General features: G+C 34.8%; 54 protein-coding genes (2 of these 54 cut by a window edge). 9 read left to right on the top strand and 45 right to left on the bottom strand.

Annotation, left to right across the window (positions count from 1 at the left end):
- Window positions 1-612 carry the 5' portion of a 23S ribosomal RNA methyltransferase Erm gene (erm, locus tag IEV35_RS09420; protein ID WP_077318121.1) on the bottom strand. Its footprint begins 246 nt before the window's first position, so 612 of the gene's 858 nt are visible here — the first part of the coding sequence; the start codon lies at window positions 610-612; the stop codon falls past the left edge of the window.
- 439 nt (window positions 613-1,051) lie between these two features.
- Window positions 1,052-1,258, bottom strand: coding sequence for a hypothetical protein (locus IEV35_RS09425; protein ID WP_188384410.1), 207 nt, complete (start codon window positions 1,256-1,258; stop codon window positions 1,052-1,054).
- Between the two features lie 96 nt (window positions 1,259-1,354).
- Here IEV35_RS09425 and IEV35_RS09430 point away from each other — a divergent pair, with 96 nt between their 5' ends.
- The 3 genes from IEV35_RS09430 to IEV35_RS09440 all read left to right on the top strand — a co-directional run bounded on the left by IEV35_RS09430 (window position 1,355) and on the right by IEV35_RS09440 (window position 4,319).
- On the top strand, window positions 1,355-1,756 hold the full coding sequence (locus IEV35_RS09430) for a hypothetical protein (protein ID WP_077318122.1): 402 nt from the start codon (window positions 1,355-1,357) through the stop codon (window positions 1,754-1,756).
- A 779-nt stretch (window positions 1,757-2,535) separates the two neighbouring features.
- Complete coding sequence (locus IEV35_RS09435; RefSeq protein ID WP_229740705.1) at window positions 2,536-3,630, top strand: sensor histidine kinase; 1,095 nt, start codon at window positions 2,536-2,538, stop codon at window positions 3,628-3,630.
- Window positions 3,631-3,632: 2 nt separating this feature from the next.
- A complete protein-coding gene (locus tag IEV35_RS09440) occupies window positions 3,633-4,319 on the top strand; it encodes a response regulator transcription factor (RefSeq protein ID WP_077318124.1) in 687 nt (228 codons plus the stop codon).
- A gap of 128 nt (window positions 4,320-4,447) precedes the next feature.
- On the opposite strand, the gene IEV35_RS09445 is transcribed toward IEV35_RS09440, so the two are convergent.
- From IEV35_RS09445 to IEV35_RS09480, 8 genes are all read right to left on the bottom strand, one after another.
- Window positions 4,448-4,588: a hypothetical protein gene (locus IEV35_RS09445; protein ID WP_188384411.1), complete on the bottom strand. Its 141-nt coding sequence runs from the start codon at window positions 4,586-4,588 to the stop codon at window positions 4,448-4,450.
- A 122-nt stretch (window positions 4,589-4,710) separates the two neighbouring features.
- Window positions 4,711-4,848: a hypothetical protein gene (locus IEV35_RS09450; protein ID WP_179104277.1), complete on the bottom strand. Its 138-nt coding sequence runs from the start codon at window positions 4,846-4,848 to the stop codon at window positions 4,711-4,713.
- 125 nt (window positions 4,849-4,973) lie between these two features.
- Window positions 4,974-5,828: a GNAT family N-acetyltransferase gene (locus tag IEV35_RS09455; RefSeq protein WP_188384412.1), complete on the bottom strand. Its 855-nt coding sequence runs from the start codon at window positions 5,826-5,828 to the stop codon at window positions 4,974-4,976.
- 27 nt (window positions 5,829-5,855) lie between these two features.
- A complete protein-coding gene (locus IEV35_RS09460; RefSeq protein WP_077318893.1) occupies window positions 5,856-6,542 on the bottom strand; it encodes an MBL fold metallo-hydrolase in 687 nt (228 codons plus the stop codon).
- A 4-nt stretch (window positions 6,543-6,546) separates the two neighbouring features.
- Complete coding sequence (locus tag IEV35_RS09465) at window positions 6,547-7,089, bottom strand: GNAT family N-acetyltransferase (RefSeq protein WP_188384413.1); 543 nt, start codon at window positions 7,087-7,089, stop codon at window positions 6,547-6,549.
- Between the two features lie 4 nt (window positions 7,090-7,093).
- Window positions 7,094-7,723 carry a TetR/AcrR family transcriptional regulator gene (locus IEV35_RS09470; protein WP_188384414.1) on the bottom strand — a complete coding sequence of 210 codons (630 nt, stop codon included), beginning with the start codon at window positions 7,721-7,723 and terminating at the stop codon, window positions 7,094-7,096.
- A 961-nt stretch (window positions 7,724-8,684) separates the two neighbouring features.
- A complete protein-coding gene (locus tag IEV35_RS09475) occupies window positions 8,685-9,713 on the bottom strand; it encodes a sensor histidine kinase (protein ID WP_188384415.1) in 1,029 nt (342 codons plus the stop codon).
- A complete protein-coding gene (locus IEV35_RS09480) occupies window positions 9,710-10,381 on the bottom strand; it encodes a response regulator transcription factor (protein WP_188384416.1) in 672 nt (223 codons plus the stop codon). Before IEV35_RS09480 ends, IEV35_RS09475 begins: the two co-directional genes overlap by 4 nt.
- Window positions 10,382-10,590: 209 nt before the next feature.
- Between IEV35_RS09480 and IEV35_RS09485 the strand changes: the two genes are divergently transcribed.
- From IEV35_RS09485 to IEV35_RS09495, 3 genes are all read left to right on the top strand, one after another.
- The gene (locus IEV35_RS09485; protein ID WP_188384417.1) at window positions 10,591-11,358 is read left to right on the top strand and encodes an ABC transporter ATP-binding protein; all 768 of its coding nucleotides are present in this window, start codon (window positions 10,591-10,593) and stop codon (window positions 11,356-11,358) included.
- Complete coding sequence (locus tag IEV35_RS09490) at window positions 11,345-13,267, top strand: FtsX-like permease family protein (RefSeq protein ID WP_188384418.1); 1,923 nt, start codon at window positions 11,345-11,347, stop codon at window positions 13,265-13,267. The genes IEV35_RS09485 and IEV35_RS09490 overlap by 14 nt, the downstream gene beginning before the upstream one ends.
- A gap of 719 nt (window positions 13,268-13,986) precedes the next feature.
- Window positions 13,987-14,190 carry a hypothetical protein gene (locus IEV35_RS09495; protein ID WP_188384419.1) on the top strand — a complete coding sequence of 68 codons (204 nt, stop codon included), beginning with the start codon at window positions 13,987-13,989 and terminating at the stop codon, window positions 14,188-14,190.
- Window positions 14,191-14,198: 8 nt separating this feature from the next.
- On the opposite strand, the gene IEV35_RS09500 is transcribed toward IEV35_RS09495, so the two are convergent.
- The 3 genes from IEV35_RS09500 to IEV35_RS09510 all read right to left on the bottom strand — a co-directional run bounded on the left by IEV35_RS09500 (window position 14,199) and on the right by IEV35_RS09510 (window position 15,969).
- Window positions 14,199-14,741 (bottom strand): hypothetical protein, encoded by a 543-nt coding sequence (locus IEV35_RS09500; RefSeq protein WP_229740706.1) that lies wholly within the window; start codon window positions 14,739-14,741, stop codon window positions 14,199-14,201.
- A 280-nt stretch (window positions 14,742-15,021) separates the two neighbouring features.
- Window positions 15,022-15,231: a hypothetical protein gene (locus tag IEV35_RS09505; RefSeq protein WP_188384420.1), complete on the bottom strand. Its 210-nt coding sequence runs from the start codon at window positions 15,229-15,231 to the stop codon at window positions 15,022-15,024.
- A gap of 24 nt (window positions 15,232-15,255) precedes the next feature.
- Entirely contained in the window at window positions 15,256-15,969 is a 714-nt protein-coding gene (locus IEV35_RS09510) for a GAP family protein (protein WP_188384421.1), read from the bottom strand.
- Window positions 15,970-16,066: 97 nt separating this feature from the next.
- Between IEV35_RS09510 and IEV35_RS09515 the strand changes: the two genes are divergently transcribed.
- Window positions 16,067-16,660 carry a TetR/AcrR family transcriptional regulator gene (locus IEV35_RS09515; RefSeq protein WP_188384422.1) on the top strand — a complete coding sequence of 198 codons (594 nt, stop codon included), beginning with the start codon at window positions 16,067-16,069 and terminating at the stop codon, window positions 16,658-16,660.
- 310 nt (window positions 16,661-16,970) lie between these two features.
- Here IEV35_RS09515 and IEV35_RS09520 read toward each other — a convergent pair whose 3' ends face one another.
- The 21 genes from IEV35_RS09520 to IEV35_RS09620 all read right to left on the bottom strand — a co-directional run bounded on the left by IEV35_RS09520 (window position 16,971) and on the right by IEV35_RS09620 (window position 44,512).
- Window positions 16,971-17,705 carry a class I SAM-dependent methyltransferase gene (locus tag IEV35_RS09520; RefSeq protein ID WP_121448723.1) on the bottom strand — a complete coding sequence of 245 codons (735 nt, stop codon included), beginning with the start codon at window positions 17,703-17,705 and terminating at the stop codon, window positions 16,971-16,973.
- 190 nt (window positions 17,706-17,895) lie between these two features.
- Window positions 17,896-18,864, bottom strand: coding sequence for an alpha/beta fold hydrolase (locus tag IEV35_RS09525; RefSeq protein WP_229740707.1), 969 nt, complete (start codon window positions 18,862-18,864; stop codon window positions 17,896-17,898).
- Window positions 18,865-18,935: 71 nt separating this feature from the next.
- Window positions 18,936-19,172, bottom strand: a complete 237-nt coding sequence (locus IEV35_RS09530; RefSeq protein WP_077318144.1) for an AbrB/MazE/SpoVT family DNA-binding domain-containing protein — start codon at window positions 19,170-19,172, stop codon at window positions 18,936-18,938.
- A gap of 847 nt (window positions 19,173-20,019) precedes the next feature.
- Window positions 20,020-21,399 (bottom strand): 23S rRNA (uracil(1939)-C(5))-methyltransferase RlmD, encoded by a 1,380-nt coding sequence (gene rlmD, locus IEV35_RS09535; protein ID WP_188384424.1) that lies wholly within the window; start codon window positions 21,397-21,399, stop codon window positions 20,020-20,022.
- Window positions 21,400-21,463: 64 nt separating this feature from the next.
- Window positions 21,464-22,378, bottom strand: a complete 915-nt coding sequence (locus IEV35_RS09540; protein WP_188384425.1) for a diacylglycerol kinase — start codon at window positions 22,376-22,378, stop codon at window positions 21,464-21,466.
- Between the two features lie 582 nt (window positions 22,379-22,960).
- On the bottom strand, window positions 22,961-24,391 hold the full coding sequence (gene gatB / locus IEV35_RS09545; RefSeq protein ID WP_188384426.1) for an Asp-tRNA(Asn)/Glu-tRNA(Gln) amidotransferase subunit GatB: 1,431 nt from the start codon (window positions 24,389-24,391) through the stop codon (window positions 22,961-22,963).
- Window positions 24,391-25,857 (bottom strand): Asp-tRNA(Asn)/Glu-tRNA(Gln) amidotransferase subunit GatA, encoded by a 1,467-nt coding sequence (gene gatA, locus IEV35_RS09550; protein WP_188384427.1) that lies wholly within the window; start codon window positions 25,855-25,857, stop codon window positions 24,391-24,393. Before gatA ends, gatB begins: the two co-directional genes overlap by 1 nt.
- 13 nt (window positions 25,858-25,870) lie before the next feature.
- Complete coding sequence (gatC, locus tag IEV35_RS09555) at window positions 25,871-26,161, bottom strand: Asp-tRNA(Asn)/Glu-tRNA(Gln) amidotransferase subunit GatC (RefSeq protein WP_188384428.1); 291 nt, start codon at window positions 26,159-26,161, stop codon at window positions 25,871-25,873.
- A 166-nt stretch (window positions 26,162-26,327) separates the two neighbouring features.
- Window positions 26,328-27,866 carry a sodium/proline symporter PutP gene (gene putP, locus IEV35_RS09560; RefSeq protein ID WP_188384429.1) on the bottom strand — a complete coding sequence of 513 codons (1,539 nt, stop codon included), beginning with the start codon at window positions 27,864-27,866 and terminating at the stop codon, window positions 26,328-26,330.
- A gap of 441 nt (window positions 27,867-28,307) precedes the next feature.
- Window positions 28,308-28,457, bottom strand: a complete 150-nt coding sequence (locus IEV35_RS09565) for a hypothetical protein (protein WP_188384430.1) — start codon at window positions 28,455-28,457, stop codon at window positions 28,308-28,310.
- Between the two features lie 15 nt (window positions 28,458-28,472).
- Complete coding sequence (locus tag IEV35_RS09570) at window positions 28,473-29,738, bottom strand: helix-turn-helix domain-containing protein (RefSeq protein WP_188384431.1); 1,266 nt, start codon at window positions 29,736-29,738, stop codon at window positions 28,473-28,475.
- 294 nt (window positions 29,739-30,032) lie between these two features.
- Window positions 30,033-31,580: an L-glutamate gamma-semialdehyde dehydrogenase gene (gene pruA / locus IEV35_RS09575; RefSeq protein ID WP_188384432.1), complete on the bottom strand. Its 1,548-nt coding sequence runs from the start codon at window positions 31,578-31,580 to the stop codon at window positions 30,033-30,035.
- Between the two features lie 151 nt (window positions 31,581-31,731).
- Window positions 31,732-32,838, bottom strand: coding sequence for a CamS family sex pheromone protein (locus IEV35_RS09580; RefSeq protein ID WP_188384433.1), 1,107 nt, complete (start codon window positions 32,836-32,838; stop codon window positions 31,732-31,734).
- 12 nt (window positions 32,839-32,850) lie between these two features.
- On the bottom strand, window positions 32,851-34,857 hold the full coding sequence (gene ligA, locus IEV35_RS09585) for an NAD-dependent DNA ligase LigA (RefSeq protein ID WP_188384434.1): 2,007 nt from the start codon (window positions 34,855-34,857) through the stop codon (window positions 32,851-32,853).
- Window positions 34,858-34,872: 15 nt separating this feature from the next.
- Entirely contained in the window at window positions 34,873-37,143 is a 2,271-nt protein-coding gene (gene pcrA, locus IEV35_RS09590) for a DNA helicase PcrA (RefSeq protein ID WP_188384435.1), read from the bottom strand.
- A 57-nt stretch (window positions 37,144-37,200) separates the two neighbouring features.
- Window positions 37,201-37,878, bottom strand: a complete 678-nt coding sequence (gene pcrB / locus IEV35_RS09595) for a heptaprenylglyceryl phosphate synthase (protein WP_188384436.1) — start codon at window positions 37,876-37,878, stop codon at window positions 37,201-37,203.
- 416 nt (window positions 37,879-38,294) lie between these two features.
- On the bottom strand, window positions 38,295-39,491 hold the full coding sequence (locus IEV35_RS09600) for a class I SAM-dependent rRNA methyltransferase (RefSeq protein ID WP_188384437.1): 1,197 nt from the start codon (window positions 39,489-39,491) through the stop codon (window positions 38,295-38,297).
- 522 nt (window positions 39,492-40,013) lie between these two features.
- Window positions 40,014-40,310 carry a YerC/YecD family TrpR-related protein gene (locus tag IEV35_RS09605; RefSeq protein WP_188384438.1) on the bottom strand — a complete coding sequence of 99 codons (297 nt, stop codon included), beginning with the start codon at window positions 40,308-40,310 and terminating at the stop codon, window positions 40,014-40,016.
- Between the two features lie 17 nt (window positions 40,311-40,327).
- A complete protein-coding gene (locus IEV35_RS09610; RefSeq protein ID WP_188384439.1) occupies window positions 40,328-41,395 on the bottom strand; it encodes a DUF3048 domain-containing protein in 1,068 nt (355 codons plus the stop codon).
- 51 nt (window positions 41,396-41,446) lie between these two features.
- Complete coding sequence (locus IEV35_RS09615) at window positions 41,447-43,180, bottom strand: adenine deaminase C-terminal domain-containing protein (protein ID WP_188384440.1); 1,734 nt, start codon at window positions 43,178-43,180, stop codon at window positions 41,447-41,449.
- 717 nt (window positions 43,181-43,897) lie between these two features.
- A complete protein-coding gene (locus IEV35_RS09620; RefSeq protein ID WP_188384441.1) occupies window positions 43,898-44,512 on the bottom strand; it encodes a DUF2179 domain-containing protein in 615 nt (204 codons plus the stop codon).
- Window positions 44,513-44,613: 101 nt separating this feature from the next.
- On the opposite strand from IEV35_RS09620, the gene IEV35_RS09625 reads away from it, so the two are divergent.
- On the top strand, window positions 44,614-45,048 hold the full coding sequence (locus IEV35_RS09625; protein WP_188384442.1) for an Hsp20/alpha crystallin family protein: 435 nt from the start codon (window positions 44,614-44,616) through the stop codon (window positions 45,046-45,048).
- Window positions 45,049-45,068: 20 nt separating this feature from the next.
- On the opposite strand, the gene norA is transcribed toward IEV35_RS09625, so the two are convergent.
- Window positions 45,069-46,271, bottom strand: a complete 1,203-nt coding sequence (gene norA, locus IEV35_RS09630; RefSeq protein WP_188384443.1) for a multidrug efflux MFS transporter NorA — start codon at window positions 46,269-46,271, stop codon at window positions 45,069-45,071.
- A gap of 107 nt (window positions 46,272-46,378) precedes the next feature.
- Here norA and IEV35_RS09635 point away from each other — a divergent pair, with 107 nt between their 5' ends.
- Window positions 46,379-47,203, top strand: coding sequence for a MerR family transcriptional regulator (locus tag IEV35_RS09635; protein WP_188384444.1), 825 nt, complete (start codon window positions 46,379-46,381; stop codon window positions 47,201-47,203).
- 65 nt (window positions 47,204-47,268) lie between these two features.
- On the opposite strand, the gene IEV35_RS09640 is transcribed toward IEV35_RS09635, so the two are convergent.
- From IEV35_RS09640 to IEV35_RS09685, 10 genes are all read right to left on the bottom strand, one after another.
- Complete coding sequence (locus IEV35_RS09640) at window positions 47,269-48,768, bottom strand: class I adenylate-forming enzyme family protein (RefSeq protein ID WP_188384445.1); 1,500 nt, start codon at window positions 48,766-48,768, stop codon at window positions 47,269-47,271.
- Window positions 48,769-48,879: 111 nt separating this feature from the next.
- The gene (gene fabG, locus IEV35_RS09645) at window positions 48,880-49,623 is read right to left on the bottom strand and encodes a 3-oxoacyl-ACP reductase FabG (RefSeq protein WP_188384446.1); all 744 of its coding nucleotides are present in this window, start codon (window positions 49,621-49,623) and stop codon (window positions 48,880-48,882) included.
- 3 nt (window positions 49,624-49,626) lie between these two features.
- Window positions 49,627-50,541, bottom strand: coding sequence for an intracellular short-chain-length polyhydroxyalkanoate depolymerase (gene phaZ / locus IEV35_RS09650; protein WP_188384447.1), 915 nt, complete (start codon window positions 50,539-50,541; stop codon window positions 49,627-49,629).
- A 17-nt stretch (window positions 50,542-50,558) separates the two neighbouring features.
- Window positions 50,559-51,569, bottom strand: coding sequence for a 3-oxoacyl-ACP synthase (locus tag IEV35_RS09655; RefSeq protein ID WP_188384448.1), 1,011 nt, complete (start codon window positions 51,567-51,569; stop codon window positions 50,559-50,561).
- A gap of 22 nt (window positions 51,570-51,591) precedes the next feature.
- Window positions 51,592-52,587 carry a branched-chain amino acid ABC transporter permease gene (locus IEV35_RS09660; RefSeq protein ID WP_229740708.1) on the bottom strand — a complete coding sequence of 332 codons (996 nt, stop codon included), beginning with the start codon at window positions 52,585-52,587 and terminating at the stop codon, window positions 51,592-51,594.
- Window positions 52,588-53,448, bottom strand: coding sequence for a branched-chain amino acid ABC transporter permease (locus IEV35_RS09665; protein WP_188384450.1), 861 nt, complete (start codon window positions 53,446-53,448; stop codon window positions 52,588-52,590).
- Window positions 53,449-53,460: 12 nt separating this feature from the next.
- Window positions 53,461-54,168: an ABC transporter ATP-binding protein gene (locus IEV35_RS09670; RefSeq protein WP_188384451.1), complete on the bottom strand. Its 708-nt coding sequence runs from the start codon at window positions 54,166-54,168 to the stop codon at window positions 53,461-53,463.
- Complete coding sequence (locus IEV35_RS09675) at window positions 54,152-54,919, bottom strand: ABC transporter ATP-binding protein (RefSeq protein WP_188384452.1); 768 nt, start codon at window positions 54,917-54,919, stop codon at window positions 54,152-54,154. The genes IEV35_RS09670 and IEV35_RS09675 overlap by 17 nt, the downstream gene beginning before the upstream one ends.
- Before the next feature lie 142 nt (window positions 54,920-55,061).
- Window positions 55,062-56,261, bottom strand: a complete 1,200-nt coding sequence (locus IEV35_RS09680; RefSeq protein WP_188384453.1) for a substrate-binding domain-containing protein — start codon at window positions 56,259-56,261, stop codon at window positions 55,062-55,064.
- A 165-nt stretch (window positions 56,262-56,426) separates the two neighbouring features.
- Window positions 56,427-57,671, bottom strand: the 3' portion of a protein-coding gene (locus tag IEV35_RS09685; RefSeq protein ID WP_229740709.1) for an AfsR/SARP family transcriptional regulator. 2,010 nt of this gene lie beyond the right edge of the window; only the last 1,245 of its 3,255 coding nucleotides appear in the window; its start codon lies off the right edge, out of view — the gene reads right to left on this strand; its stop codon occupies window positions 56,427-56,429.

A 57,671-nucleotide genomic window follows, 5' to 3' on the forward strand; every position in this document is an offset into this window, starting at 1 on the left:
ATAATCACTATAAGGGACAATCGGATTAGCCTTTCTATTAATCTTAACCATTGCAGAATCTACTTTAGGTGGTGGAGAAAAGTTTTTTCTTGAAATTCCTTTTACATACCGGATATCAAACCACATCCTCCAAGCAATCACATATGGATCTTTTACGTAATTAGATGTGAATCTCTTAGCTGCTCCTTTTTCCATCAAAAGCACACCTCTTTGGAAATTACTTAATGGGTTGTTAAGGAGTTTCTTCATAATTGGTGTTGTGATTGCATAAGGGATATTCGAAACAACAATAAAAGGCTCTCGGGGTAACGAAATCTTTAATATGTCTTGTTTGATTATAACTGTATTTTTTAATTCAAGTTGATCTAATTTCTTAATAAACTTTTGATCGTATTCTACAGCGAGAACTTTTCTTGATCGATTACTTAAATCATTAGTGATGGCACCTTTTCCAGCACCCAATTCTAATACAAGATCTCCTTTTGACATACGAGCAATGTTTATAATATCTTTTATAACTTCTTTGTTATTCAGCAAATGTTGCCCGCTAAAGTTCGGGAAATCTCTTTTAATTCTTTTTGTATGTTGGTATTTTTTCCTTCTTTTTGTCATTAATCATACAATCCTTCCTTAAAATAATTGATTTTCAGCTCTGAACTATAACGCAAAAAAACCACAGAAAAAGACATCTGTGGTTTCCAGTAAACGGAATCAATTATTTTACATTAAGACAAAAAGACATTGCGACGTAACAGAAATTTAAACGTCACTAAACAGGCCTTTTAGCATTGAAAAGCCAAAAAACCGAATACTCAATCGTAAAAACAATATAAGGAAAGAGTGAATAATCACCCTTCCCTCTCATTTAACAAAATATTTTAATGGGGATTGTTAAATAAAATGGACAGACTTATCCCGTTTACTCTGTAAGCGAAATTAACAGAGCCTTCGAACGTATTAAATTACATGTTCAAAGCACGGTAAGTCTTAATTACTCCCATAATATTTAACAACCCTCCTTAGTTTAATTACATTAGATACGACGTATATACTAGCATGGACTATAGATAATTTCAAGAAAAAATACTAGATACTCAAGAATAAAATAAAATTTATTACAGTTATGTTTTTGATTTTTTCTCTTCACAATATCGGTATTATCAATGTCTGCTCTATTAGTTAAATGCTTCATAATTGCTTCCATCGCACGTAAACAATCACTTGTTGCATCTTTTCTCTCCCTTAGAAAACAAATCATATTTAAGAAATATTTAATAACTCTTTTAGGTTTTTATAAGATATTGAGGGTATTCTACTGGTAGAAAATATTAAATGGAGAAAGAAGGAGTTAATTATGTCAAACATTAACACATTTAAAACATTAAATTGGAAACTTATTTCAACACTTTCCATAATTGCACTTGTGAGACCATTTATGAGCATTTTGGGGATATCAGATGCACTTGGTAAGCCAGTTGCAAGTATAACGGCAACAATACTCATTACAATCATTTGGATAACAACAGTATACTTAACACAAGATTCCCACCCCATCGTTACATTGGTTTTTACGGGGATTGGTTACGCTATATTGGCAATTATTATTAGTGGAATCTTATCACCTATTCTAACGGGTCATTTGCAAGGGCCATTAACGAATCCTCGTGGCATCGTTAGTGTATTGTTAACGAATGTTATTTGGGGTTTAATTTCGGGGTTAATTGCTAGTTCATTATTAAAGATTAAAGGAAAGTAAAATATAAACATTTTTTCAAAACACTATCTCTTTCCACTTTATGAGGGATTGGCGTATTTTTATATGCGTTTGTTACATTTAAGAATTACTTAAGAAATAGAAATGGTTTAGGTAGTATTAATTTTTAAGTTCTAAGACTGTGACATAGGCAATTAAATCTGTCTTCGAGCCTTGTTATTGTTAACCCCTGCTAATGGCAAAGTCTTGTTAGTATATGAGGATATAACAATATTTAATTCGCCCAAACAAACATAAGTAAAGGCAGAAAAAATTGGGTTTATATTTCAATCGTCCAATTTAATTCCTTACCTAACAATAAAAGTAAAAGATCAATTAATGCTCATTGCAGACATTAGAATTGGGAATAAAAAGTCGAATTTACAAAGAGTTAATGAATTATGTATGGATTTAGGGATAAGTCATCCATTAAAACATTATCCAAAGAACCTTCCTGGTGGTGAAAACAGAGAGTAGCTATCGTCTGGGTCTTTTTGAATAATCCTTCCATATTGCTAGCAAATAAACCTACCGCCAGTTTGGTTCCGATCGAGGTAGAAAGGTTGTTGAAATGATATCCCATAAAGTAAAATCAAAAAATAAAGCAGTAATTATGGTGACACACGATGAAGAGTGCTTCATGTTGCTGATCGTGTTTTATATATGGAAGATAGTAAACTAATTGATAAGGATTAAATAGTCAAGGCTGTCAAGCAATCTTGAAAGCCTTGGTTTTCCAATTTTGCAAATCTTTATTATAATAAAGCAACGAACATAAGCAGGTGATAACCTTGTCAATAAAAAAGCGATTAATTTTCTCAAATATAGCAGTGATTGTTATTCCGGTTATTGGTTTTCTCCTAGTAGAAATCATTTGGGGATACATACTGTTTGTCATTTTTAATGGAAACCCTACAGGCAAAGATTTAACCCTGTTTATTAGCGTTCGATTTATTGCAATGATCTTAGTATTAATTGTAACAAATGGATTATTAACATACTATGTCTTAAAAAGTATCCTCATCCCTATTAAGGAGCTATCTGTTGCTGCAAATAAAATTAGTGAGGGTAATTTGGATTATAGTGTGGAATCCAACAAGAAGGATGAACTTGGTGAGCTTAGTAATACATTTGAAAGAATGCGTTTAAAACTAAAAGAAGCAAAGGATGCCCAGCTACAATATGAAAAAAATCGGCATGAGCTAATTGCAAGTATTTCTCATGATTTGAAAACACCCTTAACCTCCATAAAAGGCTATATAAAAGGAATTCAGGATGGCGTGGCGAATACTCCAGAAAAGTTAGAGCGTTATTTAAACATCACCTATAAAACGGCAAATGATATGGATGGACTCATTGATGAATTATTTTTATATTCTAAGTTGGATTTAAAAAGTTCGCCATTCCAATTTGAAAAGGTGGATTTATATTCATTTTTTGCTGACTTTATTGAAGAATTAGCATTTAATTTGGAACAAGAACAAGGAACCGCAACTCTTGTAGCGAAGAAAAACGATTCATATGTTGTGATGGCTGATAGAGAAAAATTGAGGCGTGCCGTATCAAATATCCTTCAGAACAGCCTAAAGTATATGGATAAGGAACATAAAAGTATCCAAGTCCTTTTATCCTCACAGCCTGATACGGTAACTATCAAAATGAGCGATAATGGAATTGGTATAAGTAAAGAAGCGATTCCCTTTATTTTTGAAATTTTTTACCGTACCGATGCCTCAAGAAATTCTTCCACTGGGGGTAGTGGGCTTGGACTATCCATTGTAAAGAAAATTATTGAAGAACACGGGGGAACTGTTTGGGCTGATAGTAAATTAGGCAAAGGTACAAGTATTTATTTAACACTGAAAAAGGTGATATAAAAATGCCAAAAGTATTAATCATTGAGGACGAACGAAATATTGCAGAGTTGGAACGGGATTATTTAGAGGTTAATGGATTTGAGAGTGATATTGCTACAACCGGTGAAGAAGGTTTGAGACTCGCCATGACTAATTCTTATAGTCTCATTCTTTTAGATTTAATGCTTCCCGGGATGGATGGGTTCGAATTATGCAAAAAACTAAGGAAAACATTAGATATACCTATCCTAATGGTAACAGCTAGAAAAGAAGATATAGATAAAATACGGGGGTTTGATCGTGGTGCCGATGATTATATTGTAAAGCCCTTTAACCCCAATGAGTTGGTCGCTAGGGTAAAAGCACATATTTCAAGATATGACCGTCTTGTTAATCAGGATTATGAACAAAATGACCTTCAATTCGGTAGCCTCTGTATACAAAATGACTCAAGGCGTGTATTTGTGAATGATGAAGAGAAAACACTTACTGCCAAAGAGTTTGATCTTTTAAATTTTTTAGCCACAAATCCAAACACCGTCTTTACCAAAGAACATTTAATGGAGCGAATCTGGGGCTTTGATTCAATTGGGGATGTGAATACTGTTACCGTTCATATAAGGAAGATTAGGGAAAAGATTGAAACTGTTCCTTCGAATCCACAATTTATCGAAACAATTTGGGGAGTGGGTTATAGATTTAAAAAATAAGGGATGGATTAAACTTGAATGTCCATCCCTTAAACTCTTTATTTCCTCACCACATAGTACTTTAATGGAATGGTATCCTCATAAAAAATGAACCCTCCATTCTATTCTCTAATTTCGTAAAAGCCCCGTTATCTATACTCCTCCAATGCTTCAATGTCCCAATCCCACCATTTTAAAGCTAACCAATCTTCAACTAATGATCTGGATATCGTTTTTTTATCACCTGTATAAGTGTAGCCGAAAAAGCTGATAAATCTACTTGAAATCATTTTAATGAAAGCACTACAGTCAAAACTAATATTGTAGGCATAGATAAAAAGATACTTGGAGAATAACAATAACTGGGTAGAAATTTTTTTGTTAAAATCACACAACATGGTTCAGATTATATTCATTTCTCTTTTTTTATTCCAACAATTAATAAAAGTAAAGCTGCGAAAAGAAACATTGGAGTAAAAATAGATACGATTAAAACTCCTACTATCATAATTAACCAAAATGAATCTATCTTGTAATTTCCAAATTTCATTTAATGTACCTCCTTTAATCTGTAATTCTTCCTAATCCAGAGTCAGTATTGCTTAAAACACATATCTACATACTTGAACAAAGAGCTTAAGGAATAAGAAAATAGATCCAGACTGAATCTATTTTCTAAACGAGTTTGTACATTTCGTACTGCTCAATTGTATCTTTCTTAAATCCAATCTTTCTTAGAAATTCAGCGATATCAATATTATCTGGCATACTGATCTTTAATTTTTGCAAATTTAATTGTTTTATTGAATGGGATAAAAGGCTGCTAGCAATTGCCTTTCGCCTTACTTCTTCATTTACAAATAAAAAATATATTTTCCCTGAATATGTAATGACCAACGTTCCGACTATTGACTCTCCAACATAAGCAGCAAAACGATGAGCAGTATGATCTTTCATAAAGTATTCCACTTCGTTTTGCCAATTGATATGTGTAGGTAGAATATTCTTCCTTACTTCGGCGGCAACAAATAAATCAACTTCTTCTATTTCTAATTTGCGATTTAGTCTATCTAATTTTAATCTATTAGCATCCAGTGCTTGACTGAAATAGATTAGTTTATGATTCTTTTTGTATCCCTGCTTTTCATAAAAACGAATGGCACGCTTATTTTCCGAGAGTACTTCTAAACTTAAACGCTCGCATTTCTGACTAATTCCGTTATCAACAAATAAGCGGAATAACTCTTGACTCACGCCTTCTCCACGATATTCTGGTTTCACACACAATGTACCACATCTTAAATTTTTGTACCCACCATAAGTTCTTACACCGCCAAGCACCAATCCAACAGGTTCATCGATATCAAATGCAATAAACGAATCTTGGAATGTATTTCCTTCCTGACCAAAAAATCGTTCAAAGAATTGCCCCATTGTAATGTTCATTGGAATGGCATAATCTGAATAACCATACAAAAATGCTTCATGAATGGATGACCTATCTACTTCCGAACATCTTTTATATTTCATGTTGCTTCCTCCAATTATTTTCTCCTTTTAAAGCACTAATTTGCCACCATGATAACAAAAGATATTTTTAGGATTGAGAGATTTAATTTTTCTCAAAGACTGCTCAGCTTTTTCGATATCCAAACAAAAGTGCGGATTTGCAATCACCATTTTGTTCTCCTCATTAACCGCTGCATCACCCGTAATAACACTATTTATTGAAGGAATATATAAGGAAATATGACCGGAAGTATGTCCAGGTGTTTCCATGATCGTACATTGTCCGTCAAGAATTTTGTCACCATCACGAACCTTTGTATCGACTGAAATATGCTTCAAACTTTTTAATTGTTGAACAAACCATATGCCGAACTCCTTTTCTTCCTTTGCTAACATGGGTAACATTTCTTCAGCTTGAACTAACCTTTCCGCCTTTTTTTCACCGCTAATGAATGTTGACTCTATTTCACTAGCAATAATTTTTATCCAAGGATATTTTGATTTAAAGTCATATAAAGAACCAATATGATCGTCGTCATAGTGAGTAATGATAATACTCTTTAAATCATTCATTTTATAGCCATTTTTTATAATCTCATTTTCAATTAGGGGTAGAAAATTGACATAACCAGTATCTACTAATGTTAAATCGTTATTTAAAACAATTAAGCTAGGATAAATTTTCTGTTTCTGTCCATTAAAATCAAATTCAATTGGAAGTTCTATTATCTCCATTTCCTTACACTCGCTTCTCAAAGTATTCATTTTGCAATATTCCCATATAAATAATGTCATGCCACTTGCCATCTCTAAATAAACTTTGTCTACTGTTTCCTTCCTGACAGAAACCGAGTTTTGTATACATACGAATTGCTCTATCATTAAACGAAAATACTCTAAGAGAAACCCGATGAAGATTCATTTCGTAAAAGGCATAATCCAGCAATAACTTGAGTGCTTCCGAACCATAACCTTTCCCCCAATAATCCTTTTCTCCGATATCAATAATACACTCGGCATTTCTATTCTTATAATCAATATTTGTTAATGACACAACTCCAATTGATCGTTCATTTTCTATTTCAACGATGATGTAACTCTTCGCACTATGTGAGCCTAAAATTACTTGTTCAACAAATTCCTTTGTCGTTTCCATCGGATAAACATCTAAAGAAGGATTAGTCGAATGCATCACTTCCTGATCATTTCTCCATTTATGATATAGTTTCGTATCTTCCGTCGTCATTTTTCTTAACTTCAATCTCGATGATTCAAATAACATTAAATCACTCCTTATTTATAATTGTTGGATTTATTAATTTTTCTAAAGAATAAAGTAAGACTGTCAGTTGATCTTTTACTATGGTTTGTTCATCTCCCAACTGGTAAGTGTCTAACATTAATCCATTCAAAAATGACAAGATAAACATTGCAATGGACCGGGAAGATTGCTGTGGTTTAAACTCTTTAGTACGAGTACCTTCTTCGATTAACTTTTCTATGGCTTCAGTTGTTCGAACATAACGTTTAGAAAGATAAGAAGAATCATCTTTAGATTTTACATAATCGGAAGACAAGAAGAATTCCGTATTTGCATGGACCAATGTTTGATCAATTTTCTCAATATAGAATTGCCATTCTTCAACCCAGTTCTTTAATTTTTCCCATAAAGTTATTTCACTAGAAGGTATAAAATAATCTATATTTTTTTGATCTTCATACTTTAAAACTTCAATAAAAGTATGGTCAATATTATTAAAATAGCTATATAATGTTCCTCTTGATACTTCAGCTTCATCCATAATGTCTTGCATGGAAGTACGAACAAATCCTTGCTCAATAAACACCTTCCTAGCTGCTTCAATCAATTCTATCTTTTTCTTCCTTTTATACTCTTCACTCACAATCGGGGCCATAAAATCCCACCTCCATAACAAATTTAACATCATACTATACACTAGTGTCGTTTTTATTATACATCATAACGACACTAGTGTATACTTTACGTTTCCCTAACTAAAACATTAATAAATCGAACTCGTTAAGTTCTACCATTTAGTCGTATTGAAGAAATCTTGAACTCTATTAATAAAAAGGCATGAAAAAACTCGGGCTCCTGTTGAGGAAAACCCGAATTTTTAATGAGTTTTATATTGAAAAAGCAAAGGTTTATTATCACAGAATTGGTGGTGAAGTTAGCAAGAGTTTATTATGGTTGTCAAGAGTTTATTTTAGTTAGACACTTTCTGTACCATAAGAATAATCATCTGCTAAAACCCCACCCCTCCAACCCGCATTCCACCGTTCGAGTCATAATAAAGTTTTGCTACGGAACCCCCATTTTGAAGGATTTTCGGTTCAGAAATGATCGTTTTTCGAGCCTTTTTCGGCCGTTTTTTCATGGTTTTTTTCAGTAATGGAATAAATTTTTTCGAAAAGTAGTGGAGATAAATATTGAAAAAAAGAGATGATGAAAAAAGATAAAAATAGTGGATGGGTATTGAATTGTTATTGAAATTATATTGAGTGGGATATTGAATAAACCCTGCAAGGTCAATGGTTTAGGAACATAACTGTATTGAAAGGATATTGAAAAAGACATGAAAAAAAACTCGGGATCCTATTGAGGAAAACCCGAGTAATTATTGAGTTTTATATTGAAAAAGCAAATGTTTATTATTACAGAATGGGTGGTGCGATTAGCAAAAGTTTATTATGGTTGTCAAGAGTATTTTTTAGTTAGACATAGTAGAGAAATGAATTTAAGAAACAAGAAATGTAAAGAAAATACAGACAATTCCTTACACTTCCTACAAAAATGAGAACACAGCAATCAGAACCATTTATAAAATTGTGCTAGAAGTAAAAATCATAAATTCACATGTTATAGTAATTTGTTATTTTTGGAAAATGAATAATAACCTTGGTCAATTCACCTTCTATCGAATTAACTGATAGATCATGCCCTAACTTATTCGCTAGTTTTTTAGCAAGATACAGTCCCATCCCCGTTGATTTACTATAGTTCCTTCCAATGGAGCCTGTAAAACCTCTTTCAAATACTCGATTTATATCTTCAACTTTTATTCCAATTCCATTATCTTGAATAAATAACCGTTTTTCTTTATTGTCTTCTTCAAAATGGATGGAAACATTTCCACCATTATCTGTGTACTTTAACGAGTTCGTTATTAGTTGGTCAATTATAAATCCGAGCCATTTTTTATCACTATGCACAAATTTTTCACGATTATGATCCATATTTAAGCTGATCTGCTTGTTAATAAAAATTTTCGAGTATTTTTTGACACTATTTTTTATTATCTGGTTTAAATCAATTTCTGTAACGAAGTAATCATTAGCAAATGAATCTACACGGGAGTAATAAAGTGCTTGTTCCACATAGTCATCTATTTTATCTAGTTCGTCTTCAAATTTATTAACAATATAATCCACTGTTTTCCCCTCGAAGTTATCGATAAGCAAGCGACTAGAGGTTATGGGTAATTTTATTTCATGAACCCATGACATAATATACTCTTCATGATCTCTTTTCTGGTCATATAACGATTGCAATTGTTTGTCTTGAATATTCATTATTTTTTTAAAAAGATCAAGATACAGCTTTTGCTCATGGTTCTGTGCATCAGGTAATAACGTAAGGGCATCTTCCTGGGAACTATTAATAATTCCCTCTATTTTTTTATAAAAATTCATGTGGTAAAAATAACCGATTATAATATATAGAATTGCCAAAAACAAACAACTAATATTAATGTAAACAATATTGCTCCATACATCTTTCGGTTCGACACTCACCAGTAAGATTAAAGAAATAAATAACATTAAACTCAAGTAAAAACACAGAAAGTAACGTTTATCTTTTATGTATTTTAAGAAATTCATTTTATTAAGTATCCTTCTCCTTTTTTTGTGGTAATAAAGTTCTCTTTACCCAATTGAGATAACTTTTTTCGTAAACGGGTAATATTGACGGATAGAGTATTGTCATCAATGAAATGTTCATTTTTCCAAAGAGTACGCATGATTTTATTTCGGCTAACAATCCTTCCTGTATGCTTCATTAGGAGACGAAGAATGATAAATTCTGTTTTTGTTAACTCTGCCTTTTCGTCCCTACAAGAGATAACCCAATCATTTAAATTTAATATAAGCTCATTATGTTCTATTACGTTTGATTGTGTATCACTGTAGGAATACGAACGACGTAAAAGGGCGTTTATTTTAGCAATAAGCACTTCCGTATCAAATGGCTTTTGAATAAAATCATCACCTCCCATGTTCATCGCCATTATCATATCCATAGTTGAATCCCTGGAAGAAATAAATATAATAGGAACTTTTGACACTTCCCTAATCTTATTACACCAGTAAAATCCATCAAATAAGGGTAAGTTAATATCCAGCAATAAAATATTTGGTTGTGCATTAAGGTAATCTTCTAATATATTTTCAAATGTATTTAACATAACAACATCATAATTCCATTTTTCAAGAGACTCTCCCAGCATTTCTCTTATCGCTTGATCATCTTCAATAATCATAACTTTCATTTTTAACACTCCATTAATTAGTTAGTATAAGTATGGCATTTATATAAGAAATCATTTCATAATACTAATATTAGTATTATACTTCGTATTTTTGTACCATTCTTTCAAAATTGTAAGGTTGCGAGGTAAAACTGTAAGGTTAAATAATAGTTACTTACGGTAGAATAAAAAACATGAAAGTAAATGATTTCTATGGAGGATTTAAATAAATGAGGACAATTGTAGATGCGAAGAAAATTAAAAAAGTATACGGAACAAAAGGAAATGTGTTTACTGCATTAGATAATATAGATTTAGAGGTACAGGAGGGTGAATTTGTAGGTATTATGGGTCCTTCTGGTGCTGGCAAATCAACACTTCTTAATGTTTTAGCAACTATTGATCAACCGACTTCTGGTGACATTAATATTGATGGGACAAGTATTGTAAATATGAATGAGGAACAATTAGCAGCCTTTCGTAGTGATAAACTTGGTTTTATTTTCCAAGATTATAATTTGCTAGATACATTAACGGTTAAAGAAAATATCATATTGCCCTTAGCATTAGCCAAAGTAGATCCGAATGAATTAGAGCATAGAGTACTTGAAGTAGCAAATAAGTTTGGGATAAGTCCGATATTAGACAAATATCCATATCAAATTTCTGGTGGCCAAAAGCAGCGTACAGCTGTTTCACGTGCAATCATATCAAAACCGAGCTTACTTTTAGCAGATGAACCTACTGGTGCATTGGATTCTAAATCAGCAACAGATTTGTTGGAGAGTTTAAAAGGATTAAGTGAGGTAGATAAAGCAACTATCCTTCTAGTCACCCATGACGCATTCGCTGCGAGCTACTGTGATAGAGTGATTTTCATTAAAGATGGCAAAATGTTTACAGAACTTGTCAAAGGAAAGGGTTCTCGTAAAGAATTTTTCCAAAAAGTTTTAGATGTACTCTCTGCACTTGGGGGTGGACAAAGTGACTCTATTTAATTTAGCGAAAAAAAACGTTATTGGGAACTTTAAAAGTTACTTACTCTATTTTATATCAATGGTATTCAGTGTTGTTATTTACTATACATTTGTATCCTTGCAATACAGCCCGGAAGTACAAATGGCCATTGAATCAGAAAATAGTTTACTTAATATCTTTATTGCTGGTTCCGTTGTACTAATATTATTTGTGGCAATATTTATTCTTTATTCAAATTCATTCTTTACAAAAAAACGAAAGAGAGAAGTAGGATTATATTCCCTTTTAGGTTTAAGGAAAAAAACAATCGGTAAAATGCTTTTTTATGAAAATATAATCATGGGTGGTATAGCGATTATAATCGGAGTTATACTCGGAACCATACTATCGAAACTGTTCACCATGATTGTGCTTAGATTGTTGGATACACCAGTTGAAGTTAGCTTTGAAGTATCCATTGAAGCAATTCTCAATACAATTATTGTCTTTATGATTATCTCCTTATTTACATCCTTTAATGCTTATCGTTTGATCTATCGTTTTAAATTAATCGAGTTATTTCGGGCAGAAAAGGAAGGAGAACATGCACCTAGAACATCTTTTATAGCTGCAATAACTTCAATCATTTTAATTGGTTTTAGTTATTGGATTGGATTTCAATCACCAACTTCAGATGTACAATTACTTGTAAACCTTGGATTATATTTAATTAGTATCGTGGTAGGTACGTATTTACTATTTAGATTCTTAACCATTTATATACTAAGACAACTACAAAAGAAAAAAACAATTTATTATAATGGGACAAATTTAGTTGGAATCTCTCAGCTACTTTATCGTATTAATGGCAATGCTCGTACGCTTACTATTATAGCATTACTTAGTGCCGTTACAATAAGTGCTATATCTGTCGGTTACAGCTTTTATTATACGAATGAAAAACAAGCAGAAAAAGAAGCACCTTTCAGCTATATGCATATATCTACGAGTAATTCAGTTGACAAGCATATAGAAAAAATTATCCAATCAGATACAGAACACTCGATTAATGGGCAAATAGATATCCCTGTTATTAGCGTAAATGGGGAAGTTTCTAACCCAATTCTACAGGATTATTTAGAAGACGGACCGATAAAAATAGTATCTGAAAAAAAGTATAATGAGGCATTAAAAATATTAGATAGAGGAAGTAATATTCAGCTTACCGGCAATCAAACAATTGGCATTCAACCTCTTTTAACCGAATATACTTCCATTGATTATGAAGAACATACAGTTACATTACAATTGCCAAATAAAGAACTTGACTTAGCATTTAGCTCAATGGTAGAGGACAGAATTATTCCATGGAGCTATCCAGATTTCACCATTGTAGTTAGTGACCAACTGTTCTCTGAAATTGCAACTCAAGTAACTCCTGTAACCATTAAAACATATGAAGTAGCAGATGAAAAAACGACAAAGGATACTACCGTTCAATTACAAAAGTTAGTTAGTGAAGATATGCAATTAACCACCTTTTACAATATATATAGAAAAGGGCTGGAATCGGGTGGATTAAACCTGTTTATTTTAGGATTTTTAGGACTTGTTTTTCTTGCAGCAACTGGCAGCATTATATATTTTAAACAATTAACAGAAGCACACGAAGATAGAAACCGGTATGAGATTTTACGCAAAATTGGAGTTAGTAAGAAAGAAGTAAACGCTACTATAAGAAAGCAAATTATTTTTGTGTTTGGATTACCACTCACAATTGGTATTATTCATGGGATTGTAATATTACAAATAGCTTCAAACATTTTTTCTGTTTTAATAGGAATGAACTTAACTATTCCAATTGTTATAACCATTCTAGCGTATTTTATCATTTACCTTGGTTATTACTTTTTAACGCTCACTTCAGTAAAAAATACTGTGAATAACTAAAGTAAAAAGTCTCTCGAATAATTGAGAGACTTTTGTTTTAATAATCTAATATAATCTCTGAGTGATTTGTGTTAATATTACGTAAATTTATTTGCATTTGTTTCTTTCTCTTTTCTATATTAGAGTCTAAGTTCATAAAAATGATGGAAAAAAGATTGTATTTTCACCTCTTTTCTTTATTTTGGACTTTATTATGGAATTGAAAAAATCCCGGGTTCTTATTGGAAAAAAAACAGAAGTTATTGGTTTAGACCCCAAAATTGGAAATGTTTATTTTAACGAAGTCGGGGTTGGAATCGGAAATGTTTATTTTAGTTAGACACTTTCTATACAACCAAATTAAACTCCTGCTAAATCCAACCCCTCCAACCCGCATTCCACCGTTCGAGTCATAATAAAGTTTTGCTACAGACCCCTCATTTTTATCCAATTTTGGATTAAAATCGGTCGTTTTTCGGGCCTTTTTCGGCTGTTTTTTCATGGTTTTTTCGGTGTTGGAATAAAGATTTGATAATGGAATGAAGAAAAATAATGGAAAAAAGAGATCAAGAGAAAAGAGAAAATATTGAATGAGTATTGATTTATTATTGAATTGGATATTGGATAAACCCAGTAATGACAAGGATTTAGGAACATAACTGCATTGAAAAGATATTGGAAAACACATGAAAAAATCGGGCTCCTGGTGAGGAAAACCCGAGATATTATTGAGTTTTTTATTGAAAAAGCAAATGTTTATTATGACAGAATTGGTGGTGCAAGCAGCAAGAGTTTATTATGGTTGCCAAGAGTTTATTCGAGATCTACATAATAGAAATAATGATTTCAATGATAAAAGAGAAACACGTATTCCGTCTGGTATGTCTCTGATTTGTGAAATAGATATGTTTATACATCCAAACCAATCTCTGATTTCTATATAGAGTTTTAGTTAATTTGGTCTTTCCATCTCACTCATGAATAACCACGAACCGAGTACCAAAACAATAATAACTACGTAAAACAGAACCGTTTTCAATTTAGGCCTACTACCATTTATTAAAACTTCAACGCCCAATGGAAGAAGTGCGATGCAGAGCCCAGTTAATGAAATAATCGTTGTCATATTTGTTCCTTTTAGCACCCCTAACGCTAAGGTAAACATCACTCCTAGAGCAAGCGAACGAAACCATCCAAAAACTTTAGACGCATATGCTCCTATAGCTAATACAATCCATCCAAAAAAGATAGAGAAATTTAATATATTAACAACATGGAACATGCCATAAAAATCTCCTACAAGGTTTGTAGCAACGTCAACGTCTGTACTTCTTACAATTTGAAAAGCGAAATGATCTACTCCCGAGTGGAACGCTCTTGCAAATAGACCAACAATGACTAATAAGCCACCCCAAAAACCTAAACGTGGTTTTTTATTACTAATTAATTGTACAAGTATTAAAACAGCTGGAAATAGTAGAATTGTTCCAATCAAAAAAAGACTATAGGATATAAGCATTAAGGTCGGATGTGTATTATAAGCAGCTAGCTGATCTGGGAAAAAGAAATTAAATCTTATTCTCAGCAAAGCAGAAATAACTAATAGGATGGGAGCTACGATTTAAGAAATTCCCCCAAGCCATCTTCCTGGAAAATTTGCTAAACCCTCATGTAATGCTTTTTTCTGTTGATTCATTTTTTCACCTCTTGCCTGGTACATACATTTTCGTAACCATCATCATCACTATTACATTTTTAGTCTTACGCTAATAACGCTAAGATAAACTAGATTTTTTTATGGAAAATAAACCAATAATCCCACCAATAACAATCAACAAAATGTCTATAACAATTTCCCAACCTTGAAACGCCTCAATGTAATTCACTAAAAACCAACTTTTCCCACCATTGGTTAAATGATTGATTAAACCTCCCACTCCTTGAATTAGGAGTAGTAAACTAATTCCACTAATAATCTCTTTCATGTTTATACACCTCGTTTAATATTTTTAACTTAAAATCCCACGAATACCAATATTGAAAAAAACTGCACCTATTACACCTATTGCTACTAATAGTGAAGTAATCGGTACTTCATTTAATTTTGTTCTTATATTTTTCAGAAAGTGCTGCAGTTTATCGTTAAACACAATACTAATTCCTAACAATAATAAGGAAGGTAACACCATTACAAGATTGTACCCAATTATTACAAATATAGAAGAGAAAGAATTAATCGACAGATGATTTAATAAAAAAACCGAATAGAAATAAGGCAATGCCGTTACAAATTCAATAAGAAACACAATAATACCCAAAATAATTATTCCCTTAATTGTTGTCTGTCTTGGAATCCATGACGTAAGACGTTCTATTGTGCTGTCTTTTGGTTTTATGAAGCTAATTAAAACAAGAAGTGTTCCCGTAATAGTATAGAACCAATTTATAAAATCAAATTCAGATAATTTTCCAATCAACTCCAATAGTGTATCTCCACCAAAGTACAGTAATAAACCAATCATGAAATAACCTAACTGAATAACAAGTAAAAATACAAATAGACGAGAAGATAGCTGATTAGGTTGTGTAAGTAATAAATAGCCCGTAATAGCTAGCACACCAGGACTTAATATATCAACTAAGGCACATATGGAAATAATTAGTAGGGCTAAGGATATATCTATTGATGAGGAAGGCATCATTGTTTCAATTAATTCAATCAAATAATTAGTCCCCCTTTATATAGTGTGATATTATCATAATAACACACTGTGCTAAAAAGATAATAACACACTGTATTAAAAAAGGAAGTGGTTTTCTATGCCCAAAATAGTTAATCATGAGCAAAAAAGAAAATTAATTGCTGAAGCTGCATGGAAGATAATTAAAAACGAAGGAATTGAAAAAGCATCTATACGAAAGGTTGCAGCAGAAGCCGGCATGTCTTCTGGTGCTTTAAGACATTACTTCTCAACTCAGGATGAAATGCTCTTGTTTATTATGGACTACTTCTTTGATGCAGGAAAAAAACGCTCTGATCATAAAGAATGGTCAAAAGATCCATTAAAGGCCGTTGAGGAAGTTTTACTAGAGCTAGTACCAATCGATGAAGAAAAGAAAATTGAAACGAGTGTTTGGTGGATTTTTGCACTCCGTTCTCTTACGAGTGATGCATTAAAAGAAAAGAAAGACGAATTGACTGATGGTACATATGTCCTAGCAAATTCAATGTTAGAGATATTAACTCAAAAAGGAATATTATTGGATTCAGTTAATGTAGATTTAGAGAGAAGTCGGTTATCTGCATTGATTGAAGGGATGTCATTTCATGCTTTGTTAAGACCAGATGTGTATACTCCAGAAATGGTGAAGGAAGTAATCAGTTACCATTTAAAAACACTCTGTAATAAATAAAAAACACTCGGAAGTAGATAATTCATTCTCGTTAGATTATCTACTTCCACCCTTATGATTATTAATAAAATGAGTATTGATTTGTTATTGAGATTATATTGAGTGGGATATTGGATAAACCCAGTAATATGAATGAGTTAGGACATAACTGTATTGAGAAGATATTGGAAAGGGATGAAAAACTAGGATTCTATTTAGGAAAACTCGAGCTAAAAAAATGACTAAAGCAGCCGGCATTTTTGTATCTTTTTCAACAAAGAAATCTTGCTTCTTTATCCCCCTATACTAAATTTTATATTGAGCGAACAAATTACTTTCTCTTTTTAGCCGAGACAATCAACATCATAGGGCGTCGCATTTCATCCTTCATACTTGGAATATTCATCATATTTTTTGGCGGTTGTGGCTCCACAATCTGATTTATTATAAAACCATTTGAAAGCAGTGTATTTAGATATGTGGTCAGTGTTCTATGATATTTTGTAACCTTTTCTCCCAAAAATACAGTTGTCCGTTTTCCCTCATAATAATAATTATCCACTGGGAAATGCAGAATTTCTCCTTTTTCGTTATAATACCAGTCTTGTGTTCCATAGGAAGTAAAAACAGGGTGTTCAACCGTAAAAATAAGTGTTCCATTTGGTTTTAACATTTTATACAAGTTATTAATCAAATCCTCATAGTCTTCTATATAATGAAACGCAAGTGAACTTAATATTACATCAAAGCTCTCCTCTGGAAAATCCACATCCTCTATGGCACAGCATTCATATTCAACTTCTGGAAAATGAGTTTTTTCTTTTGCTACTTCAAGCATTTTATGAGAAATATCAACACCTACAACAGAAGAAGCACCGTGTTCCATCGCATAAATACAGTGCCATCCATAGCCACATCCTAAATCAAGCACACGCTTATCTTTAAAATCCGGCAGCAGCTTTTTCAATGTTTCCCATTCTCCTGCACCAGCCAATCCCTGTAGTGAGCGACTCATCTGACTATATTTTTGAAAAAATATATCATCATCATATTTGTTTTCTTTCATCTGAATTCCCCTCGTTTAAAAAGTTAAAGGTTGTATGCTTTCCATGCTGCATTGCCTCATCTATTACTGCCATTTCCTTTTTACATTATTAACCCAAGGATATAGCAATGAAAAAAATGTGAAAATTACAGTAAAGAAATAACAAGATTTATAAGATAAAAAGTTCTGGTGGGATTAGTACACCTAAATTTTACAATTCTTTTAAAAAACTAACCAAAATCCCCGTAAATTCCTTTGGCTTGTCGTAGTGAATATCATGTCCAGGTGTATCAACATCTACTCTCTTACCATTATCCAATAATTCAATAACCCGATCTGCATCTTCATCTGATAAAGCTGCTACTAATAAGTCTCCATCATAAGATGTTTTAGCTTTAATGAATACAGTAGGACTTTTGATTTTTGATAACACTTCTGATTGATTGTAATCTTCAAACCATGAATGATCATAAAATGTTTCTCCGAATTTACGGTCATAAGTATACGTTTCAGATTCAAATATTCTATTAATTTGTGGAGGTAAATACACTAAATGTACTGGCTCATTTGGGTGTTTCTCACGATACCTGATAGCATCTTTCGAAAATTTATTCCAGAGAAAATTTCCAAATAACTTCTTCCAGTAACTGTGCTCTAAAGAATAAGCAAAATAATCTTTCACTCCATGTTGATTCTTATAATCTTCATACATTTGAAATCCATATACCCACACATAGGTGTTTTCTCGTCGATTTAGTTCTGTTGCGAAGAAAGGTGAGTCCTCAATCACTGTGCCTAGCACTAATTCAGGGTAATGGGCCGCCAACCATGCTGCAATCATACCACCAGACGAATGACCTGATAAAACTACTTTATCACAAATCTCTACTTCGATAAATTCTGCAAAATCCTTGGCCATTGCCTTAGCTGAATATTTTTCAGGATTCCAATCGGATTCTCCATGACCATGACAATCAACCGCATAAACATGGTAGTGCTCTGAAATTTCAGGCAATACTTTTGCATAATCTTCCCACATCATAGCTTGTCCGTGAATTAATAGCAGTGGTGTTTTTCCGTTACTTGGTCCTTCACCATAATTTAATACAGTACCATCTTTTAATTTTATTTGCTTTTCAGTAAATCCTTTATTGTACATTTTTGTTAATGGTTTCTTCATGTATGTCATATTCGTGTAAAAGTAAGATCCAATTAATGTTATTAGCAGCAGTATTATTACTACAACATATATCATTCCGATTCCTCATCCGATACTTTTATAGGTTTTGAATTTAAAATCGCTTCAGCTAATTCAAAGAACGCTTCTTGTTTAACTAGTGCTATACCTTGTTTCTCATCACCTAGCATTAGTAAAGAGTCACCTGGTTTAATATTAAATATATCTCTTGCTTCTTTTGGAATGACAATTTGTCCTTTAGTACCGACTTTCACCGTCCCAAAAATATGTTTTCCCTCTGGATGTGCCATTATAATTCCGCCTTTCCCATTGTAAATATATTTTATCTCTTATTTGTACAACCGAATATATTAAGTATTACTTTTCATACAAATTATACTGCTTTGCTTATCATAGTTCAAGGTACTACATCGGACCAAGAAATAACAATTGACCTACAAACATTTATGGAAAGGGAATATTGAGATCATATTTAGTAGGGTGTTGAGAATATAAAGGTCGAAAAGATATCGAAAAGGCAGGAAAAAACTCGGGATCCTGTTGAGGAAAACCCGAGATATTATTGGATTTATTATTGAAAAAGCAATTGTTTATTATGACAGAATTGGTGGTGAAGTTAGCAAGAGTTTATTTTGACAGTCAAGTGTTTATTATTGATCTACAATTCCTGTACAACCATAATAAACTCCTCCTTTTTTCCGCCCCTCCAACCCGCATTCCACCGTTCGAGTCATAATAAAGTTTTGCTACAGACCCCTCATTTTTATCCAATTTTGGATTAAAATCGGTCGGTTTTCGGGCCTTTTTCGGCTGTTTTTTCATGGTTTTTTCGGAGTTGGAATAAAGTTCTGCCATAATAGAGGGAAGAAAATAATCGAGAAAAGATATGAAGAAAAAAGAGAAAAGTATTGGGTTAGTATGGATTTGTTATTGAGTTCGATATTGGATAAACCCAATGACGGCAAGGGTTAGGACAAAAATAAAAGGGAAGAAAAAGAACTCTTTTCTCCCCCATTCATTCATCTATTATCCGAGTAATTGTTGAGTTTTATATTGAAAAAGCAAATGTTTATTCTTACAGAATTGGTGGTGAAGTTAGCAAGAGTTTATTATGATTGCCAAGAGTTTATTCGAGATCTACAACTTTTTCTCAAGCCAAGCCACACTCTCAATATGCATACTCTGCGGGAACATATCCACCGGTTGCACTTCTTTCGTTCCATACCCACCATCTTCTAATATGCGTAAATCACGAGCTAAGGTTGATGGATTACAAGAGACGTATACAATCCGCTTCGGCCCCATTTCAATCATTGCTTGGAGCAATCCTTCATCACAGCCTTTACGTGGTGGATCAACGACGATTACATCCGGTCGTAAACCTTCTTCTTTCCACTTTGGCATGACTTCTTCTGCCGTTCCAACTGCAAATTCCACATTAGTCATTCCATTTAACTTGGCATTGACTCGTGCATCATCAATTGCTTCAGGAACAACTTCTACTCCATACACTTTCTTTGCCTTTTGTGCTAAAAATAATGAGATTGTCCCAATTCCACAATAAGCATCAATCACTGTATCCTCTTCATCGATTGCTGCATATTCCAGTGCCTTTTCATAAAGGTGCTTCGTTTGTGTCGGGTTAACCTGATAGAATGACTTAGCTGATATAGCAAAACGAACAGAACCAATCGAATCATAAATATATTCTTGGCCCCATAACACGTTCGTCTTCTCTCCTAAAATGACATTTGTTTTTGTAGGATTTATGTTATGGATAATTGATTTTACGTTAGGATAAGTCTCTGTCAGCTCTCGAATAAATTCCTTTGCATGAGGTAGTTCCTTCGTGCGTGTAATAAGTACAATCATCGTTTCCTTCGTTTCTTTTCCAGTACGAACCATAATATGGCGAAGTACTCCGGTATGACTTTTCTCATCATAAGCCTCAATACCAACCCGATTAGCAATACGACGAACCGCTTCAACCATCCGATCATTTAAGTCTTCTTGCACAATACATGTATCCATATCTTCAATTATATTGTGAGAGCGCATTTGATAGAATCCAGTAATTAATTCCCCATCCTTTTCCCCAACAGGGATTGCTACTTTATTACGATATCGCCATGGATCCTCCATACCAATTGTAGGATGCACCGGAACATGATCTAGATGTGCAATTTTCCTCATGACATTTTTCACTTGTTGTTGCTTCATCGATAGTTGTAGATTGTAACTCATATGTTGAATTTGGCACCCACCACATTTATAAAACACATCACATGGAGGTTCCACGCGCTCTGGACTAGCATTTTTCACTTCTAATAATTTTCCGAAGCCAAAGTTTTTATTTACTTTTACCACTTTTACGATTGCTTCTTCTCCCGGCAATCCATATGGAACAAATAGTGGATAACCTTCAATTTTTCCTACTCCATTTCCTTCGTGGGTTAGATTTTCAAAGCGAATCGTAATTGTTTCATTCTTTTTAACTGGAGCTTTTTGTTTAGCCATATATGTATCTTCCTTTACGTGCAAATTATTATTTAATCTTATCATGAACAAAGGAGACTACCAATTATTCAGTAGTCTCCCGCTCTAAGTAGGTTTTCGGAACAAAAATATCAATATGTTGTTGGAGATTACGGAATTCACCTGGTAATAGTCCGCCATACTCTCCATCAATATTTAATTGCATTTTATCTTCGGGGGTAACTTTGATATGTTTAGCTTTTGCATAAATTACGTGATTATCCTCTAAATGTGCACCTCTTGCTGCTAAACCTGCAATTCGCACAAACTCAGCTAGATTTGTTTTCCGTAGAATAAGTAAGTCAAAGTATCCATCATCCAGACAAGCGTCAGGAGCTAATTTTTCAAATCCACCAACAGAATTGGTATTGGAAATTAAGAATAACATAATATCTTCTTCGATCATATTTCCATCATATTCAATCTTTACTTTAGCTGGTTTTAATGATGGCAGCATTTCTATCCCTTTAACGTAATAGGCTAGCTGTCCTAGCATTGTTTTTAATTTTATTGGTACATCATATGTTAGTTCCGTCAGTTTTCCTCCACCAGCTATATTAATAAAGTATTGTTCATTTACTTTACCAATATCGAGAAGCATAGAATGATTTTCAATAATGACATCTACAGCTTTTTGGATACTATCACGTGGAATCGTTAATGCTCTAGCAAAGTCATTAGTTGTACCCACTGGAATAACCCCTAGCCTCGGTCGATAGTCTTGTTCTGCAAGGCCATTGACTACCTCGTTAATCGTTCCATCACCACCGGCAGCAATGACAATATCATATTCTCTTTCAACCGCTATACGTGCAGCTTCTCTTGCATCACCTTCTCCGGTTGTTGCATGGGCTGATGCTTCATATCCTGCTTGTTCTAATTTTTCTAGTACTGCTGGCAATTCCTTCTTAAATGCTTCTCTACCTGATGTCGGATTGTAAATAATTCGGGCCCTTTTCATATAACATGTCCCCTCTCCATTGCTACTTTATGCTAGAAATGGTTTTTATATTATCTATTTAGGTAACTGGATAATTTTTCTTGTATTACTATTCTAGCCATATTTTCTGATTTTGAAAAGTTTTAGGGTAAATATGGCTTTGGTAGTTGAGAGTTCGCTTCATGTATGTTTTGCTTCCTTCTTCATTTTGATTATGACTCCTATGTAAAATGATGAATGGGATGAGCTTATATTTCATTTTCGAGTTGGGTAGTGCATGAAACGATGTTTGGGAGCTTCCCATTCTTCATTTTCTTAATGAAAAGGACTTGAAATGATGTATGACAGCTTCTCATACTTCATTTTCTTAATGGAAGGGACTTGAAATGATGTATGACAGCTCTCCATACTTCATTTTCTTGATGAAAGGGACTCGAAATGATGTATGACAGCTCCCCATCTTTCATTTTGACCATGATTCAAGCTTAAAATGAAGAATGAGAACTCCCCTCCTTTATACATTTAAACTATTACCGCAATAAAAAGTACCCCCATCCAAAGACAAAAAAATCATACGGGAGAAGTATTCTCCCATATGATTTCTTATCGTTTATTCATTTCTTCTACTAAAATCTTGTTCACCATTGGTGGGTTTGCTTGACCTTTTGTTGCTTTCATTACTTGTCCTACTAGGAAGCCAAGTGCACGGTCTTTCCCATTCTTATAGTCAATGATCGACTGTTCATTATCATTTAAAATACCAGTAATGATTTCACGTAATTGACCTTCATCTGAAATTTGAACAAGTCCTTTTGCTTTAACGATTTCTTCAGGATCGCCACCTTTTTCTACTAGTTCAGCAAAAACTTTCTTCGCAATCTTAGATGAAATTGTTCCTTCCTCAATTAACTTAATCATTTTCCCTAGAGATTCAGGTGTTATAGCTAAATCATGAAGTTCTTTCAAGTGCTTGTTCATATAGCCAGAGATATCACCCATTAACCAGTTACCTACAAGTTTAATGTCTGCTCCATGGCTAACGGTTTCCTCAAAGAAATCTGCCATTTCTTTAGATGAAGTTAAGTTTGTTGCATCATAATCTGATAAGCCTAGCTCATCCATATATCGTTGTTTACGTGCATCTGGAAGCTCTGGGATTTCTTGACGGATGCGTTCCTTCCAAGCGTCATCAATGTACAATGGTACAAGATCTGGCTCAGGGAAGTAACGATAATCATCAGAACCTTCTTTCACACGCATTAGAATTGTTTCTTTTGTTTTCTCATCAAAACGACGAGTTTCTTGTAATATCTCTCCACCTGAAAGTAACACTTTTTCTTGACGTTTTTCCTCAAACTCTAATCCTTTTTGTACAAACGCAAAGGAGTTTAAGTTCTTCAATTCAGCCTTTGTACCGAATTTTTCTTGTCCATATGGGCGAAGTGAGATGTTTGCGTCACAGCGAAGTGAACCTTCTTGCATTTTCACATCGGAAACACCAGTATATTGGATAATTGTCTTTAACTTCTCAAGGTATGCATACGCTTCTTCCGGTGTACGCATATCTGGCTCGGATACAATCTCAATAAGTGGAGTTCCTTGACGGTTAAAGTCCACATAAGAATAGCCATCTTCACCGTGTGTTAATTTACCAGCATCTTCCTCTAGGTGTACACGGGTAATTCCGATTTTCTTCTTCTTACCGCCAACCTCGATTTCAATCCAACCATGTTCCCCAATTGGTTGATCAAATTGAGAAATTTGATATGCTTTCGGATTATCTGGATAGAAGTAATTTTTACGATCAAATTTTGTATGTGTCGCAATTTCACAATTAAGTGCCATAGCTGCTTTCATCGCAAAGTTAACCGCTTCTTCATTTAATACAGGAAGAACACCCGGATATCCTAGGTCGATTGGGTTTACATTTGTATTTGGATCTGCTCCGAACGCATTTGGGCTCGGGCTAAATATTTTTGATTTTGTTTTTAATTCTACGTGTACTTCTAAACCAATAATTGTTTCAAAGTTCATTACATTCCACCTCCAATTTGAGGTCTCTTTTTATGATGATCAGTTGCTTGTTCAAAAGCATGTGCTGTACGATAAACCGTACTCTCATCAAAGTGTTTACCAATGATTTGTAAACCAATTGGAAGTCCTTCTGATGAGAATCCACATGGAATAGAGATTCCTGGTACTCCAGCTAAGTTAACTGGAATTGTTAGAATATCATCGACATACATCGTTAATGGATCATCAATCTTCTCTCCGACTTTAAATGCTGGAGTTGGTGAAGTTGGACCAATGACCACATCATAATCTTCAAAGATTTTATCAAAGTCATTTTTAATTAGTGTACGAACTTTTTGTGCTTTTTTATAATACGCATCATAATAACCAGAGCTAAGCGCAAATGTTCCAAGCATAATTCGACGCTTCACTTCTTCTCCGAAACCTTCACTACGAGACTTCTTAAACATATCAATCATGCTTTCTGCATTTTCTGAGCGTACACCATAACGTACTCCATCAAAACGAGCTAAGTTAGCAGATGCTTCTGATGAAGATAGTAAATAATATGCAGCAACCGCATATTTAGAGTGAGGTAAAGAAACCTCTTCCCAAGTAGCACCTAATGATTCATATACTTTTAAAGCCTCTAGCACTGCTTCTTTAACTTCCGGTTTTACACCTTCTGCTAAGTATTCTTTTGGTACTGCAATCTTTAGACCTTTCACATCACCAGTTAATGCCTCTGTGTAAGATGGAATATCTACATTGGCACTTGTTGTATCCTTATTGTCATGCCCAGCAATTACTTCTAATACACGCGCATTATCTTCTACTGTACGAGTAATTGGTCCAATTTGGTCTAGGGAAGATGCAAAGGCAACTAATCCAAACCGAGATACTAGTCCATATGTAGGTTTTAATCCAACAACACCACAAAATGCAGCTGGTTGACGAATAGAACCACCTGTATCTGAACCAAGAGAGAATAATACTTCTCCAGCCGCTACTGCTGCAGCTGAGCCGCCACTAGAGCCACCTGGCACATAATCTGTATTCCACGGATTACGTGTTGGTGTGAAACTTGAGTTTTCATTCGAAGACCCCATTGCAAACTCGTCCATATTCAACTTACCGATCGTTACGGATTTTTCGTTATTTAACTTATCCATAACCGTTGCGTCATAAAGTGGATCATCGAAATTTCTTAAAAATTGACTAGCACAAGTTGTACGAAGTCCTTTTGTAACGATATTATCTTTTATACCAGCTGGAATTCCGAATAATTTTGCTGAGGTATCTGGTTGTGCATCTAATTCTTTCGCTTTATTACGAGCATTTTCTTCATCTAACGTTAAGAAAGCATGTACTTTATCATCAACCTCTTTAATACGGTTGTAAGATTCATCAACTAAATCTGTTACCGTTATCTCTTTATTATGTAATTTTGCTTCTATTTCTTTAATACTTAAATCAAATAGTGACATTCATTTTCCCTCCTTAGTCAAGTATTGATGGCACACGGAATTGTCCATCTTTATGGTCAGGAGCATTCTTAAGTGCTTCTTCTCGTGTAATCCATTGTTTTGGTTCGTCCTTACGCATGACATTTTTCAAGTCTAATACGTGTGTCGTTGGTTCAATTCCATCTGTATCTATCTCATTCAACGTTTCTGCAAACTCTATAATTGAACTTAATTGATTCGTGAACATTTCCGCTTCTTCCTCTGATATTTCAAGTCGCGCTAAGTTAGCAACGTGTTTCACTTGTTCTTTTGTAATTTCAGCCATTATTCGCACCTCCACTATTATGTAATACTATATTTAAATTTCATAAAAAAACTTCTACAATACTATTGATAATAGCAGAATTTACTAGGTATAGGCAACTTTTGTAGAAAATTAGCATTAAAAAAACGACACTTCTCCATATTGAAGAAGTGTCGTTTACGTCTAGTTATTTTACTCTTGCTACTGTTTCATCAAATTCAGCTTCCATTTCTGGTGAAGGCTTACCTAATAAACTTACCCCTATTGTAAAGATTAGGTTCAAGATAAATCCTGGAACAATTTCATATAAGTCAAAGATTCCACCTTCTAAGAATCCGCCCCAAATAACTACTGTTACTGCCCCGGCAATAATACCTGCTAAAGCACCATTTCTAGTAATACCTTTCCAGAATAATGATAGAATTATTGTCGGTCCAAATGCAGCTCCAAATCCTGCCCAAGCATAACCTACTAGTTCAAGTACAGAGCTTTCTGGATTCATCGCAATTAGTGTTGCGATAAGCGCAATTCCTACCGTTGCAAATCTACCAATCCACACTAATTCTTTCTCAGAAGCTTGCTTGCGGAATATTGCTTTGTAGAAGTCTTCCGCTACTGCTGATGATGATACGAGTAATTGCGAGTCAACCGTACTCATAATTGCAGATAGGATTGCTGCTAATAAAATACCTGCAATGATTGGGTTAAATAAGAGTTGAGAAAATGCAATAAAGATTGTTTCCGCATTTCCTAATACTTGGACACCATTATCATCAACTACTTCAATTCCCATATTGCTTAGTATGGATACATCTTGTGTACTAATAAATGCAATTCCTACAAAACCAGTGAAGATCGCACCATATAATCCTAAAATCATCCAAGTCGTACCGATAAACTTCGCTTTTGGCACATCTTTATGAGAGCGTAAAGCCATAAAACGAACTAGAATATGAGGTTGACCAAAATACCCAAGTCCCCATGCTATACCAGAGATAATTGCTATCCCACCTGCAAATGTACCAAATCCAGCCATAATATCTAATGCATCTGGATTTATTGCTCCAACAGCTTGGACGGTTGCATCCCAACCACCCATTTCACTTATTGCAACTATTGGTACAACAATTAATGCAAAGAGCATTAATAGACCTTGGATAAAGTCTGTCCACACTACAGCTAAAAATCCACCTAAGAATGTATAGGAAACTACTACAAGTGCACCAATCCATAATGCAGCTTGGTAGGATAAACCAAATGATGCCTCAAATAATGTAGCACCAGCAACCATTCCTGAAGATGTATAAAAAGTAAAGAATAATAGAATAACAAGTGCAGAACTAACCCGAAGAATATGAGAATTGTCTTTGAAGCGATTTTCTAAGAAGTCCGGAATTGTAATCGAGTTGTTCGATACTTCCGTATAAACGCGTAGCCTTTTAGCAACGAAATGCCAGTTTAAATAAGCACCTACTGCAAGACCGATAGCCATCCAGCCACCATAAGCTCCACCAAAACCAGATACATAGATTGCACCAGGTAGACCTAATAGTAGCCAACCACTCATGTCTGATGCCCCAGCACTTAAAGCAGCAAAAGCTGGTCCTAATTTCCTTCCACCTAAAACATAGTCTGATAGATTATTAGTCCGGTAATACATGATCACCCCGATAATCATCATTAAAATTAAATAAACTATAAATGTAGCTAAAATAGTACCATCCAATTTTTACTCCCCCTTATTAGTAAATAATGATACAAGTGATAAAACAATTAGTAACGGCATTGGCACAAACATCCAAAACCAAGTAGCCCCTGTGAGTGCAAATTCTTCCATTATATAACCCCTTTCTTTTCTAATAGTACAATCCACTTAGGAAAAGTGTATGCAATATATTATGAGATAAATACTAAATTATTAAAAAATCACTTCTCCCACCTTCATAATAACACAATATTTTCCCATTAATAGTAATAGTACAAAAGTTTAGTAAAATTAACTCGTGGTTGTTATAATGTAAAATTTAGTCGAATTTAACAAAATAATCTGATTCTATGCATAAAAAAAATCCTGAAGCAGTTTCACACCACTTCAGGCAAAATCTATCATATATAGTAATAGGGTAAAAAACATAGAATTACTGACAAGCTTAAGTAAATTGATTGATTAGTACAGACTTACACTAAATGTAGACATTTTTTGGAAGATTGGTGGATGTACTTCACCAATTGCTACATCCTTTTGTTCTTCTTGCGCATATAGGGCACCAGCTAGAAGTAGGGTTCCTAAAGCTACAGATGCAATAAATTTTTTCATAGATTCATCCCTCCTTTATAGGTTAACTACTTCTTCATAAGTAAGATTAGCTAATTTATAATATTTAACGGAATCCTTATACCTTCCTAAGCCTTCCAGATATTTGCCAAGCATATTTGAGAAAACAATTAAGTTGGCGTAATCTTTCCGTTTCTGTAGGTAAGGTATAAATTCATCCATTACTAATGAAATAAATAAATCATCTTGTTTTTTAATAGCATATGTATAAGTTAGAATAGTATATTCATACAATTTATTAGAAACATCTTTTCCAGAAGAATTTAACAGTTGTTTTGCTTTTACAAGTACATCTTTAGCTTCATCTAGTTTATGGATCTTATAATACTCTTTAATGAGATTCGTGATTGCGCTTAATCTTTCATCAATGTTGACTTCTTGATCATCTACAACTTTAATAAAATATTTAATTGCTTCTTTCGAATCTCCGATAGATGCATAAAGATACCCTAAATTTTGATTGGTTAGTTGAATAATATGGTTATTTTTATTCAATTCTCCTAGATGTCTAGCCAGATTATAATGTTTTATAGATTTATCATACATCTTTATTCTTCTAAAAGAAATCCCCAACACTATGTGGCATTGTGCACATCTAATAAAGTTATATGCTTTTTGGAAAATATCAATAGCCTTGTTAGAGTACTCAATTGCTTCAAGTGTATTTAATAAAATGCTATGTGTTATAGCCATTATGTATTGTAAATCGGCAATTTCCTCTTCAGGCAGATGAATTTGTTTCAATTTTTCTTCTGCAAGCTTATACATTTTTAATGCCTGATTAGATTCACTGTTTGTAGATGCATAGTTTCCTTTAAACTTATACCAGTAATATTGATGTAAGTTATCAAAAGTGCCCGATACTTCATTTAAGCTATTAATCTGTTCTAATGCATTTTCAATTTGTCCTAAGATAAGGAAGTACCTAATCTTATGAATCTCAAACATCATTAAACTATCTGATCGAGTCATAGCAAGTAGTTCACTAAGTTCATTATACATTTCTATAATTTCTTCTTTATCGCTAACATCAAACAACATACTGTACCATTGTTCACATTTTTCTTTTATAGTAATATCATTCTCACTATTAAGGTCAATGCCAAGCCGAGTACAAAGTAAGCTTATTACTTCAGGACTTGCTTCTGTTCGGAGGTTTTCGATTTTTGACAAATAGCTCATAGAAACAATTCCATTAGCAAGTTCTTCTTGTGTCATCCCTTTTTTGACACGTTGTAATTTTATAAAGGAGCCTATTTCCATACTACTTTCCTCCTAGTTTTTGCTTCTAATTCTATTTGTTAACTATATAATATCATACTTTTTGATTTTTCATATTGGGAAAGTTGATACAAAAAAACACGAATAAAGTCCTAAAAACTTTCCTACTTTCCTAAAATGAGGAAAGTAGGAAAGTTTACGTTGAAAAAATAAGAGTCTTGTGTCGCTTGTTGTCGAACAATAGCAAATAGTGTATATTTTTCTAAGAATATTTCCTAACTTTCTTACAATTGTAAAACCCCCTTCAAATTATTGAAAGGGGGTTTCTTAAAAATTTTATAGCATCTCAGAAGTAGTCTTTCCTTGCATATGTTGGATTAGGTAGTCAGGCCCACCTGCTTTAGAGTCAGTACCAGACATATTGAATCCACCAAATGGTTGGTAACCAACGATAGCTGCAGTACATCCTCTGTTGAAGTATAAGTTACCAACATGGAAGTCTCTACGTGCTTGTTCTAGGTGCTCACGGTTATTTGTTATTACAGCACCTGTTAATCCATATTCTGTGTTATTAGCAATCTCAATTGCTTCTGTGAAATCTTTAGCCTTAGCTAAAGCTACAACAGGTCCAAAGATTTCTTCTTGCATAATGCGGGCTTTTGGATCAAGATCAGCGAATACTGTTGGGTTAACGAACCAACCTTTAGAATCGTCACCAGTTCCTCCAACTAGTAATTCTCCTTCTTCTTTTCCAATTTCTATATATTTCATAATCTTATCATAAGAAGCCTGATCGATTACTGGTCCCATGTAATTATTATCTGCAGGGTCTCCGATAGTTAATTCTTTCGTTAATTCAACGACACGATCTTTTACTTGGTCGTATACTTCTTCATGAATAACTGCTCGTGAACATGCCGAACATTTTTGTCCTGAGAAACCAAATGCTGAATGTACAATTGATTCTGCTGCAAGTTCAAGGTCAGCTTCTTTATCCACTACGATTGTGTCTTTACCACCCATTTCAAGGATAGTACGTTTTAGCCAAATTTGGCCTTCTTGAATTTTTGCTGCTTTTTCAAAAATATTTAGTCCAACATCACGGGAACCAGTAAAGCTAATAAAACGAGTACGTGGATGATTTACTAAATAATCGCCAACTTCTGCTCCCGGTCCAGGAATGTAATTAATAACACCTTTAGGCATACCTGCTTCTTCGAGTACTTCCATGAACTTGTACGCAATTACTGGTGTAACACTTGCAGGTTTTAATAATACTGTGTTACCAGTTACCATTGCTGCAACAGCTGTTCCTGCCATGATTGCAAAAGAGAAGTTCCAAGGTGAAATAACTAGCCCAACACCTAGTGGAATATAATCAAAACGGTTATGTTCAATCGGACGGCTGTTAACTGGCATACCATCTTTAAGTTTCAACATTTGGCGACCGTAATATTCTAAGAAATCGATTGCCTCAGCTGTTTCACCATCTGCTTCCTTCCATGGCTTTCCAGCTTCTTTGGCAAGATGTGCGTTAAACTCATGTTTACGACGACGAATTATTGCTGCTGCACGGAACAGAATATCAGCACGGAATTTAGCATCCGTACTTCTCCAATATGTTTGGAATGTTTCATCAGCTATTTTCATTGCTTTTTCAGCTAACTCTGTATTTGCTTTAGAAACGTAGCCAATTACCTCTTCTTTATTAGAAGGGTTAACAGAAACAATTTTATCTTCTGTCATTATTCTTTCTCCACCAATAACTAGTGGATACTCTTTTCCAAGATCTGCTTCTACTTTTTTAAGCGCTTCCAACATAAGTTGTTTATTTTCTTCTGCTGTATAATCGGTAAATGGTTCATGCGTGTAAGGTACTACCATCATAAAACCTCCCATTAAAAATCTGATTTATTCCGTTAACCGTTTCCAAAAATATGCAATATATTAGAGTTCTACATAAAAAAACGGAGTGGAATATCCACTCCTTATTCTAACGTAATATTTTATAGTGTTCAAACAATCCAATTTTTATTTAAAAAATGTGTACGATTGGGTCATCTTTTCCAGCTTCTCGATAAATATACCCTTCTAACTGATTACTGGAGCTTATCTTTATTTCAATATCATAATTATTAGGGAATTTATCTTTCACTAACATGTATGTGTATTGGGCAAAACCAAGGATTTCAGCTTTACCATTAAATTCAATTGGCACTTCAATCGTAAGTTTTTGTAATTCTTCATTCACATAAAAACCTTCACCAATATAACCCACGTAGTTCGGGAAAAACTGCGAAATTTCTTCACCAAAAGTACCTACAATTTCTGCATCATCTAAATATTTTTGCTCGGCTTCCTTAGATGGAAATAAAATATAATCTTCTTCTACTGTATCCCAATCCTTAATACTCATGTCACTTGCTTCGACGTAAGTTTTGGCAACAAAGTTACCAGGAACAGCAGAACCTCTTTGTTCTTCTCGATATAATGCAATCATGATTGGAACATCAAGAAGACCTTCTATTTGTCTTAAACGTTGCAATACAGTTGAAGCAACCTCTTTACCTGTTTTTAACATTTCTGCTTCTGAAATATCTCTATAAAATGGTCCTCTACCTTCCGCATGAAAGATATATTGAGATTTCAGGGCAATACCAATGGAAACACCGACTAACTCCACAGATTTATCTTCATTTCTTTTCAAATAATTATGTTCCAAAATATGGGTAAATGTTCTTGGATTATTTTCATAGTCTTCAATTGAAGCATCGTCTTCTAAATTAGGGTTAAGCTCATCAATCCAACTTAATACGGTGCTATAATCTAGATATTGTCCTTCTTCAAAGTAATACTTATTTGGATCAAAATATTCTTTGGAATGACGCATCAACCCTTCTTCCATTTCATCAATATCTAGTCGATTTGTTTTCATCTGATTTATAATTGCACCTCTTGCCTTACTAGTACGGTAAGGCAAAATGACACGATAATCTTCATCAGATAACTTATAAGAAGGTACGATTGACGGTGTGCCAGTTGGTTGTTCTTGCACTAATTCTTCTTCACCATTATCAAAACTAGGTGCACAACTTGCTAATAAAAGGAGTATACATAGTAACAGGATATTTAATTTTTTCATGACAACTCCTCCTTAGCCTTCTAACATATTGATAAACTCATTTTCATTCCATATTGTTATACCGAGCTGAACTGCTTTATCATATTTAGATCCTGCATCTTCTCCAGCAATAACGATATCTGTCTTTTTACTAACACTTCCAGTTACTTTACCACCTAATGCTTCGATGCGCTCTTTTGCTTCAGGCCGTGACATTTGTTCCATTTTACCAGTTAATACGATAGTCTTTCCTGCAAATGGATTATCAGTATCACTAACTTCAACAGGTCTAGGTCCGTTATAATTAAAATTCAAGCCAAGATCTTTTAATTCTTTTATTAAAGCTGTAACTTTTTCTTCTGAAAAATATTGAACAATAGAATCGGCCATTTTTTCACCTATCTCATCAATGGCGATTAGATCTTCATATGTTGCTTGTTGTAATTTTTCCATTGTCACAAATTCTGTTGCTAATGTCTTAGCAGCTTTTGCGCCAATAAATCGTATTCCTAAGCCGAATAATAGTCTCTCAAGTGAATTTTGTTTAGAGCCTTCGATAGCAGTGAGTAAATTATCGACAGATTTTTCACCCATTCGTTCCAATTTTAATAACTCTTCTCGCTCTAAACGATAAATATCTGCTATAGTTTGGATTAATCCTTCTCGGAATAATTGATTAATCACTTTTTCCCCAAGCCCTTCAATGTTCATCGCATTCCGAGAGACAAAATGAATTAAACCTTCTTGAAGTTGTGCTGGACAATTAGGATTAATACAACGTAACGCAACTTCCTCTTCTAAACGAACTAGCTCACTTCCACAAGCTGGACATTCGCTAGGCATAGCATAAGGCTCTTCTTGTCCACTACGATGTTCTGTAATAACACGAACAACTTCAGGGATGATATCTCCTGCTTTCTTAATTACTACTGAGTCACCAATCCGAATATCCTTTGCTCGAATTAAATCTTCATTGTGAAGGGAAGCACGTTGAACTGTTGTACCTGCAACACGGACTGGTTCCAGAATTGCTGTCGGGGTTACTACTCCTGTACGCCCTACACTTAATTCAATATCAATTAGTTTCGTAACTACTTCTTCAGCTGGGAATTTATAAGCAATTGCCCAACGTGGACTCTTTACTGTAAAGCCTAATTCTTCTTGGGTCTGTAAGTCATCTATTTTAATAACTATACCATCAATTTCATAAGGTAGATTTGGACGTTCTTTTGTCCAATACTCTACATATTCTAGTACCTCTTCAATGGTTTCACACTTTTTCCACTCCGGGTTTGTTCGAAACCCTAGTTCTTTTAATTGATTTAATCGTTCACTATGAGAAGTGACAGACTCTGCTTCCCATTCCCCAATTCCGTATAGAAACACATCTAAGTTACGAGATGCCGCTATTTTAGGGTCTAATTGTCTTAATGAACCAGCTGCCGCATTTCTTGGATTGGCAAAAAGTTCTTCCCCGTTTTCTTCCCGCTGTTTATTTAGAGCAAGGAATGATTTATGAGGCATGTAGCATTCTCCACGCACTTCAATTTTCCGCTTTTCCTTAATAGACAATGGGATACTTTTTATTGTACGTAAATTATGGGTAATATCTTCACCAGTTGTACCATCACCACGGGTTGCCCCTCTAACAAATTTTCCATTTTCATATGTGAGTGCAATAGCTAAACCATCAATCTTTAATTCACAAACAAAAACTAATGGCTTATTCGTCCCTTGACTTGCACGTCGAGCAAAATCACGAAGGTCTTGCTCATTAAATGCATTTCCAAGACTTAGCATGGGAATGGAATGTTGTACCTTTTGAAATCCAGCTAAAGGTTCCCCACCAACTCGTTGTGTCGGGGAATCCGTTGTAATAAGTTCTGGAAATGCCTCTTCTAATTTCCGAAGCTCTTCAAGCTTTTGGTCAAATTCTGAATCTGGTACAGTCGGCTTATCCAGGACATAATATTCATACGCATAACGATTTAATAATTCTTTTAAGGATTCGATTTTTTCTTGTGCTTGTGCTTTATCCATTCAGCCAGCACCTCCTTATTGTTTCGTAATTGGTGCAAATTTAGCAAGCAATCGTTTAATACCTGTTGGTGCAGGGAATGCAACATCAAGTTCCATTTTATCTCCTTCACCTTGAACCTTTACTACGGTACCAACGCCCCACTTCTTATGTTCTGCCTTGTCACCTGGTTTCCATGTTTCACTTTCTGCACCAGTAGATTGTTGCACGCGAACTGTACTACGACGTGGTTGCTGTGTTGGTTGACCTTGTGATTTCGGACTAGCAAAAGGACTTCTCAAATCTCTTTCACTGAAGTTTCTTCCAAATGAAGAAGAGCCAAACATCGTATTTCTCGCTTGTTCAATCCCCTCAATTAGTTCTTCAGGAATTTCATTGATAAATCGGCTTATCGGATTCATGTTTGTTCGTCCATATAACGTACGCATTTTAGCATTTGTTAAATACAACTGTTTCTCTGCACGAGTAATCCCTACATATGCTAGTCGACGTTCCTCTTCCATCTCTTCATCATCAAACATAGCACGGCTATGCGGGAAGACATTTTCTTCCAAACCGATAAGAAAGACAACCGGAAACTCAAGACCTTTAGCAGCATGTAATGTCATCAATGTTACTTTTTCATTATTCTCTGGATCTTCCTCATCCACTCGATCAATATCAGCAATTAAAGCTAAGTCCGTTAAGAAAGCAATTAATGTCTTATCCTCACTAGATGCTTCAAAATCTTTTGTTACAGTCATAAATTCTTCCAAGTTTTCAAGTCGACTTTGTGATTCTATTGTCCGTTCATTTTTCAACATTTCTTCATATCCGGAACGTTCAAGAACTTGTTCAACCATATCCGTTGCAGTTAGGAACTCTTGTTGTTGATTTAAAGTTTTAATAAGATTCCCGAATTCTGCTAAAGCATTGGCTGCTTTTTTAGGGACACCAGTAAAATCAACTACTTCAACCGCTTGATAAAAAGATAGTCCATTTTCAATCGCATAAGCTCTTAAACGCTCAATAGAAGTTTTACCAATTCCCCGTTTGGGTTCATTAACTACACGTTCAAAACTTAGATCATCATCTGGGTTAGTAATTAAACGTAAATAGGCAATCATATCTTTAATTTCTTTTCGGTCATAGAATCGCATGCCTCCTACCATTTGGTAAGCAACACCCGATTTCATTAATGTATCCTCGACTGCACGGGACTGTGCGTTAGTACGATATAATATTGCCACGTCACTAGGTGAAAATCCTTCTTCACGAATAAGTTCACGGATTTTATCCGTTATAAACAATGCCTCATCTTGTTCTGTAGCACCTTGATAATAATGAATCTTTTGTCCATCTGGGTTTTCTGTCCAAAGGTTTTTCGGTTTTCGCCCAGGATTATTAGCAATTACTTTATTTGCTGCTTCAAGAATAGATTTCGTTGAACGATAATTTTGCTCAAGAAAAACAGTTCTTGCTGCAGGATAATCTTTTTCAAAGGAGAGGATATTCGAGATATCTGCTCCACGCCAACGGTAAATCGATTGATCCGAATCTCCAACTACACATAGGTTTTGGAATCGATTCGCTAATTGTTTAACTAGTGTATATTGGGCATGGTTTGTATCTTGATACTCATCCACATGAATGTATTGAAAACGACGTTGATAATATTCCAATATTTCTGGGACACGTTTAAATAGGTGGATAGTTTGCATGATTAAATCATCAAAATCTAATGATTGGTTTTTGCGTAAAACTTTTTCATACCCTTCATAAACCTTTGCCACCTGTCGATCATAGAAATTACTTGCTTTGCTCGTAAAATCCGTAGCAGTTATTAGTTCATTCTTTGCGCTACTTATTTGATTTTGCATAGCACGAGGTTCAAATTGTTTCGTATCAATATTTAAATCTTTTAGTACTTGTTTAACTACTGATAATTGATCACTACTATCTAATATCGTAAAGTTACGACTATAGCCAATCCGATCAATATCTCTTCTTAAAATACGGACACACATAGAGTGGAACGTAGATACCCACATATCCGCCCCTTCTGGTCCAACTAGCTTACTAACACGTTCCTTCATCTCACGAGCTGCTTTATTTGTAAATGTTATCGCCAGAATATTACGTGGCGATACACCTTTTTCATCCATTAAGTATGCAATACGGTGTGTTAGTACACGAGTCTTACCACTTCCAGCACCGGCCATAATTAATAAAGGTCCCTCTGTATGTTTGACAGCCTCTTGTTGCTGTTTATTTAATCCTTTGATTAAGTCATCTACTGTACGACTCATGTCAAAACACCTTCCTTACCAATTATTATTTCTCAATTAAGTGTTTTAGTGTGAAAATTAGTTGTCTTTAACAGCTTGTACTGTTTTTAACGCTTCTTTTATATTGGTGTAGACACTATTTCCAACTACGATAACATCTGCATGTTGCTTCATTTCTTTTGCTTGTTCTGCTGTTTCAATTCCACCACCATAAAATAGTAACGTATCACGGAGTTCGTCTTTTACTTGTTTCACTAATTCTGGATTTCCATATTTCCCACTGTATTCAACATAGAAAATAGGGAGGTGAAAAATATTCTCTGCCATATAGGCATACGCAGTAACATCTTCATCTGTAGGAAGCTTACAGTTTGTATGTTCAAATGCTTTCGCTTCTTCATTTAAAATACAATAGCCTTCAACAAGTATTTCATCCCAGTTCATAATGTCTTTAAACTCTTTAATTGCTTCATGTTGGATGTCCATCATCCATTTTTTATCTTTACTGTTCATTACCATTGGGATGTAGTAATAGTCAAATCCAGGAGTAATAGCTTCCATATTCGAAATTTCTAATATCACTGGGACCGTGTATCTGCGAATACTAGACAATAAATCTAGTACACCATCTAATGTGATGTTATCTGTTCCTCCTACGATAATTGCATCCGTCCCTGATTCACAAATAAGTTCTAAATCTTCATCTGAAATTTCTTTTGCTGGATCAAGCTTGAATACGTGCTTCCATTCTTTCATATTTATATACAAAGGTCTAATCCTCCATCTACAGTAATCATTAGTTTATTATAGCAAAAATTGATAGAGGAATTTAGTGAAATGTCTAGACTTGAGTGGATTTTTATTAGGTTGTTCAATAGGTAGAGGTTTATAGGACTTAATTGGGCTCTAATCGATTCAAAAGGTAACATAGAATGATACTATGTTACCTTTTATACAGTCAATTGGACAATCGGGCTTATAGATCGATTCTATATTACCTTTCACCGCAAAAGTTACACACTTGGGCTTATAGAACGGTTCTATATTACCTTTTACTGCAAAAGTTACACATTCGGGCTTATAGAATGGTTCTATGTTACCTTTTATACTAAATTTCTTTCAAAACGGACTATACTATACTCTTACTCCGTTTCTTATAACCCAAAATACCGTTAACCCAATTTCTTAACGAATACTACTTTCAAATAATTACCTTCCTTATACTCTCGAATAGTCCGAAAATCTTCTGGAAGTGAGAATTCTTCAAGTATCTTATATTGCGTGTTCGTTTCTTCAAAGGCTTTTTTAATAAACCCTTTAAATTTCCCCATACCAAATGCACTAGAATTTGTAGAGGCAACAATTACTCCTTGATCTTCTGTTATTGCTATTGTTTCTTTTAATAGCTTTGTGTAATCTTTTTCTGCACTAAATACTAACTTTTTTGACCGTGCAAAGCTTGGTGGGTCTAAAACAACCAAATCAAATTTCAAATTTTTCCTTCCTGCATATTTGAAATACTGGAATACGTCTTCCACGATAATATCTTGTGCCTCGTAATCTATTCCGTTCAGACTAAATTGTTCAATTGTCTTTGGTTTGCTTCGATTAGCAAGATCTACACTTGTTGTTCTAGTTGCTCCTCCTAAAGCAGCAAATACTGAAAAAGCCCCAGTATAAGAAAACGTATTTAACATATTCTTTCCAGAAGCATATTTATCTCGAATAGTCTTCCGAACTTCCCGCTGATCTAAAAATACACCTACCATCGCACCTTCATTCAAATATACAGCAAAATTCACGCCATTTTCTTTAACGATTATTGGAAATTCCCCACGTTCTCCCATGACAAAGTCATCATCTTCTACATATTGACCTTTCACATCAAATCGCTTTTTCTGATAGATACCTTTAAAGTCTACTGATTCTTGAAGAGCCTCTATTATCGGCTGCTTAAAATGATAAATTCCTTTGCTATACCAATTAATTAAATAAAATCCATCAAAATAATCAATTGTAATGCCGCCGATTCCGTCCCCTTCACCATTAAAAATACGAAAAGCTGTTGTCTCTTTATCAGCAAAGAATGGTTCCCTTCTATTTATTGCTGTTAATAATCGATTTTTGAAAAATCCTTTGTCAAACTTTTCATGTTCATTTTTACTTAGTACCCAACCGTACCCTTTATTTTGTCTTCCATAATATCCTTTCGCAATAAAGGAATTCTTTTCATCGGTTAAACTGACAATTGTACCTTCATCTTTTAAATCTTTTTGGTTAATAATTGCATCTTGCAAGATGAGCGGAAAACCATTTCTATATTTTGAAACAAACTTTGATTTAATCTTTATACGTACTTCCTTTGTCATAACTTACAGTCCTATCCTCATATATTTGTTTTCTTGATTGTACCACATGGGAATAAATGCACAAAAAAGGGCTAAGACAAAAGCTTTCTCTATATAAAAAAAACTAATTCTACAATTTAGGTGCAACTAACCCGCTCCGGAAATATACTTCGCTTTCACTTTCGAGTACAGGGGCGACATCCGCTCGAAAGAACCATCGCGGTGTCTACCTTGCCGCGGGCGGCTGCTGAGCCAGGCAACTACAATGAGTTTGCTACAATGCTGCCTTGCACCGAGGAAGCCTGCTGCGTAGCGTTACTTGTAGACGCAGGTGCATCTCGGGGTCTCACCTATGCCTTTCCTCCCGCAGGAGTCTACGTATATTTCCGGAGCTAATGTATCGTATTGTTCAGCTTTAGTATTAGAAATTTGCTTTTGTCTAACCATTAAAGAAATATCGATCTATTAGAAATTTCCATGTAATTAGTTTAATATACAAAAAAAGCTACATTCTAGTGTTCGAATGCAGCTTTTCTTCAACGGTTACTCTTTATCCAAAGTTCGCTCTAGAACCATCTTATATCCATCACTACCATAGTCAATGCAACGCCTTACCCTTGAGATTGTTGCTGTAGATGCTTTTGTTTCCTTCTCTATCGTTTTGTATGTATAGCCTTGGGTGAGCATTTTAGCTACTTGAAGTCTTTGAGATAATGATTGTATTTCACTCATTGTCGCAATATCATCAAAAAAGCGATAACATTCCTCTCTATCTTTCAACGATAGAATTGCATCAAATAAATGGTCAAGCTCATCGCCTCGTAATTTATCAATTTGCATGATGGTACCTCCTACTCCTACTGTCCAGAAATGATTACTGAATTATTCATACCTGGATCTGTTGGTACAACATTTATCCATGTCTTACCAGGTACAAATCCAACAACTTCACCATCTTTTACTGGAACTAAATATCCATCACGGTTCTCCCATTCTAGCTTTTGTGCCTTCCCTTTTTGGATCAGGTAAGCATTTCCACCAGCATAAAAGTCTATACTCCTACGTCCAGCTTTATCAATTACTTCATGATATGTTTCGATAATGAAGATATTATCGACTGTTATCGGTTCACCTGTGTGTAATTCTTCGGTTAACTCTCTATCATTATACCGTTTATAGTTCTCTGTTTCTGGATTATATTCATATTCTACAATTTCCATTGGTGATTTCGAGTAGACAATCTCAATATGCTTTGCTTCTTCACCATTTATTGAAGCAACTTCTTTATCTGATAAGAATGGTAAAGATGTGTGTTTATTAGTAATCTCATATCCAATATCATTAGCTACTTCATATACATTGTTCATTAACAAATAGGAATTATGTGGGGCAACCCGAAATGATTCGCGTTTAAACAGTTTACCATCATTGTCATATATAGAACCGTCTAAATGGTCTATTCCACGATTATCTAACATTTCATTTACAAATTCAGCCGCTCCATGATACACATATAACGCACCATATCGATTAGCTAAGTCAAAGTAATATTCACGTGCACTGCGCACTGGACCAACTATCTCCGGTTGCTCACTATGGAATATCGCTAAAAATCGCGTAATCATCCCTTCAGCTAATATCTCAAATACAATATCTGCCTGGGAGAGCCCTGATTGTGGCCTTGCATCAGTATGATTATTAATCATGACACCAATTGCACGGTGATCAATAGAGTTATTCGTACCAATTCCTGTAAATGGATTTATGTTTGCAAAAGTTCCCTCAGATTCATTTGATTGATCATCTGTTTGACCTGAATCATTATCCACAACTTCGACTGGTTCTTCATTTGCCTCATTATTAGTTTTATTGCTACATGCTACTAATAAAATACTAATGCATACTAATAGTACTAACTTTCTCATGCCCCAACATCCTTATATTCAAATTATGTTCAATCTTATTCCCATTATATGTTATCGCATCGTTGCTGGGAAGAGCAACTCTCGTTTTTTCACATCGATAACACCTTCTTGTGTAATACGAATATATGGTAAATGTGTAGATGATAAAAAGAGAATACAATATATCGGATCGTTAAATTGATAACCAAATTCAAGAAGTTTTTCTTTTATTAGTTTTTCTTTTTCTATTAGCTCTTCCATATTACCAGAATACATCTTACCTGCTAACTGTAAAGGAAGTTCAGCTATGACCTCCCCTTCATGGACAAGTACAATCCCACCACCGATTTCTTTAAGTCGCTGCCACGCTAGTAGCATATCATCTTTATTTTTCCCAATAAATACTAAATCACCAGTTTGTGAGAATGAGCTAACTAATCCGCCTAGTTTCTTTGTGAAACCACGAATCGTTGTATTGACACGCCATTTTCCGTATTTATCCAATAATAATAGGAATGCATCGTCACGCTCTTCAGGGAGATTATCCACAGTAATATCAGTTTGAATTGCATAAGGTTTAATAATGACATCATTTTGCATCTCAAGGCCAATAGGGATTGAAAATTGCAAATCTGACAAACTCATTTCCCAATCAAAATCAATAGTCTCAATGTCATACTTTTTCCAATTGATATAGGTAGGTAATTTCTCAGTAATTGTATTTTTTACAATCCACTTCCCTTTAGCTATTACACTTTCTGGATGCGGGTTATCTTTTGCTGTTAATATATTAATATTTGCCATTCGTCCAGGAGCTATACAACCTAATTGCTCCTCTAAATGGAAATGTTTTGCTACATTAAACGTTGCCATTCGGTATGCTTCCTCAACTGGCACACCTTTTTCTATTGCAATTTCTATACAAACGTTCATTAATCCTTGTTCATAAAAGCCAGGCGTACCTCCGTCAGTTGTCATTGTTAACTGGTCAAAGTTCGTTAATCCTAATTCTATTATTTCTTCTATAAGTTTTGGTAAGTCTGGCCGAATGGAAGAATACCTAAGACCAACTTGATAACCTAATGTTAATCGCTTCAAGACATCTTCCCCACTTATTGACTCATGATCAGCTGATACACCAAGTAGTTTTAACTTTGTCAATGTATTTTCTGAAGCTCCTGGCAAATGACCTTCTATCGGCTTTCCTTTTCTTTTTGCTTCTTGTATCCAGTATAGTAACCTATCATCACCATTCAATAGATTAGGCCAGCCGGTCAATTCTCCACCTTGAATAACACATGGATGGGACAACCAATCAAGCATATCTTCTGTATTAAATATTTCTTCTTCATTTGTAATTTCTGTTTGCGGGTCAAAACGCGACCACCAGTACATCACGATTGGAATTTTCTCAAAATCAGCCAAAATAGAAAACGCTTTCTTTTTGTCTAATAAAAAAAGCCATGATAAATTATCATTAACTAATGTTGTTGTTCCAAACTTTGCAGCATGTTTTGCTAACATTTCTGGATTATATAGTTGAAACGGATGTGCATGGGGTTCTATATAGCCAGGCACAATGTATTTACCTGTACAATCAACAATCTCTGTCTCCATTTGTGGAAGATTATTTCCTACGTATACAATTCTTTCATTATATATCCAAATATTTGCTGTAATCCACTGTTTAATGTACATATTTAAATGAGTTGCATTCTTTAGAACTAGCGTCGGTGCTAATTTCCCTTCCACAACTTTCACATGTTTCCTTAACTCAAAATTTCTCCAATGACCATCTTTTAACATAGGGCAACTCTCCATATTTAATCTTTTTACAATTGTATCACAATTCACGCTTCAATACTGTAAAGTTGTTGTTAAGTAGAGCGAAAATTTGTGACATTTTTTTGACTGTGGTTAATTTAATAAAATTGTGGATTGGGGATTAGTAGTGTGGGATTGATCAAAAGGGATTACTTATTGAAAGAGCAGTCGTTAGGGATAAGTGACTGTTGCTAGTAGTTTTTAATTTACTATGGGTACTGATAACTATTATGAGTGACCGTTGTTCCAAAATTTTACTCGCTACGGGCACTCATAAGCACTATGAGTGACCGTTACTTCATTATTTTACTCGCTACAGGTACTCATTACACCTATGAGTGACCGTTACTCCTAAATTTTACTCGCTACGGGCACTCATAAGCACTATGAGTAACGGTTACTTCAAAATTTCTCTCGTTACGGTCACTCATCACCCCCATGAGTGACCGTTGCTCCAAAACTTTACTCGCTACGGGCACTCATAAGCACTATGAATGACGGTTACTCCAAAATTCTATTCGCTACGGGCAGTCATAAGCACTATGAGTGACCGTTACTCCAAAAATCCACTTAAAACCGGCTCTCATATGCACATGTAATAACTACTGCTATCATCTCCCATACAACATCAATCACTCATAAACAAAAAAGAACCTCCACCTAGCTACTGCCATGTAGGAAGTCCTTTATAATACCAAGTTAATCTTGCTTTATATCAGAAGAATTCTCTTTAGTTTTTACACCTTCAGAATTTCCACTTACTTTCTTCTTCGGATGGAATAAGCGTCCCTTTTTAACTTGTTTCACCCAGAATCCGCCATGGATCTGTTTCGGCTCATATGAAATGATAAATGCTTTTGGATCAATTGTCTTAATATCTTCATACAGTTTTAATTCATATTTTCTTGGCGTTAAAATCTGCATCGCTAATCGATCACCGTCCATCCCATACGCAGACCAACTAGTTACACCATATCCTTTATCTCGCAATTGTTTCGTAAATTTTAAATCAGGATTTCCTGAGATTACATTAACAGTTATGTAACCAAGTGCGAGCTTTTCCTCAATAATGGAACCAATTACGACCCCAATCCCATAACCTAGTGCATAAGCGATCACATTTTGAATCTCATTTAAATTATCAAGTACTAGTCCAAGCCCAAAAATATAGACAACAATCTCAAACATACTAACAAATGCAGCTACATATCGGCGTCCCTTTAATGTTAGTATCATTCGAATTGTAAACATGGAAACATATACAATATTCACCACTAGTATAATTACAACCATCATAAAAGCATTTTCAAGCAAAATAACATTCCTCCTTTTTACAGCACTTTAGGCAAACACCCATTTTCTAGATTCTGCATATAGTATAACTATCATACAGCAAATCAAATGAGGTGTTAATAATGGATCCATTTAAGCAAATGTCAGAATGGAAGCGAAATATGGATCATTTCTTTGGGGAAGATTTTTGGGGACAATTTGAAGGGATACTTAAACCAACCATACCCCAAATTAATCTCTATCAAACAGATAATGAGATTTTATGTATTGCTAGTATTCCTGGTTTAACTGATTTAGATAAAATTGATATATTTGTTAACTATACCCAACTGGAGCTTCGTGGAACAATTGACATCGGCTATAGTGGTGGAACGGTAGTAAGTGAAGAGATTCTACAAGGTGTATTTGAGCGCACAGTTACTCTTCCATTCCCGGTACGATCTGATAAAATTAAAGCAACATATAGTCATGGATTATTATATATACAATTACATCGGTTTATTTCCGATTCGAGCCAGAAACATCGTATTAAAGTTGAACTATTAAAAGATAAATAACCCATATAAAGAAAAATCCCTCACATTGATGAGGGATTTTCCATAGGTGAAACTTTCTTAGAAAGATTATTTTCTGGCATCTTCCAAAACATCGTTAATACAATTCCTAGTACTAAAACGAATGCGGCAAAATAATATGGATAGTTGATATCTAGATCAAATAATATTCCGCCGATAATAGGGCCAAAGATATTTGCTAAACTAGTAAACATTGAGTTCATTCCACCAACAAAACCTTGCTCATTTCCTGCAATGTTGGAAAGGTATGAGGTGACAGCTGGACGGAATAAATCAAAGCCAACAAAAACAATAAATGTGACGACTAAAACGGAAAAATAAGAGCTAGCAACCGTCATTAAATAGACTAGTACAGCAGATAATACGATGCTATACCGAATCAATTTAATTTCTCCTAGTAATCTTGTTAAACGATCAAATAGGACAACTTGTGCAATCGCTCCAAAAATGGCACCACCAGTAATAACAATTGCTATATCAGAAGGGGTAAATTGAAATTTGTGATCCACAAATAAACTAAAGAATGAGTCAAATGCCGCTAAACCAAATGAGGTAATAAAAATTAATACAAACGGTATGAGATACATAGGCGCAAACAACCGTTTTATTCCTACTTTTTGGTTATCAATCGGTGCATCTATTTCCTTATAATGTTCTGGTTCTGATAATAATATAATGGAAAGAATTCCTGCAAGGCAGCCTAATCCGGCAGCAAAGAAGAATGGTACACGAGTTCCCAATTCTGCTAAAAATCCACCAATACCAGGACCAATGATAAATCCAGTACTTATCGCAGCAGACATAAGTCCAAGAGCTTTTGGACGAGTATCTTTAGTAGTAATATCAACGATGAATGCTGTGACAGCAGGCATAATAAATGCAGCACTAACCCCACCTAATATACGTGAAATAAACAACACTTCAATTTCTTTACCTATACCAAATAAAAATTCAGAGAATCCAAATATAAATAGACCGATAACAATCATTATTTTTCGCCCAAATTTATCTGCAGCTTTACCCGCAATTGGAGAACAAATCAATTGAGCAATTGCAAATGCTGCGGTCAAATATCCAACCGTTGTTCCAGTAATTCCAAGTTCATTAATTAATGATGGCATTACCGGAATAATAAGTCCAATTCCTAAAAAAGCAATAAATAAATTTAAAAGTAGTAACCATAATGTAACTTGTTTATTTTTCATTTCTTTCTCCTTAACTAATAGATAAAATTAGTTTCAACTAACTTCTTCTATTTACATTCAACTATCTTAATGTATATAGTAACTATATAGTCAAGGGGGAATTCAAATTGGATGAAAAAAAGGAAAAATATTTGAGTTCAGGTGAATTTGCTAGACTCTGTAAAGTGAATAAGCAGACACTTTTCTATTATGATCAAATTGGTTTACTTTCTCCCATTTTTAAAAATGAAAAAGGATACCGCTTCTATTCCGTTCACCAATTAGACTTGTTTAACGTAATCGATTTACTGAAAGAACTAGATATGTCTCTTAAAGAAATCCAAAATTATATGAAGAATAAATCACCAGAAAGTTTTTTACATTTAATGTACCAAAAAAGAGCTGATATTGTGAAAAAACGCCAGGAAATTGAAATGAAGGAGAAAATTATTGAGGCAAAAATTAAGTTGATGGAAGAAGCATCACACTGGGATTTTACTCAAGTAACTATCGAACAATTACCGAAAGCCACACTTTACTTAAGTAAAAATATTGAAAACATATCAAATGAAAAGTTTGTAGAGGTTGTCTCTGATTTCATTAATGAATTATATCAATCCAATCTTGATTCAGGATATCCAATCGGGGTTATTACTAAAAGAGAGCATATCTTAAATCGAGAGTTTACGAAGCATAGTTTTTTATACATCGAACAGCCTATTCCTCGCGAAGGACATAAATATTTTCAAATTGTAAAAGGGGATTTTCTCGTTGGATATCATGTAGGTGATGAGGAGACTATTCCTCAAACGTATGAACGATTGCTAATGGAAATGGAACGTCTACAATTACGATTAGGGAACTATGTATTTGAAGAATATGTTTATGACCATTCTGTAAAAAGTCACGAAGAAGAATTCGTTACAAAGATAATGATGCAAATTGAAAGATGAGCAATTGTTTATATATACTTTCGAAAAGGCGATAATACAACGACTGTATTAACGCCTTTTTAACTTCACACTTTCTCCTGATCTAAAGAATACTTCTCTTTCAATAATGCTTTATTGATTTTTCCAACGTGTGTTTTGGGTAGTTCCTCTAAAATATAGAACTTTTTCGGTACTTTGTATCTCGTCAACTTTTGATTACAATATTCCTTTAATTCTTCTTCGGTTACATCGGCTTTTAATGATACAAAGGCAGTTACGATTTCTCCCCATTTTTCATCGGGTAATCCAACAACTGCTGCTTCATTAATTCTTTCATTAGCCTCTAACCAATGTTCAATTTCTAAAGGATACACATTTTCTCCACCGGAAATAATCATATCTTTCTTACGACCAACTATAAAAACATAACCATCATGATCTTGCTTTACTAAATCTCCTGTATGGATCCAGCCATCCCGGATAACTTCGGCTGTTTCTTCCGGCTTATTCCAATAATATTCGAAAGCGTGATATCCCCTTAAGACAAGTTCCCCTACTTCATTCGCCTTTGCTACCGTACCGTCATCTTTTACAATTTTAATATCATTAAACATCATCGGTTTCCCAACTGATCCAATCTTATGAATTGCTTCTTCAGGGGCAATATAGAAATTATTTGGCCCCGCCTCGGTCAAGCCATATCCTTCTTTAAACGCGATTCCTTTTTCATGGAAAGCTTCATAAATTCGATGAGGGCAAGGAGCGCCACCAGATACAAATACACGCATATCCGGAAACGTTGCTTCTTGAAATTCCTTTGTTTGGATAATCATGTGATACATCGTTGGTACAAATAAAACTACGGTACAGCGATACTTTATTAGATCATGAACTGCCTTTTCGGGATAGAAGTCTGGAGATAAAACAACAGTACCACCTGCTAGTAACAGAGGTAATGTATATACATTTAAACCTCCTGTATGAAACATTGGTGTTGTGATTAATGTGACATCCTTTGCACTAAGGTCCCAGCTAACAATCGTGTTTAACGCATTCCACAATATTGATCGATGCGATAGTACAACTCCTTTTGGTTTACCTGTCGTTCCTCCAGTATAAATCATTGCCAGTGGATCTTCTTCTTTCAGTTCTACGAAAACATCATGCCGCTCATAGGTTAGATGTTTATAATAATCATTGCTAGCTATTTCGATTATCTCTGCATCCACATTCGTTTGATTAACTTTTTCTTTAAAATCCGGGGAAACTCCCAATAATTTTGGTTTCGAATCTTGTAAAACATATGTCAACTCATTATTTCCTAATCGCCAATTTAAGGGGATAAATATGGCACCAATTTGCATACAAGCAAAGAAAAAATCAAGATATCCAATATGGTTTGGTGCTAATATTGCAACTCTATCTCCTTTTATTACACCTTTTGTAACAAAATAATTAGCGATTATATTTGCTCGTTCATAAAGTTCTTTATACGTCCATGAATCATCTGTCACAGCATCTATTACTGCTTGTGCATCTGGAGATATATTTACTCTACTCTGTAACCAGTCCATATTTGCATGCATAACTATCCCTCCATATTCTAGAACTAGTTTAAAATTTAAGAGTTACAAGAGGGTTACAGATAGTCATAAAAAAAATGCGCTGGAAGCCTTAAGTATTCCAGCACATTTAACCTACATCATTATTCCACCATCTACATGCAACACATGGCCATTAATATAATCGGATTCATCAGAAGCTAAAAATAGATAAGCATTCGCAATATCTTCTGGCTTACCTAATCGTTGCATAGGCACCATTGCTTTCATTTTATCAATCACTTTATCAGGCATGGCCGATACCATTGCTGTTTCCGTAAAACCTGGTGCTACCGCATTCACATTAATTCCTTTTCTTCCTAGTTCTTTTGCCCAAGTTTTCGTCATTCCGATTAGGCCAGCTTTGGCAGCAGCATAGTTGGTTTGGCCAACATTTCCATACGTACCAGTAACCGATGACGTATTAATAATTTTTCCTTTTCCTTCCCCCACCATAGAAGGAAGTACTGCCTGGGTACAATTAAATACTCCAGTTAGATTCACATCAATTACTTGTTGAAATTGTTCAAGTGTCATTTTGGAAAGCATAGCATCACGAGTAATACCAGCATTATTTACTAATATATTTATCTTTCCAAATTCTGCTAGAACTGTTTCAACCATTGTATCTACACTTGCACGATCCGCTACATTCACTTGTACAAATTTCACCTGTAAACCTTCTGCTTGTAGGGTTTCAGCACTTTCTAACCCTGCTTTTTCATCAAAGTCAGCAATCACCACATTAGCACCTTCTGTTCCAAATTTACGTGCTGCTTCAAAACCAATTCCATTTGCTGCCCCTGTAATGATAGCTACTTTATCTTGTAATCTAGTCATCTATTAAACCCCTTTTGTTAATTTTACATTAGCAAAAAATTCTTCCATCACTTGTAATAGTTGCTCTAAGTCATCAATAATTGGTGAGTGACCACAGTTTTTCAATTCTTTATATACCGCTTTATCACCAAAATCTTCTCGGATTTCCTCCGTCATTACTCTAGTCACTACTAAGTCACGCTCACCCCAAGCAATAAGAACTGGTACGTTTATATCTTTAATACGATTCTTTCCGGCCGTTAATCCATTATGAACATTACTAATATTAAAGGTATTAAGAGCCTGGTATACCTCAGCTAAATTGCGTTGTGTTGTCATGTCCTCCAGATATTTCTGGTAACGCTCTTCATCTGGTTTATTATGCGTATAAATAACAGCTTCCCAAACTTGCTTTAATGCCTCATAGTTTTTCGTATCGTAAGCACCTTGAACAAATAGTCGCTTACCGTCTTGAAACATTTCCTCTAATGTTTGAATTCGATTATTTAAATCCGGCAGTCCATTAGCACCTAGTGGGTAATATGGATAGCCCCGTGTCGAACCAGAAGATTGAAGGAAAATTCCATTACAGTATCCTGGATAATCTGCACAAAACTGCATGGATACACAACCACCTGTAGACCAACCGGCAAGTGTAAAGTCTGTAATACCTACCTCATCTACCCATAGTTTTAAATCATCAGAGAAGTCTTTAATACTTGTAATTCTGTTGTTATAACTTGATTCGCCAAAACCTCGCATGTCAACTGCATATACTTTATAGCGTTCGGAAAGATTTTCAATGACAAGATCCCAATGAACAGAAGATGTCATATTACCATGTACAAGAACGATAATGTCTTCACCGCCTTCTCGCTCACGGTATGCAATCTCCTCACCATTTGGTAATGATACCTTTTTCAATACTACATTGGTCATAACAAAATCCTCCTCCATTATCCCCATTTAATGATATTCGCACCCCAAGCATAGCCAATCCCTGCGGAGACAAGTACAACAATATCACCTTTCTTTAATTTCCCTTGTTGTTCTGCTAATTCTAATGATAATATTTGATCCAACTGGCCGATATGTCCATAGTTTTCTAGATAGATAGATTTATCATGGGCAACTCCTAACTGATCAAGGACATATAAATGAGCAGATTTCTTCATATGAAGCATAGCAACATAGCTAATATCTTCTTTACTATATCCGCTTTTTTCTAATGCTCGTTCAATACAAGTAATGAAATTATCCATTGATTTCTGTTCTAATCGTTCCTTCATTCCCTGTGGGTCAATGACATCTAATTGATAGAGACCAGCATCTATTGTTTCTTTCGTAATGGGATTTTTCGTCCCTCCAGTTGTTACATAAACATCTTCAGAGAACGACCCATCTGTTATCAAATGTGATTCAAGTAACTCATTTTCTTTATGGCCTTTTCTTAAAATAATTGCGCCACCACCTGCTGCTAAATTGAACATAAAACGCGTTCGCGGGTTTCGATAATTAATAAAATCGACATTACGATATCCACCAGCAAGTAGCACTGTATTAATTGATGGGTCAGATTTCATCATATCCTTTGCAATCTTTAACCCCATAATCGTTGTTCCACACCTTAACGCAGTATCAAATGCCCAAGCATTAACTGCACCCACTTCATGTTGGGTTTTTATACCAGCTGTCCACAATGGATACTCTTTATGCTCTTCCCCAATGTAAATAACAAGATCAATTTCTTTTGGGTCAATACCTGCTTTATCGATTGCTTTTTTTGCAGCTTTAATTCCCATTTCTGCCGTATGATCATTTTCACTCGGAATTGGCTTTTCTTTAATTCCCATCTTGTTTTCGACAACTTCAAGAGGAATTCCTGCTTGCTCCGAAATTTCCTCCGCAGTCATTCGATTTTCTGGGATATAAATTCCCGTACTCAAGATCCCAATTTTTACTTCCATTTGCAGGTTACCTCCTTAGTTCTTAACTAGCTTTCTGTTTCGCATTATTCTTTGATTTTTTTCTTCCTGAAAATTTCTCTCGAATCGTACCAACAATTCCTAACGGGAAGAAAATTACCATTAGAATATACACAATGCCATAGAGAATTAACCATCGCTCGAAAATCCAATGGACGTTAGCAAGTCCGGAGATCCAGTCGTGTGCTAGTTCAATTAAAGCAGCCCCAATAATTGGTCCAACTAATGTACCTACTCCACCTATAATGGTCATTAATAGCACATCAATTGTTAAATCTGTTCCGAATACCCCTGTATTAACAAAACGTAATGATAAAATATATAAAACCCCTGCTAAACTAGCAACAACACCAGAAATTACCGTTACTAACACTTTATAATGAAGGACATTATAGCCTAGTGATTCTGTACGGTGTTCATTTTCACGTATCGCAACTAATACTCTTCCAAATGGAGAATTTGTTAATCGTCGTAATCCAAAGAAAATCAACACTAAACTTATTAAACTGATGATATAGATTGTAGTTGAGTCTCTTAAAATCTCTGGCGCTTTAATAGTAAATCCATCGTTACCTCTTGTTAACCAACGCATTTTTTCAGCTGCAACTAAAAACAAACCAGCAAAAGCTAGTGTTAGCATCGCATAGAAATGTGTCTTCAGCCTTAGCGTTAACATACCTACAATAAAACTAACAAGTGCTGCGAATAAAACAGCTACTAATATTGCGATGAACAAAGCAATTAAACTTGAATCGAAATGATCCATAAAAATAGCTGTCGAATAAGCACCGATTCCAAAAAACATCGCATGACCGAAGGAAATGATTCCCGTATAACCTAATAGGAGATCATAACTCATCGCAAAAATGGCAAATACAAAGATTTGGGTGATCATGAATTTTGTACTTCCTGTTATAATCATCGGTAAAAACAACAACAATGCAGCAATTCCAAGGTAGATTAAGTTACTTTTAGTCATATTTCGTAGTATCAAGACCAATCACCCCTTCACCTTAAATAATCCTTGTGGTCTAAATACGAGCACCACAACCATAATTAACATATTTACAGCAAGGGAAAGCGCCGGAAAATAGTACGCCATATAAGCTTGTGCTAAACCTACTAAAAGTGCTGCAAATAAAGAACCTGTAAAACTACCCATTCCACCAATTACAACTACTATAAAAGCTAGAATGGAGAATTCAAGCCCCATTTCCGCATAAATACTGCCTGAATATGGTGCATGAAGAATACCACTAAGTGCTGCAAGAGCAGCCCCTACCATAAATACAGCCATAAAAACAAAACGAATATTAATACCTAGCGTTTGTACCATTTCTCTATTCATGACACCAGCACGAACAATTAATCCAATCCTTGTTTTCTTTAATATGAGATAGATAGTAAAGAATACAAGGAGCCCTACAGCAATGATAAAGAGTCGGTACTTAATTAATGTAATTTCTCCAACTTGAAAATTACCAGCTAACCATGCCGGTGCATTTACAGCTTTTATATCAGGCCCAAATACAACTTTAATCAACTCTTGAAGAACAATCATAAACCCTAACGTAATTAAAATTTGTTGTATATGGTTCCCATACACTGGTCGAATAATCAGTCGTTCTGTGATTAGTCCTAGTACCAAACCAGTAATAATAGCTGTAATAATAGCTAGGAAAAAGCTTTCGCTCATGGAATATATCCAAACACCTGTATACGCACCCCAGATAAATAATCCTCCGTGTGCAAAGTTTAACACGCTCATCAAACCAAAAATTAAAGTTAACCCTGCAGCAAGGAGGAAAATTAACATGCCTGTTGCAAGGCCGTTAATTGTTAAACTAGCAATTAAGTCCATGTCCTTTCCTCCTTATGAAACACCTAAATATTTTTTCATTAATGCCTTATCTTCTCTTAACTCACCCATTAATCCATTGTGGACGGTTTGCCCGTCATCAATGATATAGAACTGATCACCAATTTTACTTGCCATCATGAAGTTCTGCTCAACAAGGACAATCGTAGTTTTTTCTTTCATTTGCAAAATCGTTTCCATTACTTTCTCGACTACAATTGGCGCTAGTCCCTTACTTGGCTCATCAATTAACAGAAGGTCATTTTCATTCACATAAGCACGAGCAATAGCAAGCATTTGCTTTTGTCCACCACTTAGTTGACCGCTTGGCTTTTTCCAAAACTTCTTTAAATCGGGGAATAATTCAAGAATCCATTCTAACCTTTCAGTCGTTGATTCATCTTCCCGTTTCATCGCTACACGTAAGTTTTCCCCTACCGTCAAATCTTCAAAAACTCCTTGGTCCTCTGGAACATAACCAATACCTTTATTCGCAATTAAATGAGGCTTTAGATTTGTAATTTGCTCACCGTTATAAGTGATAGAACCTCTATATACTGGGTTAAGCCCCATAATTGTACGTAACGTAGTTGTTTTACCTGCACCATTTCTTCCTAGTAGTACAGTCACTTCTCCTTTAGGTACTTCAAAACTAATATCATGTAATATATGAAATTGACCGATATGGGCCTCCACCTGGGATAGCTTAAGCAAGCTGCTCATCGTACATTCCTCCTAGATATGCTGATTGGACAGTCTCATTTTCTACTATTTCTTCTGGGGTTCCTTTTGCAATTAATTCTCCGTGGAATAACACTAATACTTCATCAGATAGGTCCATAATCATATCCATCTTGTGTTCAATTAAGACAATGGTTCGATCTTCTTCTGCTTTTATCTTTCTTATTACTTCCATAATTGCAGGTACTTCCTCTAAAGCCATTCCTGCAGTCGGTTCATCTAACAACAGCACCTCGGTCTCAAGGGCTAGTAACATCGCGATTTCTAGCTTTCTTTTTTCCCCATGTGCTAGATTACTAGCGAGCGTATCTGCTTTCTCATCCAGTAATACTTGGTCCAAGATATTATGTGCCTTCTCCTCAAATCGCTTATAATGCAAAAAGTGTTTAAGCATTTGGTAACGTACATTAGCTTGCGACTGTATGGCTAAACGAACATTTTCTAACACCGTTAAATTTGGAAATACATTTGTTATTTGAAAGGATCTACCAATTCCTAGTCTTGTTCTTTCTGTTGCAGATTTCTTCGTAATCTCATTTCCTTTATAAAAAATGGAACCTTCTGTTGGAGATAGTTGACCGCTTAGTAGATTAAAGAATGTGGTTTTTCCAGCACCATTGGGGCCAATTATGGAAGTGAACTTCTTCTCAGGGATTTGTACTGTTACCTTATCCACTGCAGTATGCCCACCAAACCTTATTGTTAAGTCTTTCGTTTCTAAAATGAAAGCCATGTTGCTCCTCCTTTTTCCAATCATTTCCACTCTACTTATGAAGGGAACAACCCTCGCCAAATGGCAAGGGTATCCCGTCTCTTAAAATAGAAGTAATCCAATGTTGACTAGTTCTAGACGTAATCGACTAGTACTTTTCTACTTATTTATCATTCATAATTGGTGGTGCAGTCTCTTCTGGAGTTAACACACGATTTAATACAGGTACAGGATAGTCAAAACCATCTTGCTCTTCCAATGTAATCGCATATAGTTCCTGTAATGCTTGGTGATCCTCTGGACGGAATGTCATTGTTCCTTTCGGTGTTTCAAAACTCATTCCTTCCATTGTTTCAATTAATTTAGTAGCATCCGTATCTCCATCCGTCTTTTTAAGCGCTTCCACAATTGCGATAGCTGCACTCATACCACCTGGTGTAAATAAATCAGGTACTTCACCATCAAAACGTTCTTTATGTTCTTTCACTAACCAATCATTTACTTCGTTATCTGGAAGAGTATGATAGTAAACAGTGAATCCTTCCATACCAACAAGTGCATTCATCGTTGCTAGAGCTGGAATATCTGGTGCTCCAGTTGATATTTTAATTCCTCGCTCTTGTAAGCCCATGTCTGCAATTTGGTTCCAAGGAGAATTTGCTCCAGCCCAAACAACAAATAAGTAATCTGGATCTGCTTCAATAATCTTTTGGATATTTGCTGTAAAGTCCGTTGCTGCAGCATCAGCAAATTCTTGGTGAACAATCTCCGCACCTAATTCCACTGCAGCTGGTACGAAAGCCGCTACTCCATCATGACCAAACGCATAATCTGGAGCAAATGTTGCAATTTTTACCCCTTCTCCAGCGATTGCCGCTGCTGCCGCTACAGCATCTTGAGAAGAGTTACGAGCTGTGCGGAAAATATAATCATTGTACTCTTCTCCAGTAATACTATCCGCAGCTGCCGGCTCAACAATCATAATAACTTCATGTTCTTCTGCCAGCGGTGTAACTGCTAATGTATCTGCAGAACTTGAAGATCCAACTAAGAAATCTACGCCCTCATCTTCAATTAATTCCAATGCTTTCTTTCTAGCAACTTCTTGGTCTGTTTCGGTATCAACAACAATTACTTCAATCTTCTTACCTGCAACTTCCTTTTTCCCATCTGTTGCATAATCAATACCTAATTCAAAACCTTGAGTAGTTTGTTTGCCATAAGACTCTAATGCACCAGTTAATGAAGCAAGTACACCAATTTTTACTACATCATCATCTTTTGATGCACTATTACCACAAGCCGCTAACAATCCTATTACTAATACCGTGAATAGAACTGCAATTATTCGTTTTACCTTCATAACGTTTTTCCCCCTCATTTTTAATATTAGGACTTGTAGAAATCATAGCTTTGAGTAGTTACAAGATAGTTACAAATACTTTTTTCGTGGGTTGTTTCTATGACGAGGAACGCTAGCGTGAATTCATTACAATAAAAAAAGACCTTCTAATATTCATTAGAAGGTTCAATAATTTCTTAATTCCTCTGACTCTATAATTAAATGATACATCTCTCTAGTAGGCATCATTGGTTCTACTCCTAGTTCTTCTTCTAATACATTACAACACTTTTCGTACCACCTTATCGCTTGGGGACGATTGTTTAATTGATAATAGCTATACATTAACAATCGATATGCTTCTTCCCATGTTTGGTCAATCTGAATTATCTTCTCACATAATTCTATACAGCTGTGAAAGTCATGTAATCTAACAGATATTTGAGCTAACTTTTCTACACCCCGTAAGTATAATGTTTGGAGTCGCTCGCGCTCAGCTTGACACCAAGTAGCAAAACGTAAATCCTCTAAATAACTTCCTCTATACAATCTTATTGCCTTCTCAATTAATGCTTTAGCTTGCTTGTCTTCTTTTGCTTCAATCCCTCTTGTCATCCAATTTTCAAAGTCATGAATGTCTAATTCATAACCTGATTCTGGATTTAACCCATAATAACTCCCTTTCCGGAGAATAAAGTATGATTCTTCTCGTGCCTTTCGTCTTGGTTCTAGTGCTTTTAATAAAGCATTAAAAGAGACTTTAAAATTCTTATTCGCATTATCGTGGTCTAAATCTGGCCAGAGCGATGAAAATATCTCCTCTTTAGAAAGAAGCTTATTCCGATACGTGACAAAAAGTTCAAATAGTTCCTTTGCTTTTCCACGTTGCCAATCACGATCCTCTACTTGCTTAGAACCAATAGACACTCGCAAATACCCTAAGGCAGATACTTGTAGCGTATAACCCGGATGATTATTAATATCTTCGTCAATTTGTAAATCCACTAAATACTTCGACACAAGTTGAGGAGTTATTCCTAGTTGCTTTGCTTTAAGTAAAAGTGGTACAAAATTTTGCAAATCAGTTGGACCAAATGGGGTTTGTTTTTTGAAAAAGAAGTCAAACTCCTCTGTATGAATCTCTTGTATAAAAAGTTCAAAACTCCTCTTGAATACGCTGTCATTTTCTTCTTCATATGCCACATAAGCCGACCAAAAAGCTGTCACCATTATTCCATAACGGTCTCCGCAACTAATAAAGTCTTCATGTACTTCCTCTAATAACACTTTTGCCTTATCATAATGCCTATTATATATTTCTGTAACTAACAAACTTAATTTAATTAACGCACTGAGCCATTTATCTTTTACTTTCTCTGTTTCTATCAAACCTTTTCTAGCGGCTTCAACAGCTCTTTCATATTCCCCACT

This window comes from Ornithinibacillus halotolerans (assembly GCF_014637405.1).
GTDB classification, from domain to species: Bacteria; Bacillota; Bacilli; order Bacillales; family Amphibacillaceae; genus Ornithinibacillus; species Ornithinibacillus halotolerans.

Bases quoted from the DNA above. Each gene is read 5' to 3' on its own strand.
- IEV35_RS09425 (WP_188384410.1), bottom strand. From the start codon at position 1,258: ATGATTTGTTTTCTAAGGGAGAGAAAAGATGCAACAAGTGATTGTTTA.
- IEV35_RS09430 (WP_077318122.1), top strand. From the start codon at position 1,355: ATGTCAAACATTAACACATTTAAAACATTAAATTGGAAACTTATTTCA.
- IEV35_RS09440 (WP_077318124.1), top strand. From the start codon at position 3,633: ATGCCAAAAGTATTAATCATTGAGGACGAACGAAATATTGCAGAGTTG.
- IEV35_RS09445 (WP_188384411.1), bottom strand. From the start codon at position 4,588: ATGATTTCAAGTAGATTTATCAGCTTTTTCGGCTACACTTATACAGGT.
- IEV35_RS09450 (WP_179104277.1), bottom strand. From the start codon at position 4,848: ATGAAATTTGGAAATTACAAGATAGATTCATTTTGGTTAATTATGATA.
- IEV35_RS09455 (WP_188384412.1), bottom strand. From the start codon at position 5,828: ATGAAATATAAAAGATGTTCGGAAGTAGATAGGTCATCCATTCATGAA.
- IEV35_RS09460 (WP_077318893.1), bottom strand. From the start codon at position 6,542: ATGGAGATAATAGAACTTCCAATTGAATTTGATTTTAATGGACAGAAA.
- IEV35_RS09465 (WP_188384413.1), bottom strand. From the start codon at position 7,089: ATGTTATTTGAATCATCGAGATTGAAGTTAAGAAAAATGACGACGGAA.
- IEV35_RS09470 (WP_188384414.1), bottom strand. From the start codon at position 7,723: ATGGCCCCGATTGTGAGTGAAGAGTATAAAAGGAAGAAAAAGATAGAA.
- IEV35_RS09475 (WP_188384415.1), bottom strand. From the start codon at position 9,713: ATGAATTTCTTAAAATACATAAAAGATAAACGTTACTTTCTGTGTTTT.
- IEV35_RS09480 (WP_188384416.1), bottom strand. From the start codon at position 10,381: ATGAAAGTTATGATTATTGAAGATGATCAAGCGATAAGAGAAATGCTG.
- IEV35_RS09485 (WP_188384417.1), top strand. From the start codon at position 10,591: ATGAGGACAATTGTAGATGCGAAGAAAATTAAAAAAGTATACGGAACA.
- IEV35_RS09505 (WP_188384420.1), bottom strand. From the start codon at position 15,231: ATGAAAGAGATTATTAGTGGAATTAGTTTACTACTCCTAATTCAAGGA.
- IEV35_RS09515 (WP_188384422.1), top strand. From the start codon at position 16,067: ATGCCCAAAATAGTTAATCATGAGCAAAAAAGAAAATTAATTGCTGAA.
- IEV35_RS09520 (WP_121448723.1), bottom strand. From the start codon at position 17,705: ATGAAAGAAAACAAATATGATGATGATATATTTTTTCAAAAATATAGT.
- IEV35_RS09525 (WP_229740707.1), bottom strand. From the start codon at position 18,864: ATGAAGAAACCATTAACAAAAATGTACAATAAAGGATTTACTGAAAAG.
- IEV35_RS09530 (WP_077318144.1), bottom strand. From the start codon at position 19,172: ATGGCACATCCAGAGGGAAAACATATTTTTGGGACGGTGAAAGTCGGT.
- rlmD (WP_188384424.1), bottom strand. From the start codon at position 21,399: ATGGCTAAACAAAAAGCTCCAGTTAAAAAGAATGAAACAATTACGATT.
- IEV35_RS09540 (WP_188384425.1), bottom strand. From the start codon at position 22,378: ATGAAAAGGGCCCGAATTATTTACAATCCGACATCAGGTAGAGAAGCA.
- gatB (WP_188384426.1), bottom strand. From the start codon at position 24,391: ATGAACTTTGAAACAATTATTGGTTTAGAAGTACACGTAGAATTAAAA.
- gatA (WP_188384427.1), bottom strand. From the start codon at position 25,857: ATGTCACTATTTGATTTAAGTATTAAAGAAATAGAAGCAAAATTACAT.
- gatC (WP_188384428.1), bottom strand. From the start codon at position 26,161: ATGGCTGAAATTACAAAAGAACAAGTGAAACACGTTGCTAACTTAGCG.
- IEV35_RS09565 (WP_188384430.1), bottom strand. From the start codon at position 28,457: ATGAAAAAATTTATTGCATCTGTAGCTTTAGGAACCCTACTTCTAGCT.
- IEV35_RS09570 (WP_188384431.1), bottom strand. From the start codon at position 29,738: ATGGAAATAGGCTCCTTTATAAAATTACAACGTGTCAAAAAAGGGATG.
- pruA (WP_188384432.1), bottom strand. From the start codon at position 31,580: ATGGTAGTACCTTACACGCATGAACCATTTACCGATTATACAGCAGAA.
- IEV35_RS09580 (WP_188384433.1), bottom strand. From the start codon at position 32,838: ATGAAAAAATTAAATATCCTGTTACTATGTATACTCCTTTTATTAGCA.
- ligA (WP_188384434.1), bottom strand. From the start codon at position 34,857: ATGGATAAAGCACAAGCACAAGAAAAAATCGAATCCTTAAAAGAATTA.
- pcrA (WP_188384435.1), bottom strand. From the start codon at position 37,143: ATGAGTCGTACAGTAGATGACTTAATCAAAGGATTAAATAAACAGCAA.
- pcrB (WP_188384436.1), bottom strand. From the start codon at position 37,878: ATGAAAGAATGGAAGCACGTATTCAAGCTTGATCCAGCAAAAGAAATT.
- IEV35_RS09600 (WP_188384437.1), bottom strand. From the start codon at position 39,491: ATGACAAAGGAAGTACGTATAAAGATTAAATCAAAGTTTGTTTCAAAA.
- IEV35_RS09605 (WP_188384438.1), bottom strand. From the start codon at position 40,310: ATGCAAATTGATAAATTACGAGGCGATGAGCTTGACCATTTATTTGAT.
- IEV35_RS09610 (WP_188384439.1), bottom strand. From the start codon at position 41,395: ATGAGAAAGTTAGTACTATTAGTATGCATTAGTATTTTATTAGTAGCA.
- IEV35_RS09615 (WP_188384440.1), bottom strand. From the start codon at position 43,180: ATGTTAAAAGATGGTCATTGGAGAAATTTTGAGTTAAGGAAACATGTG.
- IEV35_RS09625 (WP_188384442.1), top strand. From the start codon at position 44,614: ATGGATCCATTTAAGCAAATGTCAGAATGGAAGCGAAATATGGATCAT.
- norA (WP_188384443.1), bottom strand. From the start codon at position 46,271: ATGAAAAATAAACAAGTTACATTATGGTTACTACTTTTAAATTTATTT.
- IEV35_RS09640 (WP_188384445.1), bottom strand. From the start codon at position 48,768: ATGCATGCAAATATGGACTGGTTACAGAGTAGAGTAAATATATCTCCA.
- fabG (WP_188384446.1), bottom strand. From the start codon at position 49,623: ATGACTAGATTACAAGATAAAGTAGCTATCATTACAGGGGCAGCAAAT.
- phaZ (WP_188384447.1), bottom strand. From the start codon at position 50,541: ATGACCAATGTAGTATTGAAAAAGGTATCATTACCAAATGGTGAGGAG.
- IEV35_RS09655 (WP_188384448.1), bottom strand. From the start codon at position 51,569: ATGGAAGTAAAAATTGGGATCTTGAGTACGGGAATTTATATCCCAGAA.
- IEV35_RS09665 (WP_188384450.1), bottom strand. From the start codon at position 53,448: ATGGACTTAATTGCTAGTTTAACAATTAACGGCCTTGCAACAGGCATG.
- IEV35_RS09670 (WP_188384451.1), bottom strand. From the start codon at position 54,168: ATGAGCAGCTTGCTTAAGCTATCCCAGGTGGAGGCCCATATCGGTCAA.
- IEV35_RS09675 (WP_188384452.1), bottom strand. From the start codon at position 54,919: ATGGCTTTCATTTTAGAAACGAAAGACTTAACAATAAGGTTTGGTGGG.
- IEV35_RS09680 (WP_188384453.1), bottom strand. From the start codon at position 56,261: ATGAAGGTAAAACGAATAATTGCAGTTCTATTCACGGTATTAGTAATA.